The organism is Lacticaseibacillus nasuensis JCM 17158, from assembly GCF_001434705.1.
Lineage (GTDB): Bacteria > Bacillota > Bacilli > Lactobacillales > Lactobacillaceae > Lacticaseibacillus > Lacticaseibacillus nasuensis.
This window is the reverse complement of sequence record NZ_AZDJ01000013.1, coordinates 204592-260708: the sequence shown is the minus strand read 5'-3', so window position 1 is coordinate 260708 and position 56117 is coordinate 204592. Positions and strand designations below refer to the sequence as shown.

At 56.5% G+C, this 56117-nt stretch carries 59 protein-coding genes, 1 tRNA gene, 1 pseudogene and 1 riboswitch (1 of these 62 running past the window's edge); of the genes and pseudogenes, 53 read left to right on the top strand and 8 right to left on the bottom strand.

Features of this window, described 5'->3' with window-relative positions:
- The 9 genes from FD02_RS11460 to FD02_RS04270 form a co-directional block, all read left to right on the top strand.
- Window positions 1-55, top strand: partial view of a hypothetical protein gene (locus FD02_RS11460; protein WP_054722683.1) — the end only. Its footprint begins 137 nt before the window's first position; the window shows 55 of its 192 coding nt (coding positions 138-192); its start codon lies off the left edge, out of view; it ends in the stop codon at window positions 53-55.
- Between the two features lie 64 nt (window positions 56-119).
- Window positions 120-3323 carry a tape measure protein gene (locus tag FD02_RS04300; protein WP_056950773.1) on the top strand — a complete coding sequence of 1068 codons (3204 nt, stop codon included), beginning with the start codon at window positions 120-122 and terminating at the stop codon, window positions 3321-3323.
- Between the two features lie 9 nt (window positions 3324-3332).
- Window positions 3333-4823: a distal tail protein Dit gene (locus FD02_RS04295; protein WP_056950770.1), complete on the top strand. Its 1491-nt coding sequence runs from the start codon at window positions 3333-3335 to the stop codon at window positions 4821-4823.
- Entirely contained in the window at window positions 4823-7225 is a 2403-nt protein-coding gene (locus tag FD02_RS04290; RefSeq protein WP_054722698.1) for a phage tail spike protein, read from the top strand. Before FD02_RS04295 ends, FD02_RS04290 begins: the two co-directional genes overlap by 1 nt.
- Window positions 7222-7665 (top strand): hypothetical protein, encoded by a 444-nt coding sequence (locus FD02_RS04285; protein ID WP_054722700.1) that lies wholly within the window; start codon window positions 7222-7224, stop codon window positions 7663-7665. The genes FD02_RS04290 and FD02_RS04285 overlap by 4 nt, the downstream gene beginning before the upstream one ends.
- Window positions 7658-7792: an XkdX family protein gene (locus tag FD02_RS11055; protein WP_082603297.1), complete on the top strand. Its 135-nt coding sequence runs from the start codon at window positions 7658-7660 to the stop codon at window positions 7790-7792. The genes FD02_RS04285 and FD02_RS11055 overlap by 8 nt, the downstream gene beginning before the upstream one ends.
- On the top strand, window positions 7789-8184 hold the full coding sequence (locus FD02_RS11455) for a hypothetical protein (protein WP_235806669.1): 396 nt from the start codon (window positions 7789-7791) through the stop codon (window positions 8182-8184). The genes FD02_RS11055 and FD02_RS11455 overlap by 4 nt, the downstream gene beginning before the upstream one ends.
- Complete coding sequence (locus tag FD02_RS04275) at window positions 8181-8429, top strand: phage holin (protein WP_054722704.1); 249 nt, start codon at window positions 8181-8183, stop codon at window positions 8427-8429. The genes FD02_RS11455 and FD02_RS04275 overlap by 4 nt, the downstream gene beginning before the upstream one ends.
- Window positions 8426-9505: a LysM peptidoglycan-binding domain-containing protein gene (locus FD02_RS04270; RefSeq protein ID WP_056950767.1), complete on the top strand. Its 1080-nt coding sequence runs from the start codon at window positions 8426-8428 to the stop codon at window positions 9503-9505. The genes FD02_RS04275 and FD02_RS04270 overlap by 4 nt, the downstream gene beginning before the upstream one ends.
- An 89-nt stretch (window positions 9506-9594) precedes the next feature.
- On the opposite strand, the gene FD02_RS04265 is transcribed toward FD02_RS04270, so the two are convergent.
- Window positions 9595-9741: a hypothetical protein gene (locus tag FD02_RS04265; protein ID WP_235806668.1), complete on the bottom strand. Its 147-nt coding sequence runs from the start codon at window positions 9739-9741 to the stop codon at window positions 9595-9597.
- Between the two features lie 284 nt (window positions 9742-10025).
- A tRNA-Ser gene (locus tag FD02_RS04260) sits at window positions 10026-10113 on the bottom strand.
- Window positions 10114-10228: 115 nt separating this feature from the next.
- Here FD02_RS04260 and FD02_RS04255 point away from each other — a divergent pair.
- Window positions 10229-10612 (top strand): hypothetical protein, encoded by a 384-nt coding sequence (locus FD02_RS04255; RefSeq protein WP_054722711.1) that lies wholly within the window; start codon window positions 10229-10231, stop codon window positions 10610-10612.
- Window positions 10609-11001: a DUF1093 domain-containing protein gene (locus FD02_RS04250; RefSeq protein ID WP_056950762.1), complete on the top strand. Its 393-nt coding sequence runs from the start codon at window positions 10609-10611 to the stop codon at window positions 10999-11001. Before FD02_RS04255 ends, FD02_RS04250 begins: the two co-directional genes overlap by 4 nt.
- On the opposite strand, the gene FD02_RS04245 is transcribed toward FD02_RS04250, so the two are convergent.
- On the bottom strand, window positions 10998-11216 hold the full coding sequence (locus FD02_RS04245; RefSeq protein ID WP_082603296.1) for a hypothetical protein: 219 nt from the start codon (window positions 11214-11216) through the stop codon (window positions 10998-11000). The genes FD02_RS04250 and FD02_RS04245 overlap by 4 nt on opposite strands.
- Window positions 11217-11330: 114 nt before the next feature.
- On the opposite strand from FD02_RS04245, the gene FD02_RS04240 reads away from it, so the two are divergent.
- The 7 genes from FD02_RS04240 (at window position 11331) to FD02_RS04210 (ending at window position 17177) form a co-directional block, all read left to right on the top strand.
- Window positions 11331-11822, top strand: coding sequence for a DUF3013 family protein (locus tag FD02_RS04240; RefSeq protein ID WP_056950759.1), 492 nt, complete (start codon window positions 11331-11333; stop codon window positions 11820-11822).
- Window positions 11823-11831: 9 nt separating this feature from the next.
- Window positions 11832-12734, top strand: coding sequence for a 50S ribosomal protein L11 methyltransferase (gene prmA / locus FD02_RS04235; RefSeq protein WP_054722718.1), 903 nt, complete (start codon window positions 11832-11834; stop codon window positions 12732-12734).
- Window positions 12731-13474 (top strand): RsmE family RNA methyltransferase, encoded by a 744-nt coding sequence (locus FD02_RS04230; RefSeq protein WP_056950756.1) that lies wholly within the window; start codon window positions 12731-12733, stop codon window positions 13472-13474. The genes prmA and FD02_RS04230 overlap by 4 nt, the downstream gene beginning before the upstream one ends.
- Complete coding sequence (locus FD02_RS04225; protein ID WP_054722720.1) at window positions 13467-13790, top strand: hypothetical protein; 324 nt, start codon at window positions 13467-13469, stop codon at window positions 13788-13790. The genes FD02_RS04230 and FD02_RS04225 overlap by 8 nt, the downstream gene beginning before the upstream one ends.
- Before the next feature lie 79 nt (window positions 13791-13869).
- Window positions 13870-16095, top strand: coding sequence for a RelA/SpoT family protein (locus tag FD02_RS04220; protein ID WP_056950753.1), 2226 nt, complete (start codon window positions 13870-13872; stop codon window positions 16093-16095).
- A gap of 10 nt (window positions 16096-16105) precedes the next feature.
- On the top strand, window positions 16106-16558 hold the full coding sequence (gene dtd / locus FD02_RS04215; RefSeq protein WP_054722722.1) for a D-aminoacyl-tRNA deacylase: 453 nt from the start codon (window positions 16106-16108) through the stop codon (window positions 16556-16558).
- Entirely contained in the window at window positions 16551-17177 is a 627-nt protein-coding gene (locus FD02_RS04210; protein WP_054722724.1) for an HAD hydrolase-like protein, read from the top strand. The genes dtd and FD02_RS04210 overlap by 8 nt, the downstream gene beginning before the upstream one ends.
- A 55-nt stretch (window positions 17178-17232) precedes the next feature.
- Here FD02_RS04210 and FD02_RS04205 read toward each other — a convergent pair whose 3' ends face one another.
- On the bottom strand, window positions 17233-18564 hold the full coding sequence (locus FD02_RS04205; RefSeq protein WP_056950749.1) for an N-acetylmuramoyl-L-alanine amidase family protein: 1332 nt from the start codon (window positions 18562-18564) through the stop codon (window positions 17233-17235).
- Window positions 18565-18906: 342 nt separating this feature from the next.
- Here FD02_RS04205 and hisS point away from each other — a divergent pair, with 342 nt between their 5' ends.
- The 5 genes from hisS (at window position 18907) to FD02_RS04180 (ending at window position 24342) form a co-directional block, all read left to right on the top strand.
- Window positions 18907-20187 (top strand): histidine--tRNA ligase, encoded by a 1281-nt coding sequence (hisS, locus tag FD02_RS04200; protein WP_054723400.1) that lies wholly within the window; start codon window positions 18907-18909, stop codon window positions 20185-20187.
- A gap of 1 nt (window position 20188) precedes the next feature.
- Entirely contained in the window at window positions 20189-21994 is a 1806-nt protein-coding gene (aspS, locus tag FD02_RS04195) for an aspartate--tRNA ligase (protein WP_056950746.1), read from the top strand.
- Window positions 21995-22043: 49 nt separating this feature from the next.
- Window positions 22044-22472, top strand: a complete 429-nt coding sequence (gene msrB / locus FD02_RS04190) for a peptide-methionine (R)-S-oxide reductase MsrB (RefSeq protein ID WP_156408230.1) — start codon at window positions 22044-22046, stop codon at window positions 22470-22472.
- A 72-nt stretch (window positions 22473-22544) separates the two neighbouring features.
- Window positions 22545-23453, top strand: coding sequence for a YitT family protein (locus tag FD02_RS04185; RefSeq protein ID WP_056950740.1), 909 nt, complete (start codon window positions 22545-22547; stop codon window positions 23451-23453).
- A complete protein-coding gene (locus tag FD02_RS04180; RefSeq protein ID WP_056950737.1) occupies window positions 23434-24342 on the top strand; it encodes a deoxyribonuclease IV in 909 nt (302 codons plus the stop codon). The genes FD02_RS04185 and FD02_RS04180 overlap by 20 nt, the downstream gene beginning before the upstream one ends.
- Before the next feature lie 158 nt (window positions 24343-24500).
- Here FD02_RS04180 and FD02_RS11450 read toward each other — a convergent pair whose 3' ends face one another.
- Entirely contained in the window at window positions 24501-24722 is a 222-nt protein-coding gene (locus FD02_RS11450; RefSeq protein WP_156408229.1) for a hypothetical protein, read from the bottom strand.
- Window positions 24723-24848: 126 nt separating this feature from the next.
- Between FD02_RS11450 and FD02_RS04175 the strand changes: the two genes are divergently transcribed.
- The 8 genes from FD02_RS04175 to FD02_RS04140 all read left to right on the top strand — a co-directional run bounded on the left by FD02_RS04175 (window position 24849) and on the right by FD02_RS04140 (window position 30409).
- Window positions 24849-25310, top strand: a complete 462-nt coding sequence (locus FD02_RS04175) for a DUF441 domain-containing protein (protein WP_054723398.1) — start codon at window positions 24849-24851, stop codon at window positions 25308-25310.
- Between the two features lie 9 nt (window positions 25311-25319).
- Complete coding sequence (locus FD02_RS04170) at window positions 25320-26192, top strand: CvfB family protein (protein ID WP_056950734.1); 873 nt, start codon at window positions 25320-25322, stop codon at window positions 26190-26192.
- Window positions 26185-27066 (top strand): site-specific tyrosine recombinase XerD, encoded by an 882-nt coding sequence (gene xerD, locus FD02_RS04165; RefSeq protein ID WP_054723397.1) that lies wholly within the window; start codon window positions 26185-26187, stop codon window positions 27064-27066. Before FD02_RS04170 ends, xerD begins: the two co-directional genes overlap by 8 nt.
- A 65-nt stretch (window positions 27067-27131) precedes the next feature.
- Window positions 27132-27521 carry a hypothetical protein gene (locus FD02_RS04160; protein ID WP_054723396.1) on the top strand — a complete coding sequence of 130 codons (390 nt, stop codon included), beginning with the start codon at window positions 27132-27134 and terminating at the stop codon, window positions 27519-27521.
- Window positions 27499-28227, top strand: coding sequence for a segregation and condensation protein A (locus FD02_RS04155; protein WP_054723395.1), 729 nt, complete (start codon window positions 27499-27501; stop codon window positions 28225-28227). Before FD02_RS04160 ends, FD02_RS04155 begins: the two co-directional genes overlap by 23 nt.
- On the top strand, window positions 28227-28811 hold the full coding sequence (gene scpB, locus FD02_RS04150) for an SMC-Scp complex subunit ScpB (RefSeq protein WP_082603295.1): 585 nt from the start codon (window positions 28227-28229) through the stop codon (window positions 28809-28811). The genes FD02_RS04155 and scpB overlap by 1 nt, the downstream gene beginning before the upstream one ends.
- Entirely contained in the window at window positions 28792-29553 is a 762-nt protein-coding gene (locus FD02_RS04145) for a pseudouridine synthase (RefSeq protein WP_056950728.1), read from the top strand. The genes scpB and FD02_RS04145 overlap by 20 nt, the downstream gene beginning before the upstream one ends.
- Before the next feature lie 64 nt (window positions 29554-29617).
- A riboswitch (FMN riboswitch) is annotated at window positions 29618-29738 on the top strand.
- Between the two features lie 101 nt (window positions 29739-29839).
- Complete coding sequence (locus FD02_RS04140; protein ID WP_054723578.1) at window positions 29840-30409, top strand: ECF transporter S component; 570 nt, start codon at window positions 29840-29842, stop codon at window positions 30407-30409.
- 40 nt (window positions 30410-30449) lie between these two features.
- On the opposite strand, the gene FD02_RS04135 is transcribed toward FD02_RS04140, so the two are convergent.
- Window positions 30450-30707 (bottom strand): ferredoxin, encoded by a 258-nt coding sequence (locus FD02_RS04135; RefSeq protein WP_054723579.1) that lies wholly within the window; start codon window positions 30705-30707, stop codon window positions 30450-30452.
- 23 nt (window positions 30708-30730) lie between these two features.
- Here FD02_RS04135 and FD02_RS04130 point away from each other — a divergent pair, with 23 nt between their 5' ends.
- From FD02_RS04130 to FD02_RS04095, 8 genes are all read left to right on the top strand, one after another.
- The gene (locus FD02_RS04130) at window positions 30731-31687 is read left to right on the top strand and encodes a YpbB family protein (protein WP_056950725.1); all 957 of its coding nucleotides are present in this window, start codon (window positions 30731-30733) and stop codon (window positions 31685-31687) included.
- Window positions 31684-33093 carry a RecQ family ATP-dependent DNA helicase gene (locus FD02_RS04125; protein WP_056950722.1) on the top strand — a complete coding sequence of 470 codons (1410 nt, stop codon included), beginning with the start codon at window positions 31684-31686 and terminating at the stop codon, window positions 33091-33093. Before FD02_RS04130 ends, FD02_RS04125 begins: the two co-directional genes overlap by 4 nt.
- Before the next feature lie 65 nt (window positions 33094-33158).
- On the top strand, window positions 33159-33764 hold the full coding sequence (locus FD02_RS04120) for an SAG1386/EF1546 family surface-associated protein (protein WP_054723440.1): 606 nt from the start codon (window positions 33159-33161) through the stop codon (window positions 33762-33764).
- A gap of 87 nt (window positions 33765-33851) precedes the next feature.
- A complete protein-coding gene (gene cmk, locus FD02_RS04115) occupies window positions 33852-34517 on the top strand; it encodes a (d)CMP kinase (protein ID WP_056950719.1) in 666 nt (221 codons plus the stop codon).
- Between the two features lie 97 nt (window positions 34518-34614).
- A complete protein-coding gene (gene rpsA / locus FD02_RS04110) occupies window positions 34615-35907 on the top strand; it encodes a 30S ribosomal protein S1 (RefSeq protein WP_056950717.1) in 1293 nt (430 codons plus the stop codon).
- A gap of 85 nt (window positions 35908-35992) precedes the next feature.
- The gene (gene der, locus FD02_RS04105; protein ID WP_056950716.1) at window positions 35993-37303 is read left to right on the top strand and encodes a ribosome biogenesis GTPase Der; all 1311 of its coding nucleotides are present in this window, start codon (window positions 35993-35995) and stop codon (window positions 37301-37303) included.
- Between the two features lie 227 nt (window positions 37304-37530).
- Window positions 37531-37806, top strand: coding sequence for an HU family DNA-binding protein (locus FD02_RS04100; RefSeq protein WP_054723441.1), 276 nt, complete (start codon window positions 37531-37533; stop codon window positions 37804-37806).
- A gap of 134 nt (window positions 37807-37940) precedes the next feature.
- A complete protein-coding gene (locus FD02_RS04095; protein ID WP_054723442.1) occupies window positions 37941-39206 on the top strand; it encodes a tetratricopeptide repeat protein in 1266 nt (421 codons plus the stop codon).
- Between the two features lie 30 nt (window positions 39207-39236).
- Here the strand turns inward: FD02_RS04095 and FD02_RS04090 are convergent, their stop codons facing one another.
- Entirely contained in the window at window positions 39237-40112 is an 876-nt protein-coding gene (locus FD02_RS04090) for a YitT family protein (RefSeq protein WP_056950711.1), read from the bottom strand.
- A 77-nt stretch (window positions 40113-40189) separates the two neighbouring features.
- On the opposite strand from FD02_RS04090, the gene FD02_RS04085 reads away from it, so the two are divergent.
- The 4 genes from FD02_RS04085 to FD02_RS04070 are packed head-to-tail and all read left to right on the top strand — an operon-like array spanning window position 40190 to window position 44778.
- Window positions 40190-41377 carry a CCA tRNA nucleotidyltransferase gene (locus FD02_RS04085; RefSeq protein WP_056950708.1) on the top strand — a complete coding sequence of 396 codons (1188 nt, stop codon included), beginning with the start codon at window positions 40190-40192 and terminating at the stop codon, window positions 41375-41377.
- A gap of 19 nt (window positions 41378-41396) precedes the next feature.
- On the top strand, window positions 41397-43286 hold the full coding sequence (locus FD02_RS04080) for an ABC-F family ATP-binding cassette domain-containing protein (protein WP_056950706.1): 1890 nt from the start codon (window positions 41397-41399) through the stop codon (window positions 43284-43286).
- A gap of 11 nt (window positions 43287-43297) precedes the next feature.
- The gene (locus FD02_RS04075) at window positions 43298-44248 is read left to right on the top strand and encodes a thymidylate synthase (protein WP_056950701.1); all 951 of its coding nucleotides are present in this window, start codon (window positions 43298-43300) and stop codon (window positions 44246-44248) included.
- Between the two features lie 11 nt (window positions 44249-44259).
- Window positions 44260-44778, top strand: coding sequence for a dihydrofolate reductase (locus FD02_RS04070; protein WP_054721691.1), 519 nt, complete (start codon window positions 44260-44262; stop codon window positions 44776-44778).
- Between the two features lie 32 nt (window positions 44779-44810).
- On the opposite strand, the gene trhA is transcribed toward FD02_RS04070, so the two are convergent.
- The gene (gene trhA / locus FD02_RS04065; RefSeq protein WP_056950698.1) at window positions 44811-45452 is read right to left on the bottom strand and encodes a PAQR family membrane homeostasis protein TrhA; all 642 of its coding nucleotides are present in this window, start codon (window positions 45450-45452) and stop codon (window positions 44811-44813) included.
- 180 nt (window positions 45453-45632) lie between these two features.
- Between trhA and FD02_RS04060 the strand changes: the two genes are divergently transcribed.
- The 10 genes and pseudogenes from FD02_RS04060 to FD02_RS11280 all read left to right on the top strand — a co-directional run.
- Entirely contained in the window at window positions 45633-46475 is an 843-nt protein-coding gene (locus tag FD02_RS04060; RefSeq protein ID WP_056950802.1) for a DegV family protein, read from the top strand.
- A gap of 60 nt (window positions 46476-46535) precedes the next feature.
- On the top strand, window positions 46536-47387 hold the full coding sequence (locus FD02_RS04055) for an SGNH/GDSL hydrolase family protein (RefSeq protein WP_056950695.1): 852 nt from the start codon (window positions 46536-46538) through the stop codon (window positions 47385-47387).
- A 3-nt stretch (window positions 47388-47390) separates the two neighbouring features.
- Complete coding sequence (locus FD02_RS04050; RefSeq protein ID WP_054721689.1) at window positions 47391-48008, top strand: YpmS family protein; 618 nt, start codon at window positions 47391-47393, stop codon at window positions 48006-48008.
- Window positions 48009-48035: 27 nt separating this feature from the next.
- Window positions 48036-48557, top strand: coding sequence for a peptide-methionine (S)-S-oxide reductase MsrA (gene msrA / locus FD02_RS04045; RefSeq protein ID WP_054721687.1), 522 nt, complete (start codon window positions 48036-48038; stop codon window positions 48555-48557).
- A 2-nt stretch (window positions 48558-48559) separates the two neighbouring features.
- Complete coding sequence (locus FD02_RS04040; RefSeq protein WP_054721684.1) at window positions 48560-48799, top strand: YozE family protein; 240 nt, start codon at window positions 48560-48562, stop codon at window positions 48797-48799.
- Complete coding sequence (locus FD02_RS04035) at window positions 48792-50207, top strand: S41 family peptidase (RefSeq protein ID WP_420805078.1); 1416 nt, start codon at window positions 48792-48794, stop codon at window positions 50205-50207. The genes FD02_RS04040 and FD02_RS04035 overlap by 8 nt, the downstream gene beginning before the upstream one ends.
- Window positions 50208-50427: 220 nt before the next feature.
- Window positions 50428-50595, top strand: a pseudogene (locus FD02_RS11655) (KxYKxGKxW signal peptide domain-containing protein); the annotation flags it as partial.
- A gap of 66 nt (window positions 50596-50661) precedes the next feature.
- Window positions 50662-55374, top strand: a complete 4713-nt coding sequence (locus FD02_RS04030; protein WP_056950689.1) for a mucin-binding protein — start codon at window positions 50662-50664, stop codon at window positions 55372-55374.
- A 119-nt stretch (window positions 55375-55493) separates the two neighbouring features.
- On the top strand, window positions 55494-55691 hold the full coding sequence (locus tag FD02_RS04025) for a hypothetical protein (RefSeq protein WP_054721678.1): 198 nt from the start codon (window positions 55494-55496) through the stop codon (window positions 55689-55691).
- Between the two features lie 52 nt (window positions 55692-55743).
- On the top strand, window positions 55744-56117 hold a 374-nt coding region (locus tag FD02_RS11280; RefSeq protein ID WP_162255572.1), incomplete at its 3' end, for a hypothetical protein.

Sequence of the window (56117 nt, the reverse complement as noted above, 5' to 3'; positions counted from 1 at the left end):
AGAGGATCGCCAGCAAGACCCCGAACAAATGCTCAAAGGGCTAGGCTTGATGTGACGCATGGGATAGTTGGCTTGCCTAGCCTCCTATCCCTTTTTTTCTAAAAGGAAGTGTAATAAGCATGGCACAAAAAATTCAAGCCGAGATGAGCACGCAGGTCGCGCTTGACACGCTCAAAGCCGAAACGTCTTTAAAGTCGCTTAATGCCGTTATCAGCTCAACAAAAAATGCGTGGAAGTCGCAGGAAGTTGCACTCAAGTCCACTGGCGAGTATTTAAAGGCGGCCGAGGTGCGCTACAAGGGCCTTGGCGATTCCATCAAGGCACAGGAGTCCAAAATTGACAGCCTACGTGACAAGCAAAAGGGCCTGGACGTCACGACTAAAGATGGCGCGGCAAGCTATCTCAAATATCAAAAGGACATTGATGCCGCTACTACCCAGCTAAAATCGCTTGAATCCCAGCAGACGCGGGCAAAAACTAGTCTTGAATATCAGAAGTCAGGACTGGCTAGCTTACAGACTGAATACAAGCAAATCACCACGATTTCTAGCAGCTATGTTGAGCGGCTCAAGGCTGAAGGCAAGCAGCAAGAAGCCAACAAAGCGCAGATGACGGGTTACAAGGACAGCATCAGTAACCTGAACAAGCAGCTGTCAGCACAAGAAAAAGAATTGGAGCGTGTCGCCACTGCCAGTGGTAAGGACAGTAGTGCATACAAAACTCAGGTAACGCGAGTCAACGAGACGGCTACTGCTTTGGCAAAGACTAAAACCAGCATGACTGAATTAGATTCTGCCATGAAGAAGGCTAACCCGTCTGTATTCACTCGGATTAAGACTGCTATATCTGGAACGAACAAGGAAGCCGAAAAGACACCGTCACTATTTAAGAAGATAGTCGCAGGTGGTCTGGTCACCAATGCAATTAGCAATGGCTTTAGCACGCTCACCAGCAGTCTCAAGTCAACAATCACAAGCGGCCTTGAGCTAGATGAGGCCGGTGAAAAGATTAATGACACATGCAAGAACATGGGTAAGAATGCCAATGACATTCAGATCCTTGGCGATCAGATGGGCTATCTCCGTGCGCAAACCGGGGCGAGTGGCACAGAAATAAACACAATGCAGAAGTCCGTTGACAGCTTCACCCACGGTGTGACGGAAAAAACGACCGTTATTTCCGCAGGCTTAGCTGGCATTGCCACGGCGTCTCACATTGGCGGTTCAGGCATGGACACACTGGCAAAATCCATGCAAAAAGTGGTCGCCAGCGGTGACTTAACTTCTGGTGGATTGACGAGGCTAGAAAAACAGGCGCCGACACTAGGCGCACAGCTTGCTAAGGCAGCGGGTGTCTCCCAAAGTGCTTTTGCCGCCATGGTTGCCAAGGGTAAAATCTCCAGCGCCGATTTTCAAAATTTGCTATACAAAATTGGAACAACATCAGGTGACACCTTTAAAACCTACGGCAAGACTGCCGAGGGTGCGATGGCGCAAATTCGGGGTGGTTGGACGAGCTTAAAGGCCAAGCTGGCGGCACCGTTGCTGGAAGTTAAAAACTCAGGCATGGCAAGCCTATCATCTTTGATAACTAGCCCAGTTGTACAAAATGCGGCTACTAGCCTTGGCAATGGGCTAGCCTACGTTGCTAACATGGCGAAAAAGGGCCTAGACTACATTTCTGCTCACAAAAAAGACGTAACAGGCATTGCAAGCGACCTGTGGGACATTGCTAAGATTGTCGGTGGTGAAGTCTGGTCAATCGCCAAGACAACGATCAAAGACATTGCAGGCTGGCTAGGTGTTGGTGGCAAGAATGCTAAGACGATGAAGGACCCGCTTGGTACTGTTCATGACATTCTCGACAAAATTGTTAAGAACAAGAGCGGCATTCAAGACACGGTAAAAGTTTTGGCTGGACTGTGGGCGACAAAAAAGGTGCTTGAATTTGCAGGCGCTGTTGGCCGTGTCTACAGCGGGCTGAAATCGCTCGGTGCGTCAAGTCTTGGCCAGTCCATTGCAAATAACCTAAAGAAGTTATCAGGGTCAAAGTTTGGGACGGCAACAGCAGTAGTCACGATCGCGTATGATGCAATCAGTGATATCAAGGACCTGACAAAGGCATTCGGCAAGAGTGGCACAGTCGGCCAGAAGTTCCATTCAGTCGGTGAAACCGCAGGCACTGCTATTGGCGGTGGCATTGGCTTCTTCTTCGGTGGACCGTTGGGAGCAGCCGTTGGTGCCTCAATTGGTAAAGTAGTCGGCGGATGGGCAGGAGACGCAACCAAGAAGTTCACCGATGGCTGGAATGCGAAGGCTAAGCCTAAGGACTGGCTTGGCAAGCTTGGTTTTGATGCCAAAAAAGGTGCCACAGGCATTGCCAAGTGGTGGAAAGGCATTAAAACACAAAATGACAGGTCGAATGCTCAAATGGAAAAGCAACAAGCCGCGGCCAACAAGAAGTTTAAAAAGTCATGGGATACATTTTGGGGCAACGTTGGGGACAAAACTAGCAGCACATGGTCAGACGTTAAGAAGCACGTCAGTGATGGCTTAAGCAGTATCCAGTCTAAGTCAAAGAGTGGCATGAGCAGTGTTAAGTCACACATTTCAGACGCGTGGACAGCCGTTAATTCCAAGACTAGTAGCACATGGTCCAGTATCAGGAAGTATGCCGGCAGTGGCGTTGATTGGATAGCAAGTCACATTAGGGGTGGCTGGAGCGGTCTAGGCGGAGTCGTTGGCCGCATCTTTGGCGGAGTCGCGAATGCTATTCTGCACCCGATCCAGACGGCTAAGTATCTGCTTGGCGGACTTGTGAATGGCATCAAAGGACTATTCAACTTTCGCATCAGATTGCCGCACATTCCGCTACCGCATTTTGACATTTCCGGCAGTATGAATCCATTGGACTGGATAAAGCATCACACGCTGCCTCACATTAGTGTTGATTGGTATGCCAATGGTGGCCTTATCAACACGCCAACATTGCTATCTGCGGCGGGTAACCGTATGGCAGTGGGCGGTGAAGCAGGCCCTGAAATGGTTGTGCCACTGTCAGCATCAAAGGCTAGTCGTGCATGGCAACTGCTGGGACAGGCGGTACAGCAGATTAATGCCAGTCAAGCCTCGGCACAGACACAGCTACCTGCACAGGCTGATAACAGCGACCTTATCGCCGCTATTAATGCTTTAGGCGTGCTGATTACGAAGCTCAGCTTCAACGTGCAAATTGGCGATGACCAGTTCTACCCGAAGGTAGCACCAAAGGTAAAGGCATATAACGACCGTCAGAATAGCTTCAGGACGTCATGGCAGGATTAGGAGGTGACTATGACAGGAATAAGTTTAATCTATAACGGCGTCGAGTTGAGCCAATGGATCGATGTCACGGACGTGCAGCGCAACGTAGGGACCGCTCACAGCAATACCATGGTCAAGGTCGGACAGTCAGACGGTCAGTTGTGGCAATACATGAGCCGCGACGCCAAGACTATTACGGTTACCGGCATTATCACCAATGCTAACCTTGCGAACTTACGCCGTGAGCTTGCGGCCGCAATTGACGTTGACGAACCGAAGCAACTAATCGTTGGTGATGACATTGGTGTGTATTATCTTGCGATTTATGATAGCCAGCCAACTATTGCTGAGGACTGGCGAAGCGGCACCATCAGCTTGTCATTTATTGTCCCCGATGGCGTTGCACGTTCACTGACGACCACCACAGCTACCAACACTGACGGCACGGACACCGTCAGCTTTAATAACGCTGGCAGCTATAAGTCTTACCCCGTCATTACAGCCACAATGAGCGGTGACAATGGATTTTTGGGCCTTGCAAGCTCAGCTGGTGGCTACCTTGAGTTTGGTGACGCTGAATCGCCGGACAAGATCTATGGCACTAAGTCTGACCGGGCACTTTGGTGGAGCTACAGAAGCCAGCCGGCGGGCGCCGAGATAAATAAAAGCTGCGTGACGGCTTATCCATACCGCTTGAATGACAGCAAGTATCCAAACGCTTTTGACGGGTCGCTCAAGTTTGGTATGGGGTCAAGTAAAGAAGTAGCTACCCCAGTTTGGGCTTCTAACTCGGCCGCTGTTTGGCACGGTCCGGCTATCCACGGGGGGATCGGAACCAATATCAATGGCGTCAGGACTGGTTACTTTACATTCGCTAACCGCGTTGACTTCAAGCCGACGAAAAAAGGCTTTGGGCGTGTCGAGTACAACTTGGAAAATGATGGTAAAAGCGGTATTGCAGCGATCTTGCGTGATTCTCTTGATACGTCCGCAAATCGTACTTTTGAATGTGTCGTCGGGACGCTGAGCGACACCGTACACCCGCTTAAGTCTTATGCAATTCCATCCAGTTGGAAGACATTCGTTGAGGCTAAGATAACACGCAAGGGTAACACCATAACTTGGCAGCTGGATGAAATAAATGGCAAACACAGTTGGCACTGGTCAACCACGATGGCAGAACTTGGCGCAATGGAAATTACTGGTGTAACCATCTGGCCGCAGAAGTACTCAAACAATGCCGACCTTGACATTGAGCTAACAGATACTAAGTTCACTTGGGAAAATGAGACGACAGTCACAGACATTCCCAATTTGTTTGCGGATGGCGATGTGGTCACGATTGATACACAAAACAAAAAGATTCTAGTGAACGGCGTTGAGGACCGTGGACTGCAAGAAATCGGCAATCATTGGGACGACTTCTATCTGACACCCGGCAATAACACAATTACAGTTGATGGCAGCAGCTGGGCGACCCAGCCAACTATCACAGTCAATTATCAGGAGGCGTATGTATAATGGACTTTTACTTTACGGACCGCCAGTATAACCTGCTGGGTATTGCCTCAACTGAACGCGGACGGTTTAGGATAGCCGGTGAGATTGAAGCACAAAGCACCACAGCAAGTACTGTCGCTTTGACTGGCAATGTTTACTTTGCCAAGGATGACCTGAACGACGCAATCAATATGGTTGTGGGCGAGGGCGGTAACTATATACTTTATGAAGACGACCGCGGTGTTGGGCACTTTATGACGATTCAGAACACGCAGGTTGACAACACCGGGTGCTCAATCAACTTTCAGGCTGATGATGCCGGTAATGATCTGAAAAATGAAATTGTGGGAGCCCACACGGCTACCAAAGCGATGACATTTGCCCAATACTTTGCCATGTTCTGCGCAGATTCCGGCTGGGAACTTGGCCTCAACGAAATCCCTACCAATGTACGCACGCTTGAATTTACCAGCGAGCAAACTAGCTATGACCGCATGTTGGAAGTTGCAAATGACTTCGGCGTAAGCCTCTATTATACATTTACGATTGAGGGCATGACCGTTGTACACCGATATCTAAACGTGGTGAACAAGCTGGGTAGTAACACCAACGTGACGCTACGGCAAGGCACTGATATTAGCCAGATTGTGAGTGAGACCAGCACGGCTGACTTACACACAAGCATTAAAGCCTATGGTTCAACGACAGACGGCAAGACTGCACCGCTTAATCTCGTGGGATATAAGTGGACCGACTCGACTGGCCAGTTTGTTCTCGGAAGTGACGGGGTACTGCGCGACACTATCGCTATCCGCACATGGTCTCGCCTGCGGAGCAATAACAATCCAACACCAGAGTCTAGCCATCTACAAATGGTGAAGACTTATGATGCCACGACTCAAGCTACCCTATTGCAGTCTGCACTGGCTGACCTAAAGCAGTACAATCACCCCGCCGTGAACTACACCGTCACGATGGCGCGTGTGCCATCTGAGCTAAGCAAGGGCGATACCGTTAGCGTTGAAGACGAAGCGCAGAATTTATACTTGTCAGCGACCGTGCTTGAGGTTGACAAGTGTTACTCGATTCCGTCAAACAGCACTATGATACTAGGCGACTTTAAAATTGAGCATGACCAGACATCAGCGCAGATTAAACAGGCAGCTAAAACTGCTGAAGATGCAGTCAGCAAGGCTACAACGGCCTTTAGCTACGCAGCTACGGTTGATGATAAAGCAGATAAAGCACAGGCCACAGCTAACACTGCGCAGACTACTGCGTCTACCGCACAGGATACTGCTGACACTGCTCAGACTACTGCCGCCAGCGCTGTTCAAGTTGCCGAAAAAGCACAGGCATCAGCCTATGCAAATAGAACCTTCATTAAGTCCGCGACCGTGCCTGACACGGCCAACTTGCCAGTCAATGCCGTGTGGTTGCAACCGGCTGATGGTGCGACTCCAGCATCTGCTAAGACTTGGGACGGGAAAACTTGGCAGGATACGCAAATCGAATCAAGCCTAATTGCTGATAACATCGTGGGTAAGACTATCACTGGTAGCACCTTTGCTAATGAAAGTGGAACATTCAGCATTGATACAGACGGAACCATTAATGGCGCAATGATTGTACTCACCCCTAGTATCCAAGACGGAAACACGTACGAAGGGGCGATGACCGCCGCAGACGGCGTAGTATACGAGGTCACCAAGGCTAATGGTGAGCAATCATTTGTGGCTGCTAACTGGTCTTCTGTACAGGCACAACACGTGGCGCTTGATGGAACGTCCACTGTAGCTGAACTGGACTCTGATACCGGGACTGTGCAGGTGCTGAACTTGGACAAGGACTCGAACACGGTTTCGTCGGTGGTTATTGACGGAGAATCCGTTACAGTACTGAAAGACGATTCCCATATGATGATGAGCCTCGATAGTGGGCTAGACGTAGTTCACGTCAACAATGACAAGTCCAAGGATGTGTACGGTATCGGCCCGCTGGGGTTACAACTACAAACCATCTCGGCCGACAACAAGGTGACCTCCGGTGTCTTAGATGCATGGGGGCTATCACGACTGAACTCGATTGGAACAAAACTATGGTCAGGCGCGTGGGGCATGGGCGGCACTACGACGCTCACCCTTTCTAAGCCCATTAGTGATTGCCTGAATGGAATTGTTCTATTGTGGGGCACTGGTAAAACGAACGCTCCGGGGGCAAGCGACTATACGATGACATTCATTCCGAAATGGTTTGCTGCTGACCATAGTGGACGCGGTATTGATTGCTTTGTCGGAAACGCTGGCAAGAACACGTTCGGCATCAAGTACATCTATGTTACTGACACAACTTTGAAGGGATATGCCAACAACGGGTCAAACTTAGCTGCGAGCAAGGTATTACAGGGGGTGTACGAATATTGAAGCTTAAGCTAAAGACAGACAGAGACGGGTACATTATTGCAACATCACCCGTTCACGGTGACGTGGAAGTCCCTGACGACATTGCAAGTAAGATTATTGTCGGAGTGTCAAAATTGGTTGGTGGTGAGCTGTACTATCGCATTTCATTTGAGACTGACGCTGACGGGTACTTGACTGGCTATGGCACTGACCCGAGTGGCGACCAACTGGTTCTTGAGTCGGAGCTAGAACAAGCGATTCCGGGAGCAACGAAACTGATTGATGGGCACCTTGCCGTTGATCAAGCAAAGGCGAATGAACTCGCCAAGGCGGCTGATATGCCGGTGCCTGACGCGCAGGACTTAATCAACGCGCAAATGATGAAGACGACCGCCCAACTCATGCTGACTAACGCGGCGCTCATGAAGCGGGTGGCAGAAATGGAGGTAAAAGATGGCTGACCAAATAAAACTTTACTATCAGATGGGTATCTACACGGCGGCAGACTTGCCGCTTTTTGTGTCCATCGGGTGGCTGACACAGGCCGAGGCGGACGAACTGACAGGGGAGAAGGCGGCAGAAGTGTGAATCCTTTCGATCCAGAATTTATAGACCACGTCGTGCATCTCAATACGGTTGTCACCGCAATCACTGGTACCGGCATCGTGGGCGCAATCGTTTGGGGGGCGAAGACAATCAAGAGACGAATCGAATTAGACCGCGGCGCCCATGAGCGTAAACTCGCGATGCTGGAAGACAACGACCGGCTTCAACACGCTGGCATGGTGGCTTTACTACACCACGAGATATACGAGCTGTGTAATGGGCACATAGAGCGCGGGAGCATCAGTACCGGCGACTTAGACGACCTGGGTTATCTTTTCACCAGCTACAAAGCATTAGGCGGAAACGGCACTGGTGAGGCTTTGTATAAAAAGGTACTGGCCTTGCCAATCAAAAATCAGGAGGAATCAGCATGAAACTGAATATGAAGGCCCGGCTAAAGTCGTGGCCGTTCTGGGCAGGCATCATTGGTGCCTGCTTTTATATTGCCAACACCAGCTTTGGGCTGGGTATCAGTGATGACACCGTGAACACTGTCATGAACGTGGCGGCTATGGTGGCCACGGCGCTAGGCGTTACCGTTGACCCGACCACTGCTGGTGTGGGCGACAGCTCGCAGGCACTGACCTACGATAAGCCTAAGAAGGAGGATAACGCATGACTATGAAAGGCATCGACGTGTCGAGCTACCAGACGGCCGCTCAAGCCGGCATGTCCGGCATCGACTTCACCATCATCAAGGCCACGCAGGGCCGCAGCTACGTCAACCCATTGTGTAACGCGCAGTGGGACGCGGCGGGCAAGGCGGGGCACCTGCGGGGGCTCTACCATTACGCCAGCGGTGGTGACCCGGCCAAGGAAGCCGATTACTTCATCGCGCAAATCAAGAACTATGTCGGCAAGGGCATCCTGGCCTTGGACTGGGAAGCCGGTCAAAACGCTGCCTGGGGGAGCAAGTCCTGGGCGCTTACCTTCGTCAAGCGCATCCATAGCAAGACGGGCGTCTGGCCAGTAATCTACGTGCAGGCCTCGGCAATCGCCCAGGTAGCTTCCTGCGCACCGTACTGCGGCCTGTGGATCGCAGGCTACCCGACTAATGCGGCCAGCTGGACGGTGCCGTCCTTCATCTACTCCACCGGAGCCTGGAAGTCAGCAACTATCTGGCAGTTCAGCTCAGGTGGTAGTCTTGATCGAAATGTTGCATATGTCAGTGCAGCAGGTTGGAACGCCATTGCCAAGGCTAGCAAAGTCAAGACGGCGGCCGCCAAGGTGACGACTGCTGTTAAGATTGTTGCTAAGAAGGCCACCTACTCGACCAAAAAGAAAACGGTCTGGCGCATGGCCACCGATACCGTCGCTGGGAAGACTGGCAACGGCAAGACCCGGGTCAAGACGCTCGGCAAGTACTACACCGGGGTGCAGGCCGCGGCCAACTACCTGATGAAGTCCACTAGCAAGGCGACCGCGATGAAGGCCCTGGCGGCCGAGACCAAGAAAGGCGTCTTCGGCACCGGCTCGACCCGGAAGGCTATCCTTGGCACCTGGTACGATGAGGTGCAGGCCATCATCAACGGGGCCACTATGGCTGCTCCTGCGGCACGCACCTACACGGTCAAGTCTGGCGACACTCTGTCCGGCATTGGCTCAAAGCTGGGCGTGGCATGGGCGACGCTGGCCACGAAGAATGACATCAAGAGCCCGTACACCATCTACCCTGGGCAAAAGCTCAAGTACTAGACAACAATGCCCTCGGCCATCTGGTCGAGGGCATATTTTTTTGCCACAAACACGCTCCAAGAATGAAATCTGAAACGTGTTACTTCCTATTAATTTGGCTCATCGCCACCCCAGTACAGGGTGACAGTTGCGTGCGCGTCTTGGCTGATGTAGTAGTCGAGCGTGATTGAGAACCCCTCGACGTGCCAGCTAGGCAACGCCCAGCATCCGAGCTGTGGGAATTCCTTACGAATCAAGATTGCTATTTGATTGAAGTAGCCGAAATCTTTCATAGCGCTTCGCCTCAGAAGCATTATACAAACATGTGTTCGATGAATCAACGATATGCTCATATTGCGCATCGATTTTTGCACACGAATTGGTATACGTCATTGAAACCCGTTGGTACCACTGCACTAGCGGTGCACACAAAATGCACGCAAGATTTAAAAACAACGAAAAGCAACGCAAACCAAAAGCCCCGAAATGCCTATATATCAGCATTTCGGGGCTTCAACGAAGACCAACAAAGTCCTAGATAAGGAGAGTACAGGATTTGAACCTGCGCGCCGGAATGACCCGGTTCGACGGATTTCGAGTCCGTTGCATTACCACTCTGCCAACTCTCCATAACAACGTTTCTTAGTATAGCAAATGCTTAGAATTTTGCAAAGGTGTTCCGGTAAAATGGCGTTCTCGGAGTTGCAAGTTATACTAGATTTAATTGGGTAGGAGGAAATCGCGATGAAACTCTCTTGGATCAAACTGCCAGCCTTATACGGTGTGTTATATTGGTGCTTTGCCGCGGTGATGCTGGCCGGCGCCGGGGCCATGGCGGTGGCGCAAGGCTTCAGCGTCGGTGCCGTGGCGAAGTTGTTGCTGGCGTGGCAGAACCAGTGGTGGTGGCTGGCGCTAGTTGGGTTATTGCTGCACGTGTTGGCCTACGCCAAGTCGCTGCGCTCGGTGAAGCTGATGGTGACTAACACCATTGGCACCTGCGCGTTCGTTGCCTATATTCTAATTCCCAACTTCATGCCGATTATTTTGGTGGTGCACGCGGTGGTGCTGGCGGTATTGATTCGCCACCGGTCACGCGTCGTGTCCGACCCACAAGGAGCGTTACGATGAAAAAACGCATCATTGGCTTGGTTGTTGTCGCATTACTGGCCATCGGTGGCTGGCAGGTGTATCGCTATTGGGACACGACGTACCACGGCGTAACGGCCTACGCCAAGGTAGGGGCAAGCCAAAAGGTCGCCTCGAAAAACGACGACGGCTCGCCGTATCGAATTAACGGCAAGCAGGTCTACACCTACGAATACAAGCACGTGACCTGGGTGACCACCAGCGGCCAAGTGCGGCACGTCGATTTTAGTAGCCTCGAGAAAACCAATCCGCAGCGGCTGGCGCCAGGCACCTATGTCAAGGCCACGATTTCGCAAAAACGGGTGATCAGCGGGCCCAATCCGGTGGTGGCTAGCGCGCTGCCGGCAAAGGTGAAAGCAAAGCTCGATTAATCGGCCAACACGGCGGTGAGCACCCGCGTCAGCAATTCCTCGCTGTAGGTTCGCGCCTCGTTCAGCGCGTAAGTGGTGAGCTCGGCCGGCGTCGCGTCTGGGGCCTGTTCCTGCCAGGCGGCGAGGCGGGCTGCCAGCTGCGGCTCGGTGAATTGCTCACTGGTCAAAGTGTCGGCGATGTCCGCGATGGTGGTACGCAAAGTCAGTTTATCCATAATAGCCTCCGGTTGGTTCTAGTATACCGAGTCACGCAACTTTTCTCTAATCTGCTTTGCTGATTGGTGGTTGTGGGCTATGATAGGAGGAACAACGCACGCGAAAGGAAAACCATGACTACCAATTTACTCGATTATCTTGGCGACAAAATGGACGCCTTGGACTTTGATGGCGACCTCGACTTGAACTGGGACAAAGAAGCGCACGTTTTTGAGTTGGAGCTGACGATGTACACGGAAGCCGCCGGCGAGTTTGCCGTCGAGGACCAAGACGGCCGCGAGATTCAAGACGGCGAAATCGATTATAGCGACGCGATCTTGTTCTATGATCAAACTCGGCTTAAGGGCGCGGACTACGCGGATAATTACCTGACCACCATCGGCTTTGCGGGCAAAAAAGGGCTCGACCAAGCGCACCTCGATGGCTTTTTCGTGTATCTGCAGACGTTGCTCAACGACGGGCAAAGCGACTTGTTTGACTTTGTCGATGGGACCAGCAGCGCGGAAACGTTCGCGCTGACGTTTGATGAAGCGGCCTATGCCGCCGCCGTGGCCGCCCAACCTGCGGCCGCGCACACCACGTGGATCCCGTATCCGAAGTACTAGGAGTCGCCTATGGACTGGTTAGCCATTACCATCGACACAAGCAGCGAAGCCGTTTCGGCCGCGAGCAATTTCTTGCTGACGGCGGGGGCTGAAGGGATTCAAATTGTTGACGCGGCCGATCCCGTGGTGCCTGGCGTGCCACATCGCGCCAGTGGGGCAGCGGTGACCGGCTTTTTTGCGCCGGGGCCCCACACCGCGGAGCTAGTGACGACGCTGCAGGCGCAAGTCGCGCAACTGCCACAGTTCGGCTTAGCGTTAGGCAAGGGCACCGTCACCACCAGCGGCGTTAACGAAGCCGACTGGGCGACGGCTTGGGAGCAGTATTACCACCCGGTGCGCGTCACCCGCTACGTGACGATTGCCCCGGCGTGGGGCGACTACGCGCCGCAACAAGCTGGCGAAATCGTGGTTAAGCTTGATCCCGGCTTGGCCTTTGGCACTGGCAGTCACCCGACGACGCAATTGATGATTCGCTTGATGGAGGCGACCTTGCGCGGCGGCGAAACCGTCATCGATGTCGGCACCGGCAGCGGCGTGTTGGCGTTGGTGGCCGCAGACTTTGGGGCAACGCGCGTGTTGGCCACAGATGTCGACGCCGTCGCGGTGACCAACGCGACGCGCAACTTGGCGTTGAATCCGCCGGCGCCAATCACGGTGCAAGCCAGCGACTTGTTGGCCACGGTGAGCCTGCGTGCCGACGTGATTTTGGCGAATATCTTGGCTGAGGTGTTGTTGCCGCTGGTGCCGCAGTTACCGGCACACTTGTTGCCTGGCGGGCAGGTGATTCTTAGCGGCATCTATCACGACCAGCTGGCGAAAATTCAAGCCGCGCTGGCCGCTGCTCACCTGACCATCACCACCTTGAGTCGGCAAGGCGACTGGTATGGGTTAGTCGCTGAGGTGCAGGCATGAATCGATACTTTAGCGATCAGGCGTTTACCACCGGGGCCACGGTGACCCTTGGCGACACCATTGCCCACCACGCGCTGAAGGTGCTGCGGCAAACGACCGGCGATCAATTCGAGTTGGTGAATGCGGCGCACCGCGCGTTTGTCGCCACCATCACGGCCGTGGCGCCGTTGACGGTGAGCATCGGCGCCGACGTGACCCGCGCAGTCGAGCTGCCGCTTGAGGTGACAGTGGTGTGCGGCGTGGGCAAGGGCGACAAGGCCGAGTGGATTGCGCAAAAAGCGACCGAGCTCGGCGCCGCGCACATTCTGTTTTATAATGGGCAATGGGGCACAAGCAAGTGGGCGCCGGACCGCCGGGGCAAGAAGTTGGCGCGGCTACAGGCCATCGTCCTGGGCGCCGCCGAGCAAAGCCACCGCAACCTCGTGCCGACGGTGGGTTTTCTCGCTAACCTTAAGACGCTGGCGCCAGCCGGAGCAAAGCTGGTGGCGTATGAAGAAAGTGCCAAAGCTGGTGAGGCCGCCGGGTTGGTGGCGACACTCGCGGGGAGGCCGCAGGCGTTAACCGTCGTGTTCGGCCCCGAAGGCGGAATCAGCCCCGCGGAGCTCGCCGGGTTAACGGCCAATGGTTTCGTGCCTGCCGGTTTAGGCCCGCGCATTTTGCGTACGGAAACCGCACCATTATACCTGCTCAGCGCCGTGTCCGCGCTGAGCGAATTGCAAGGAGTTCAGCTAGATGAGTAGAGTAATCACATGGGGAAAAACCAAGGCGGGCATGATTGTCTGGATCAGCGTCGTGTTGACGCTGATCATGCCTTGGGTCATCAAATTCGCCGGCGGGTCCGTGGCTTTTCGCGTCGGGTTCTTGTTCATCTTGGTGAACATGGCTTGGGCGATCATCATCGGCCGGTGGTTGCGCAACGGTCAATTACCGTGGTGGTACAGCCTGGTTTTACCGGTGCTGTTTGCCGTGATGGTGGTGTGGCGGTTTGCGCGATACGATTATTTCTTCGTTGTGATTTACTGGGTGTTGACCCTGTTGGCCCGCGCCAAGGACTAGTAATTTCTGTGGTTTTCCGTATAATACAAGTATCGGCACGCGACCACGCGTGCTTTTATTGTAATTGGGGAGGCAAACGATGGCTGAAGAAGTCGAATTAACCCAAGACCAAGTCATGGCGATGTGCCGCGAGTATATGAATGACGAGCACCTGGCCTTCGTCAAAAAAGCGTATGACTTCGCCGCCTATGTCCACAAGGACCAGCGGCGCAAGTCCGGCGAGCCTTACATCATCCACCCGATTCAAGTCGCCGGGATTCTCGCCGAGTTGAAAATGGATCCGGTGACGGTGGCCAGCGGCTATTTGCATGACGTCGTCGAAGACACCAACATCACGCTCGGCGACATCCAAGAAGTCTTCGGCCGCGAAACCGCCTTAATCGTCGACGGGTTGACCAAGCTGAGCAAGGTCACCTACGTCGCCCACAAAGACGAGCTGGCCGAGAATCACCGCAAGATGTTGCTGGCGATGGCCAAGGACATGCGGGTCATTCTCGTCAAACTCGCCGACCGGCTGCATAACATGCGAACCTTGATGCACCTGCGGCCGGACAAGCAGCGCCGCATCGCCAACGAAACGCTGGAAATCTACGCACCGCTCGCCGATCGGCTGGGGATCAGCACCATTAAGTGGGAGCTTGAGGACCTCAGTCTGCGCTACTTGAACCCGCAGCAATACTATCGCATCGCCCAGCTGATGAAGTCCAAGCGCACCGAGCGCGAGGCCTACATCCAAGGCGCCATCAAGGAGATTCAAGCCGCGGTGGCCGACCTCAACATCAGCTACGAGATTTACGGGCGCCCAAAGCACATCTACTCGATTTATAAAAAAATGCGCGACAAGCACAAGCAATTCGACGAGCTGTACGACTTGCTGGCGGTGCGCGTGATCACCAAAACCATCAAGGATTGCTACGCGGTGCTTGGCGCGATTCACACCAAGTGGCGGCCGATGCCGGGGCGCTTCAAGGATTACATCGCGATGCCGAAAGCCAACATGTACCAATCGCTGCACACCACGGTGATTGGCCCGCAAGGCAAGCCGCTGGAGGTCCAGATTCGCACCGAGGAGATGCACCACGTCGCCGAATATGGGGTCGCGGCGCACTGGGCGTATAAAGAAGGACAAACCAGCGAGGTCCAATACGACCAAAACGGCAAGAAGCTCGACTTGTTCCGGGAGATTCTGGAGATTCAAGACGAAAGTAGCGACGCCAACGACTTCATGGAATCCGTGAAGGGCGATATCTTCACCGACCGCGTGTATGTCTTCACGCCGCGGGGAGACGTTTACGAGTTACCTAAGGGTAGCGGTCCGCTGGATTTTGCCTACATGGTCCACACCGAAGTCGGCAACAAAACGGTCGGCGCCAAGGTCAACGGTAAAATCGTGCCGCTGAACTACCAGCTGAAAAACGGGGACATCGTCGAGATGCTCACTAGCGCCGGCTCCAAGCCGAGCCGCGACTGGGTCAACCTGGTCTACACCTCGCGCGCCCGCAACAAGATTCGCCGGTACTTTAAGCTCGAAGACAAGGAAACCAACGCCGAAAAGGGCCAGGACATGCTGGAGCGCCAGCTGCAGGAAATGGGGTTTGCCCCGAAGGACTTCATCGGCAAGGCCCCAATGAAGGAACTGCTGACCAGGCTCAACTTCAGCACCGACGCCGAGCTGATGAGCGCCATCGGCTACGGCGAGTATACGCCAAAGATCATTGCCAACCGCCTGACCGAAAAAGTCCGCCGCGAAAAAGAAGCCGCCGACCAAAAGGCCAAGGAAGAGGCAATTTTAGCCAACAACCAAAAGGTCACCACCGTCAGCCACGAAGGCAAGAAGCCGACCAGCCGCACGCAAGAAGGCGTCGTCATCGAAGGCGTCGACAACTTGCTGGTGCATTTGGCCAAATGCTGCAACCCAGTCCCCGGTGACGCCATCACCGGCTACGTCACCAAGGGTCGCGGCGTGACGATTCACCGCGTCGACTGCCCGAATGTCGCCGCCGACAGCGAAATGGCCGGCCGGCTGATCGAGGTGCAGTGGCAAAATCTCAACGACCAAAGCCAGCTGTTTGATACCGATTTGGAAATCTACGGCTACAACCGCAGCGGCTTGTTGAACGATGTGCTGCAGGCCTTGAACGCGCAAACCAAGAGCCTCAACAACGTCATCGGCCGCGTCGACCACGACAAAATGGCCGACATTCACGTCACCGTCGGCATTCGCAACCTCGCGCACCTCGACCGGCTGATGGATGCGGTGAAGAATATTCCCGACATTTACGAAGTCAAGCGCGCCCAAAGTTAAAGGAGTAGCCATGCGAGCAGTCGTTCAGCGCGTCAGTCACGCGCAAGTTACTATCGCCAATCAAGTCCACGGGGCAATCGACCGTGGCTTTTTGGTGTTACTCGGCGTCGGGCCCAGCGACACACCGGAGACGGTGACCCAGTTGGTGCATAAAATTGCCAAGCTGCGGGTGTTCAGCGACCCCGCCGGCAAAATGAATCTGGCGTTGGCGCAAGTCGGCGGCAGCGTCTTGGTGGTGTCGCAGTTCACGCTGTATGCCGACACGCGCCACGGCAACCGGCCGAGTTTCACGGCGGCGGCCGCCCCGGCCCTGGGCGAGCGATTGTACCAGGCGTTTTGTGCCGAGCTCGCCGCCACCGGGATTCCCGTGGCCACCGGCGAGTTCGGCGCGGACATGCAGGTGAGTCTCACTAATGATGGGCCGGTGACGATTATTTTTGATACGGAGGAAGCTCGTGCTTAACAATGTGATTTGGGATCTCGATGGCACGCTGTACGATACTTATCCCGGGATACTCACGGCGTTGATCGCCACGCTCGCCAAGTTTGGCGTCACCGCCGAGCGTGCGGCGCTGTTCACCACCATCAAGCACGGCTCAGTGCGCGGGGAATTGGCGCGGATCGGCAAAACCATTGGCGTGCCCTACGATACCTTGTGGGCCGACTACCACGACCGCGAAGTGTCCGGCTTTGTGATGCAGGCGCAGGCCTATCCGGACACGGCACGGGTGTTGCGCGGCGTGGTGGCCGCCGGGGGCCAGAACTTCTTGATGACGCACCGCGACGACAGCGCCTGGGCGCTACTGCGTCGCGACGGCTTGGCCGACTTGTTTAAAGGCGGCGTCACCAGCGAACAGCACTTGGCGCGCAAGCCGGCGCCGGATGCCGTGTTGTACATTCTCGACACCTTTGGCCTGCAGCCCGCCAGCACCGCAATGATTGGGGATCGACAGTTGGATGTAGTGGCCGGGCAGGCCGCCGGCGTTGCCGGGATTTATTTTGACATCGACGGCTACCACGATGCGCCGATGGCCGACGCCACGATTCAAACGCTGCCGGCGGTGCTCGATTTGCTGTCGTAACATCAAGACGCGCGCTGCGCATCCCGAATGGGGTGCGCGGCGCGCGTCTTTTGGTTTATTGATGATTGCCGGCTTTGAAGTAGCTGGTGAGGGACTGGGTGACGTCTGTGGCCACCTGCTGGCGGTAGGTCGCCGAGCTGATTTCCTTGAAGTCCTTGTCGGTGTTGATGTAACCCATTTCCAACAAGACACTTGGCTGGCTGTTGTCGCGCAGCACCTGATAATTCCCAAAGGCGATGCCGCGGTTGGTCAGGTTCAAGTTGGTGAACCCGCGGTCCAAGTAACTCGCCAAGGTCTTGCTCTTGCCGCTGCTGTAATAGTAGCTGGTAAAGCCGGTGGCCGAGTTGGCCTTGGGGCTGGAGTCAAAGTGGAAGGAGATGAACACGTCGGCCTTGAGCTTGCGCGAGGTGGCCGCGCGCGGTTCCAAATCGACAAAGCTGTCGGTGTCGCGGGTGTACACGACGTTGGCGCCTTGCGCCGACAGCGCCGCGCCCACGGCCTTGGCCATCAGTAGCGTGTAGGTTTTCTCGTACTTGCCATTGGTCGATAAGGCGCCGGCATCGCTGCCGCCATGGCCGGGATCCAACACGATGGTGGCTTCACCGAGGCTCGTGGCGACTTTGCCGGAGGTGGCGCCTGGCACGGAGACGACCCAGCCGGCGACGTAGCCGGTTTTGCCGGTGCTGGTTTTGACCTGATACCATTCGCCGCTTTGCTTGATCACGGCCAGCTTGGTGTTCTTTGGCACCCGCGTGACCACGCGGGCGTTGAGGCCGGCGGCTTGGCGAATGTTGGCCGCCGTCGTGGCAGTGACGCTGGTGGCGGTGCTGGCCGTGGTCGTGGTGCGGTCGGTGGTGGCAGTCTTTGCGCGCTGCGTCGGCGTGCTAAGCGTCGTGGTGCGGCCGGTGTCGCGAATCAGGCGCGAGGCGACCCAAGCCGCAGTATTATGGTAGGCAATTTGGCTCCAGGGGCCTTCGGTGTAGACGACGTTCACCGCGTCGCCGACGCTGAGGCGGCCGAGAATCTTGGCGGTGGTGCTGGCGCTGGCGCGCACGTTGGCGGCTTGCGTCACCGTGGCGACCTTGGCCGAGCTCGTCGACGGCTCGTTTTGGTCGACCAGCCACGAGGCGACCCAGCCGATTTTGTTGCCGGCCAGGCGCACCTGGTACCAGGAGTTTGATTTTGAAATGACGGTGAGTTGCGTCCCGTTGTTGACGCGGCCCATCACGTTGTAGGCGAGGCCAGGGCCCAGCCGCACGTTTAAGACGCTGGCCCGCACCGTGAGGGTGGTGTTATTCGCCAACACCGTGGTGGTCACGGCCGACACGGCAATCGCGCCGGCGATGAGGAATAACAAAGGCCATTTTTTTATTTTCAGTGGTTTCATGCGCGCCAATCCCTTACATTAGTAGCCTTATTATACCAAACGCCGCGGCGACCGGCGGCGAAATCGCCGGAATTGCGGCGCTTCGTTTGACAATCTTAAACAAAAATCATATTCTAACAGTAATATCTATCAGGCTGATGGCAAAGGAGAAGCGACCGCACTTAAGCGACCCGGGTTGGTGTAAGCCGGGAATAGGTCGTCACGACGCTTTGCCGGTTGATCCGCTTCGGTTGCCACCGTTATGGCTAAGTAAAACACAAGGTGGTACCGTGTCCGCACCCTTCGTCAAACGAGGGGTGTTTTTTCTTTGTTTGGCCTGATTCAATCCTAGAGGAGGCAATTATGCATTATCAACGACCGAAAGGCACCGCAGACATTCTGCCCGGCCAAAGCGCGCTTTGGCAGCGCGTGGAGGCCACGGCGCGCGACATTCTCGCCCGCTATCGCTACGAAGAGATTCGCACGCCATTATTTGAAAACGAAGAGGTCTTCTCCCGCAGTGCCGGCGACACCAGCGACATCGTGACCAAGGAGATGTACACCTTTGAGGACAAAGGCGGCCGCAAAATGGCGCTGCGCCCCGAAGGCACCGCCGGCGTCGTGCGCGCCTACGTGGAAAATAAACTATACGGGCCGGAATTCCAAAAGCCCTACAAGGTGTATTACATGGGCGCGATGTTTCGCTACGAGCGGCCGCAGAGTGGCCGCCAACGCGAGTTCCACCAAATCGGCGTCGAGGCCTTTGGCGCCGAAACGCCGGCCATCGATGCGGAAACCATTGCCTTGGGGCGCGACTTGCTGATGGGCTTGGGTGCCAAGTCGATTCGCGTCGTCATTAACTCGCTGGGCGACCCCGAATCTCGCGCCGCGTATCACGAGGCGCTGGTGGCGTACCTGACGCCGTACCAAGCCGAGCTGTCGCACGATTCCCAGGTGCGCCTGGTGAAAAATCCGCTGCGCATCCTCGACAGTAAGGATGCGCACGACCAGGAAATCGTCAAAGGCGCGCCGAAGATCCTCGATTTTCTCAGCGCAACTGCCCAGCAGCATTTTACCGCCGTGCAGGACTTGTTGGATCACATGGGCATCGCCTATGACATCGACGCCGACATGGTGCGCGGGTTGGATTACTACAACCACACCATTTTCGAATTGATGAGCGACGACCCGGTCTTCGGCGGCGGCTACACCACGGTGCTCGCCGGCGGCCGGTACAACGGCTTGGTGGAAGAACTCGGCGGCCCGCAAACGCCAGGCATCGGCTTTGGCATGGGCGTGGAGCGCGCCATGCTGCTGGCGGCCGGCCAGGTGCCAGCGCCCCACGTGCCGGTGTACATCGTGACGATTTCGCCGGCCGCCACCGCGACCGGGATGGCGTTGGCCAGCGCGATTCGCCAGCAAGGCTTTGCCGTGGATATGGATTACCTCGACCGCAAAGCCAAGGCCCAGTTCAAAACCGCCAACAAGGTCGGCGCCGATTTGGTGCTGACCATCGGCGACAGCGAACTGGAGGCCGACACGGTGCAAGTCAAGGCGATGGCCAGCGGCGAGCAACAAACGCTGCCGATGAGCGAGTTGCGGGAACACTTTGCGCAAGTTTATGCGCAAGCAAAGGAAGATTAACATGACGAAACGAACAATGTATGCCGGGGAGGTCACGACTGCTGCCGTGGACCAAACCGTGACCTTGATGGGCTGGGTGCAAAAACGCCGCAGCCTCGGCAACTTGATTTTTATCGACTTACGCGACCGGGCGGGGATCGTCCAGCTCGTGTTCTCCAAGGAATTCGGCGAGGCCGCCTTGGCCCAGGCCGAAAAGCTGCGTAGCGAATACGTCATCGCGGCCACCGGCGTGGTGCGGCCGCGCAAGCCCGAAGCCGTCAACCCAAAAATGGCCACCGGTGCAGTCGAGGTGGAGGTCAGCGCGCTAACCGTGCTGAATGCCGCCAAGACGCCGCCGTTTGAAATCGAAGACGGCGTCACCGCCACCGAGGAAACCAAGCTGAAGTATCGCTACCTCGACTTGCGCCGACCGGAGATGCAAGAGGCGATCATCACACGCGCGAAAATCACCCGGGCCGTGCATGAATACTTCGACGCCAACGGGTTCTTAGACATCGAAACGCCGACGCTCACCGCCAGCACCCCGGAAGGCGCGCGCGACTACCTCGTGCCGTCGCGGGTGTACCCAGGCAGCTTTTACGCCTTGCCGCAGTCGCCACAGCTGTTCAAGCAGTTGTTGATGGGCGCCGGGTTTGACCGCTACTACCAAATCGCCAAGTGTTTCCGCGACGAGGATTTGCGCGGCGACCGTCAGCCGGAATTCACCCAAATCGACATGGAAACCAGCTTTTTGTCCGCCGAAGAGATTCAGACCTTGACGGAAGGCCTGATCGCCAAGGTGATGAAGGATGTGCAAGGCGTCTCGGTGAAGCTGCCGTTCCGGCGCATTGAATGGGCCGACGCGATGGCCAAGTACGGCTCCGACAAGCCGGATCTGCGCTTCGGCATGGAAATTCAAGACGTGTCGAGCCTGGTCGCCGATTCGACCTTTAAAGTCTTTGCCAATGCCGTGGCTAACGGCGGGGCCGTGCGCGCCATCGTCCTCCCAGGCGGCGCGGCGAAGTATTCCCGCAAGGCCATCGACGCGCAGCAAGACTACATCAAACGCTTCGGGGCCAAGGGGCTGGCCTGGCTGAAGGTGACGGAAGACGGCATCAGCGGCCCAATCGCCAAGTTCTTCGGCGATGGCAGCAGCTTGACGGTGCCACTGCAGGCCAAGGCCGGCGACCTGATTTTGTTTGTCGCCGATCAGCCAAGCGTCGTGGCCGCCAGCCTCGGTTATCTGCGCAGCCATTTTGGCGCGGACCTGGGCTTGATCGACGAGTCGCAATACGCGTTTTGCTGGGTCGTGAACTGGCCGCTGTTTGAATTCGATGAAGGCATTCAGCGCTGGGTGCCGGCGCACCATCCCTTCACCATGCCGAACGAAGAAGACGTCGCGCTGCTGGATACCGATCCGCACAGCGCCCACGCCCAGTCCTACGACATCGTGTTGAACGGCTACGAGCTCGGCGGCGGGTCGATCCGCATTCACACCCGCGATATTCAAGAAAAAATGCTCAAGGCGCTGGGCTTCACCCCGCAGCGCGCCCAAAAGGCGTTTGGATTCTTGCTCGACGCGTTAGACTTCGGCTTTCCGCCGCATGGTGGCCTGGCCATCGGGCTGGATCGCTTCGCCATGCTGCTGGCACACCGCGATAACATTCGCGACGTCATCGCCTTCCCGAAGAATTCTAAGGCCAGCGAGCCGATGACCAACGCGCCGTATCCGGTGGCCGATGCCCAGCTGCAAGACCTCGGCATCGAAGTCCGCGCCGGCGTCGACCCGGCGGCGGAGCACGCCGGCGATGACAGCCTCACCGAATAGTCTTGACTTTTAGTCAGTGGTTGGCGATACTAACGGCGAGGTGATGACCATGAAAAAAGACTTAGCAGCATTACGCAAGCGCCTGACGCCTGAACAGTACGCGGTGACCCAAGAAGCCGCCACCGAGCGGCCCGGCACCGGTGAGTACGATCAATTTGATCAGCCCGGCATTTACGTCGACGTCGTCAGCGGCGAGCCGCTGTTTTCCTCGCTGGATAAATATGACGCCGGCTGCGGCTGGCCGTCTTTTACCAAGCCAATTGGCCAACTCACCGAGCACACGGATCACAAGCTACTGCAAACCCGCACCGAGGTCAGAAGCGCGGAGGCCGACTCGCACTTGGGCCACGTCTTCACCGACGGGCCGACTGAAGCGGGCGGCTTGCGCTACTGCATCAACTCGGCGGCGTTGCGCTTCGTGCCGGCCGCCAAGCTGGCGGAAGCTGGCTACGGCCAGTACGCCAAATTATTCGACTAACCACGAAACCGGCGCGCCTGCGCCGGTTTTTTTGTTATACTCAAGGCACTGACGAAAAAAGGAGCGATAATCGTGATCGAAATCGATCGGCTGATCCGCCGGCACCAAAACTGGAGCCGCCTGACCGCCGCGTTTTTCTATAGCATTTGCGTGGCCTTGGCCTTGAACATGTTTTGGGAGCCAGGCGGCGTCTTTGCCAGCGGCATCACCGGGGCGGCCCAGTTATTGGCGACGGTGGTGCGCAAGTGGTTCAACGTCTCGCTGTTCGGCGTGCCGACCACCGAGCTGTTCAACACCGCGACCTTGTTATTCCTGCTCAACGTGCCGCTGTTTGTCCTGGCGTGGAAACAAATCGGCCACCGCTTCACGCTGTTCACGTTTTTAGCCGTCATTTTCTCGACCATCATGATTCGCTTGCTAGGGGTCGTGAAGCCCTTGACCACCGACCCGATTGTCTGCGGGATCTTCGGCGCCGTGGTCAACGGGCTGGGCACCGGGTTTGCGTTGCGCAACAACATCTCTACCGGCGGGCTGGATATTCTCGGCATCGTCATGCGCAAGCGCACCGGCACCACGGTGGGCACGGTGAACATCGCCGTGAACGTCGTGATCATTTTCCTCGCCGGGTTTGTCAACGACTGGCCGCACGCGCTGTACTCGGCGCTGGCCATTTTCATCAACGGCAAGGTGATGGATTCGCTGTACACCCGCCAGCAGCGGCTGCAGGTCATGATCGTCACCGCCCACCAAAAGGCCGTGGTCAACGAGATTCAAAATACCTTGCGCCGCGGCATCACCATCGTCCACGACGCGGAAGGCGCCTTTCGCCACGAAGAGAAAACAATTTTGTTCACGATTATTTCTCGGGCAGAAATGTATGACCTCGAAACCGCGATGCAAAAAAGCGATCCGTACGCGTTCGTGTCGATCACCGAATCCGTGAAAGTGATGGGGAGATTTTATGAGCCAAAAACAGACTAAGTTCTTGATTGGGGCCAACGTCCATATGGCGGCCCCCGGCATGTTTCCCGGCGCCGTGGCCGAAGCCGTCAATTATGGCGCCACGAGCCTGCAGTTTTACCTCGGTGCACCGCAAAACACCCGGCGCAAACCGGTGGCCGAGCTGGCGGTGCCGGCGGGGCTGGCGGCGATGCAAACGGCCGGCTTGTCGCACCTGGTGATTCACGCGCCGTACATTGTCAACCTCGGTAACACCAAGAAACCCGAGAGTTTTGGCTTTGCCGTGCAGTTTATGCGAGAGGAAATTGCCCGCGCCGACGCCTTGCAGGCGTATGCCATGCCGTTTCACCCGGGGGCTCACGTCGGCGCCGGCCCCGAGGCGGCAATTGCCCAAATCGCCAACGGGCTCAACCAGATCTTGACGGCAGAGACCCAGGTTAGCCTGGCGCTAGAAACCATGGCGGGGAAGGGAACGGAAATCGGCCGCAGCTTTGAGGAGCTGGCGGCGATCATCGCGCGGCTCGATCATCCCGAAAAAGTCGGCGTGACCCTGGATACCTGCCACCTCAACGACGCCGGCTACCCGGTGGCGACGCACTTCGATGATGTGCTCGAGGAATTCGACCGCGTGATTGGCTTGGCGAAGTTGCGCGTGGTGCACCTCAACGACTCAAAGAATCCGCAAGGCAGCCACAAGGATCGCCACGCCAACCTCGGCGCCGGCTCCATCGGCTTTGACGCGTTGAATGCCATTGCGCACCACCCGCAGCTCACTCAGATTCCGAAGATTCTGGAGACGCCGTATGTCGGACCGGATAAAACCCACATGGTGCCGCCTTACGGGGTGGAAATCAACTGGTTGCGTTCCGGTGATTATCGACCGGAGGAATTAACCGCCTTGGCGAATTAATGCGCACGGTGGGCATTAATTTACTGCGGAATTGCACAGGGTGGGCATTAATATTTTCCGAAAATTTGCGACTGGATGAATTTTGCATAAAGCAACGAGAACTGGCGGATTTTGGTGGATAATGATTCACGAAAACCGAAAAAAATCGCCTCGTCAAATCAGCCCTGCGCGCCGGTTTTAAGGATTTGCCCTTGGTGGGCGGATAAAAAGTAGGCGCCGTTAAACGTGAATTCAGGTGCGAAGCCGCAGAACTGATGGTGAACGCGCCGCTCAATGCGCCTAGTTTCCATAATCATTTTTATATTTGCGGCTGAACCCTGCGTCCTGACAGGGTTTTTCGCTTCCCAAAATGCCCGCAAAAATTGGCCGATTTTGCTCATAAATTGTGAACAATGGACGATGATTCGTGAACACATTTTACGGCCGGCCCAAGAAATATTATGTTAAGTATGGCCATCGCCGCAGATTTCGAGTAAAGTAGTAAGAAGAATTTCTGGAGGTGCGAGATGGAAAGTTGGCTATTTTTATTCGGGGTCGCGGCGATTGCCGCCTTCGCGAAAAATAAGGCGCTGTTCATCGGCGTCGCCGCGGTGATCGTCATTAAGGCGATTCCGCCGCTGCACCCGTGGCTGAAGACGTTGCAAGGCCAAGGCATCAATTGGGGCGTGACGATTATTTCCGCCGCCATCATGGTCCCGATTGCCACCGGCGAAATCGGCGTGACCGAGCTGTTGCGCGTCGCCAAGAGCCCCGCCGGCTGGATTGCCATGGCCATGGGCGTCTTGGTGGCCGTGTTGTCGGCGCGCGGCGTGGGGCTATTGGCCAGCAGCCCAGAAATGACCGTGGCATTGGTGTTTGGGACCATTCTTGGCGTCGTCTTGTTCCGCGGCATCGCGGCGGGGCCGGTGATTGCCAGCGGCATGACGTATGTGATTTTGACTGTGTTTAATCTAGTGCCGGCGCACTAAAGGAGTAGCATGTTAACATTTAATGGAGAAATCGTGACGGCCACCGTCACCGATCAAAACGAGACTGAAGTGTTCGCCCAGGCGCATGGCGTGACCTTGGCGCTAGATGCCAGCGAATTCGACCGCGTTCCCGCAAATGGCCATCCAGTCACCGGCTTTGCCTACGAGAATCAAGCCGGCAAGGCGCGGCTGACCACCAAGATTCCCACCGTCGGCCACGATCATTACGCCTGGGCGGAAGTCGTGGAGGTGCGCCGCGACCTCGGCGTTTTTGTCAGCATCGGCTTACCGGACAAGGACATTGTGGTGTCCTTGGACCAACTGCCGAGCTTGAACCGGCTATGGCCGGCCCGCGGCGACCGCTTAATGGTGGCCTTGACCCGCGATAAAAAAGCCCGGTTATGGGGGACGCTGGCCGACGAAAGTATCTTCACGGCCGTGGCCAACCGCGCCAAGCCTGCGCAAATGAACGAAGACGTCGATTGCACCGTGTACCGCCTGAAAATCGCCGGCACCCGGGTGCTCACCGATGACTTTTTCCTCGGCTTCATTCACCCTAGTGAACGCGACGCGGAGCCGCGGTTGGGCCAGCACCTGCACGCGCGGGTGATTGGCGTGCGCCCGGATGGCGGGTTAAACCTGTCGCTGCGCCCGCGGGCCTATGAGGCCATCGACGACGATGCGGCGATGGTGTTGGCGGTGTTGCAGCATTCCGCCACCGGCACCATCCCGTTCACGGACAAAAGCGATCCCGACGCCATTCGCACGCAGTTTGGGATTAGTAAAAGCGCGTTTAAGCGCGCGCTGGGCCACCTGCTCAAGGCGCGCCTGGTGGAAGAAGTGGCGGGGCAAACCCGCTTATTGAAGGCAACGCATGAATGATTTAATCTTAGACTTTGTCCATTATCTCGATGTGGAGCGTGGCTTGGCCAAAACCACGCAAAGCAGCTACAAACAAGACCTCACCGAATTCGCCCAGTGGCTAGCGGCGCAACACACCACCGCCGTACCCGAGGAGCTGGCTGTGATTCAGGCGTTTTTGGCCAGCCAAGACGCGGTCAAGGCGCCAAGCTCGATGAGCCGCATGATTAGCGCCATGCGCAAGTTCTACCGCTACCTCGGCCGCGAAGGCTTGGTGCACACGGACCCGATGGCCTTGATTGCCAGCCCCAAGCCGGCGCAACATTTGCCGGCGACGCTGTCCAGCCCGGAAATCGACGCGCTGATGGCCGCCCCTGACGTCACCAAGCCGCTGGGGCTGCGCGACCGCGCGATTTTTGAGCTGATGTACGCCACCGGCCTGCGCGTCTCCGAAGTGGTCAACCTGCGCATGGATCAGCTGCACCTGACGCTGAATCTGCTGCAAGTCACCGGGAAAGGCGACAAGGAGCGCATCGTGCCGATTTCGCCGCAAGCCGTCGACTGGGTGCAGCAATACCTGACGCGCTCCCGGCCGCGGCTGGTGCGGATGCAACCGCCGGCCACCGTGTTTGTCAATTTTCACGGGGCGACGCTGACGCGGCAAGGCATTTGGAAAAACCTCAAGGCCTACATCGACGCGATTGGCATCACCAAAAACGTCACGCCGCACACGCTGCGCCACAGTTTTGCCACGCACCTGTTGGAAAACGGTGCCGATCTGCGGGTCGTGCAGGAATTGCTCGGCCACGCCGACATCAGCACGACGCAGATCTACACCCACCTCAGCAACCAAAAGCTGGTGGCGGTGTACCACCAGACGCACCCGCGCGGCTAAATTCGCGCCAATCGGGGAACTATGCTACACTTGCTAGCGAGTGTAGTGACAGTGGAGGCTTGTTTATGCTGACGAAATACCGGAATGATTACGCCAAGATTGCAATGGGGTTCTTGTCGTTTGAGCCCGACTTGAAGGACTATGATCATCTGCAAACGGAGCTGAAGCTTTATACCGAAGAGGCCGGCCACGAGCTGTACCTGTATAAGGCCGCTCCGGATGAGGATTTTACCGGCGTGTTGGGGATCGAAACCGGGCCGGACTTTGTGATGGTGCGGCACCTGTCGCTGTCGCCGAATGTGCGCACCGAAGCGACGCAGTTTGCCGTGTTGGCCGACTTGCGCGCGTTGTACCCACAGGCCAAGCTGATGGGGTCGCTGGAAAACAGCCCGTTAATTACGAAATTCATTCAGCAAGATAAAGAGGATAACGATGGCACTCACCCTCGTGCTTAAGGACTTTTCCGGTCCGCTCGACTTATTGTGGCACCTGATTCGCACCAACGAAGTCGATATTTACGACATTCCAATTGCCGCAATCACTAGCCAGTATCTCGACTACCTGCACCAAATGCAGGAGTTGCGATTGGATGTGGCTGGTGATTATTTTGTTATGGCCGCTAGCCTCATGGCGATGAAAAGCCAGCTGCTGCTGCCGCAGCCGGAACCCGATCCCGATTTGCCAGAAGAAGAGTACGTGGACCCGCGGGCGGATCTGGTGGCGCAACTCTTAACCTATCAGGTGTACCAAGAGGCCGCGGCAGACTTGCGCCACCGCGAACACGAGCGCGCCCAGGCCTTCGCCAAGGCGGCAACGTTACCCGGCGCAGACGTGGCGATTCCCTTGGCGCCTGGCGCCATTAAGCTGCGAGACTTGACGACGGCGATGCAGCGCGTGGTGGCGGCGCAAGCCGCCACCGCTAAAACCATCGCCCACATCGAAGCCGAACCGGTGTCGCTGAGTGAACGCATCGGCGCGGTGATGGCCACCTTGCGCGACCGTCACCGCGTCAACTTCCGCGAATTAGTCGCGCAGCCCTCGGTGGATGGGGTGGTCACCACGTTTTTGGCGCTATTGGAGTTAATGAAAAGCGACCAGATCATCTGTGACCAACCGGCGCCGTTTGCCGAAATCACCGTGATGTTAAAGGAGGCGGCGTGATGCTGAGTGCCATTGAGGCCGTATTGTATACCGCCGGGGAAGCCGGCATCGCGCTTGGCGACCTGGCCACCACGCTGGGCATTTCTAGCGCCGCGGCGCGCCAGCAACTCGACGTTTACGCCGCCGCCTTGGCCGGCGGCGACCGCGGGTTGACGCTGCGCTGGTCCGATGACCGCGTGTATCTGGTCACCAAGCCGGCCTTGGCCGACACCGTGCGGCGCTACTTTGCCGGGCCGCCGACGCAAGGCCTGTCGCAGGCGGCGCTGGAGGTCTTGGCGATTATCGCCTACCAACAGCCGATTACCCGCGTGGAAATCGACGACGTGCGCGGCGTGCAAAGCGCCGGCGCCTTGACCACCTTGGCCAGCCGCCAGTTGGTTAAGGAAGCCGGGCGCAAGGACGCCCCGGGCCGCCCGATTCTCTACGCCACCACGCCGTTTTTCTTGGATTATTTCGGCTTAACCAGCTTGTCGGCGCTGCCGCCGATCGACTCGGTGAGCGCACCAAGCGACATCGACTTATTCGATCAAACCACCGAGCCAGACTGGGCTCAAGGAGAAAATCATGACGCAACAACCAACTGAACGCCTGCAAAAGGCGATTGCTAACGCCGGGGTGGCCTCGCGCCGCGCCGCCGAGCAACTCATTGCCACCGGCCGGGTCACCGTCAACGACGTCGTGGTGCGGGAAATGGGCGTGAAGGTCGGCCCGCACGACGCCATCGCCGTCGACGGCGTGCCGTTGTCGCACCCCGAGCACAAGTATTTTCTGTTTTACAAGCCGCGGCGCGTCGTCTCCACCGTGCATGACGACAAGCACCGCCGCACGGTGACCGACTTTTTCACCGACGAGCAGGTGCGGCTGTACCCGGTGGGGCGGCTTGATTACGACACCTCGGGGCTGTTGATCATGACCAACGACGGCGAATTCGCCAACCTGTTGATGCACCCGAAGTTTCGCATCGAGAAAAAATACGTCGCCAAGGTGCAAGGCATTCCCACGCGCACGGCCTTAGCCCCGATGCGCCAAGGCATGAAAATTGACGGCAAGAAGCTGGCCCCGGGCCGCTACAACATTTTGTCCAGCGACAAGGACAAGCGCACCGCTGTCGTCGAGTTGACCATTCACCAAGGCGTCAACCATCAAGTCAAGAACATGTTTAAGGCGCTGGGGTATCCCGTGATGAAGCTGTCGCGGGTGCAATACGGGCCGTTGAACCTCGACGGGCTGACCTCCGGTGACTACCGCGCGTTGAAGCCGCGGGAAATCCAGGCCTTGCGCGATTTAGCCGCGGGGCAGAACCAGGCAGAAACGCGCCGCTTATAGGGCAAGAAAACGCTTGCGGATTATTTAATAGTGGGATATACTTCTCTTGTAAATAAAATATTTGGTTCGTCTTCAGGGCAGGGTGTAATTCCCGACCGGTGGTAAAGTCCACGACCCGCGTTTTCGCGGCCGATTCGGTGAAATTCCGAAACCGATAGTGAGAGTCTAGTATAAAGAAGATGGGGCTTGTTTGTCTGCCACCAAAAGCAAAACAAACGAGGCCTACTTCCCCTGGAAGTAGGCTTTTTTGTGCCTCGCTGAAGCCGACCAACATGGAGGGATTGTCATGTCTGGTTCGAAGGTTTATCGCTTAGTTGGTGTCGCCATGCTGGCGGCGGTCGGGTTTGTGTTGATGAACTTCGGGATTCCGTTGTTCTTTCCGTTTTTGAAGTTGGATTTCTCCGATTTAACCGTGCTGTTAGGCGGCTTGATTTACGGGCCGGTGGGCGGCATCGCCGTCGCCTTCGTCCGCAGCTTGCTGCACTGGGTGTTCACCGGCGGCGGCATCGTCAACTTGATCGGCGACGCCGCGGCGTTTATCGCCAGCGTCGGCTTCATGGTGCCGGTGGTGTTGGCGATTCGCAACCACACCAGTGTGCCGCGCCAGCTGCTGGGCCTCGGCCTTGGCACCTTGTCGCTCACGGCAATCATGAGCGTCTTGAACTGGTTAGTGTTGATGCCGCTATACCTGTGGGCCTGGAACTTCAAGCTCGGCATGTCCACGTTGCGCTACGTGCTGGTCGGTGTGATTCCGTTTAACCTGATCAAGGGGCTCGTGATTTCCATCGTGTTCTTCGCCGTCGCCAAGGCGCTGATGCCGTGGCTGGAAAAACACGGCGCCGTGCACCCAGCTTAATTAAAAAAAATTCCAGCCCGCGGGGCTGGAATTTTTTTGGCTAAAGTTCCGGTCGCCGCGGCGGCGTCGGCGCGGGAAACGGCTGGTTGCTGCGCTTAATGGCGTGCGTTGGGCAGCGGGTGTAGGCGAGCTTAAAGGCCACCTGCGCCACGTCAGCAACCGGTTGGCTGCCGGTGTTGTGATCCGGCGCGTAGCTGGCGATGCCATTGACGTCATAGCTGAACAAGCTGGGCGCCGCGAGCTGGCACAACCCGCAGGCGATACAGGCGTCTTGTTGCACTTTGGCGTATAGTGTCATATAGAAACCTCCGGAGGTGTGACGTGTTCGAGATTATTATAGCGCTTTTCGACAACCGGCCGCGCCGCCCCGCGTCGGTTTATAATCTCTTGGTCGGCAAGAAAACCTTGTCGACGCTGTATGCCGCCTTGCTGCATGACCAGCTGCAGTGGGTGGGGCTGCTGCCGGATCTGGCCCGCAGCGAATTTGACGACGTGATCGCCGCGGCCACCCGCCAAGGCGACTTGGTGACTCATCAAACCGGGCTGACCGCCACGCGGGCCAGTACCGTGACCTTGCCGGCAAGCTATCAGCCGTGGATGGACATTGACGGCTTTGCCGGGCGGTTTTACCTGGCGGTGCAAAGTTTATCCGAGGCGAGTTTTAGCAATCGCCAGTACCGGCCGGTCACTCCGGATTGGGCGACGCAGGCCTGGGTTCGCCAGTGGTATCGCCAGCTGGCGCAGCCGCAAGCCATCGCCGAGTTGACGGCTTTATTTGCGGCGTTGCCGGCACCGGCTGCCAATCGCCTGGCACTGGGGCTAGTCGGCCACGATTATGTCGGCAGTGGCTTGAGCCTGACGCCAGCAGCGCGCTTGGCCGACATCGAGGCGTTTAGTGCGCTGCTGGCGCGCCTCGATGCGGAACCGCAGCGCTATCCGAGTTGGGCGCAACTGTGGGGCGGGCGGCACGCCATTTTATCGGCCACCAACGCGCAGGCGCTGGCCTTGGCCGCACAAGGGGCCAACCGCGTGCAGATTCAAGCCGCGCTGCGGCGCAAAATGAGCACGGTCAACGAGCACCTGTTGGTTGGGGCGATTTTTGGCGCCGAGTTTCCGCTTGACGCGTTTTACCCGCCGGCGCAAAAGCGGCAATTCGACGCGCAGGCGCTGGGCGACCCGGAAGACTACCAGCAGCTGCTGGCGGCAGTGCCGGGCAGCGACTTTTTTCAGGTGCGCCTGTTTCAGATTCTCACGCTGCAAGGAAGGTGGCCACAATGACGGACCTCACCGCCGTACTGCAACAAACCTTTGGCTTCACCAGTTTTCGGCCCGGCCAGCGCGAGCTCATCGAAGCCGTACTCGCCGGCCGCGACGCGCTCGGCGTGTTACCCACGGGCTCGGGCAAGACGCTGTGCTACCAGCTGCCCGGCCGCCTGTTGCCCGGCACGATGGTGGTGGTCGAGCCGCTGTTGGCGTTGATGGATGATCAGGTGGCGCGGCTACAAACCAGCGGGGAAAAACGCGTCGTCGCGTTGACCGGCCAGTTGAGTCAGGCCGATTTTGCCACGGTGATGGGGGCGCTGGACCAGTATCGCTTTGTGTTTGTCGCCCCAGAAACGCTGACGCGGCCGGATGTGTTGCGGCGCCTCACGCAATTGACCATCAGCGCCTTGGTGGTCGACGAGGCGCATTGCATCTCGCAGTGGGGCCCGGATTTTCGCCCCGCGTACCTGAAACTCGGCGCCGTGGTGGCCCAGCTGCAACCGCGCGCGGTGTTGGCGCTGACCGCCACGGCGCCGACCAACGTCCAAGCCGACATCGAAGCCGGCTTGCACCTGCGCCAGCCGGTGCGCTCGATTGCCTCGGTGGACCGGCCGAATGTTTATCTCGGCGTCGAAGCCGTCGCCGACCAACCGGCGAAACTCGCCCGGCTCACCGCCGTCGTGCAAACCGTCGCCGCGCCGACCATCGTGTATTTTGATCGCAAGGCCAAGGCCGAGCAAGCCGCGGCGCACCTGGCCAGCCAAGGCATCGCCGCGGCGTATTACCACGCCGGCTTAGGCGCGCATGACCGCGATTTGATTCAGCGCCGCTTCATGGCCGACGCGTTGCAGGTAATTTGTGCCACCAGCGCGTTTGGCATGGGCATTGACAAACCCGACGTGCGCTTGGTGGTGTACATGCACGTGCCCGAATCGCTTGAGGCGTATTCGCAAGGCATTGGCCGCGCCGGGCGCGACGGGCTACCCAGCGCCAGCCTCGTCTTGGTGGCTCCAGGCGATTACCAGCGCGCCGAGCAATTTGCCGCCAGTTTGCCAGATCAGCGCACCATCGCCACGATTTATGCGCACCCCGAGGCGTTTACCGATTTTGCCGATCCGCAAATCAGTCTAGTCGAAGCGTACATTCACGCCGGGTTCACCCAGGCGCAAACCACGGCCCAGCTGCGTGATCGCCTGAGTGAAAAAGCGGCGAGCTTCGATGCCATGGGGGCGCTTTTGAACGCCTCGGGCTGCCGGCGCGCGGTGTTGCTGCAACACTTTGATTCGCCGGTGCCGGCGCACACCGCGCACTGCTGCGGGGAGCTGACCGCCGATGTTTTGGCGCGGCTGGCGCCGGGGCAAGCGCACGAAGCCGCCACGCCAACGGATTGGCGCGGCGTGTTTGCGGCAATATTTAAGTAATATTAAGAATCTTTGATTACAGTTATGCTACAATTTGGATAGTTCAGTGAGGAGGACCATTTGTCATGTCAGATAAACCGACGCCAACAGACCACAAGCCAGAGACTGACCCGGAGTCACAGCCATGGGCGAAACAATTTGACGATGACCGGGATGCAAGTGGCAATCTTTCACGTGTCGCCACGCGGCACAAGAAGCGCGGCAATTCGACGTTGACGTGGATCGTCTGGATCGCCTTGGCCATCATCATCATCGTGCCGGTGGCGTATAACGCCTGGGCCAGCAACCGCCCAGCCAACAACGACTACACCAGTAGCAAGATTACCGTGAACACCAGCAAGCAAAAAGCGTCAAAGGCCAAGGCCAAGTCGAAGTCCGTGGCGGCTTCCGAAGCCGCCAGCAGCAAGGCGGCCGCCAGCAGCAAAGCCGCGGCCAAGAAAAGCGCCGCTTCGACTAGCTCGAGCACGCCGGCGCGCAGCAGCAGCCAGGCGTCGTCGAGTGCCAGCAGCAGTGCCAAGTCGTCAGCGGCGACTAACACCTACACCGTTAAGGCCGGCGACAACTTGTATCGCATCGCGGTTAACCACGGCATGAGCCTAGCGGAAATCGAAAGCTTAAACGGTTTGTCGAGTTCCACCATTTCAGTCGGGCAAACCCTAAAGGTCAAGTAAGCAAGAGCGTCCCTGCGGCGCTCTTTTTTCGTGGGGCAAAATGCGGTACACTAAATCGAATGTGTACACAAGGAGGACTTGCACCGCATGCAAATTGCAATCGACGGCCCAGCCGGGTCGGGTAAAAGTACCATCGCCAAACTGGTGGCGACTAAACTAGGCTTTATTTATTGCGACACCGGGGCGATGTATCGCACCGTGACGCTCATGGCGCTGCGGGCACAGTTGCCGCTGGCCGACGAAGCGGCGATCATGCGCCACCTCGAGGCGCTCACCATTAGTTTTCAGCCAAGTGCGGACGGGCAGCTCGTGTTCATGAACGGCGAAGACGTCACGTTGGCCATTCGCGAACCGGAAACGACTAACAACGTGTCGCAGGTGGCCGCCTTGCCGGCCGTGCGCGCCGAGCTCGTCAAGCGCCAGCGCGCCATTGCCGAGGCCCACGACATCGTGATGGATGGCCGCGACATCGGCACCACCGTGTTGCCCAACGCAGCGGTGAAGATTTTTCTGATTGCTAGCGTCGCCGAGCGGGCCAAGCGCCGCTTCAAGGAAAACCAGGCCCGCGGCATCACCACGCCGCTTGCTGAGCTGGAAGCGGAAATCGCCGAGCGCGACCGCAAGGATTCGACCCGGGCGACGTCGCCGTTACGCAAGGCGGCCGATGCGGTGGAACTCGACAGCACCAGCATGACCATCGACGAAGAAGTTAGCGAAATTTTGGCATTGGTTGCGCAAGCGCAATCCCGCTAAGTGGCAGTTGGAACCGGTGAGAAAAAATATTGGTATTTTCTCCGGGAGTCCGGTACAATAGACGCTGTATGACAGTCGTATAGGAGGATTTTTTGGCATGAGTGACAACAATGTAACTGAAAACGCCCAGACTATGGCGGATGCGCTGAAGAGCGTAGAGACGGTACACATCGGTGATACCGTCAAGGGCGAGGTATTAGCCGTAGAGGACAAGCAACTGATCGTTGGCATCGAAGGCACCGGTGTTGAAGGTGTCGTTCCTCTTAAAGAACTTTCTACTCAGCCAATCGATGACATTCGGACAGTTGCGAACGTCGGTGACAAGCTTGATTTGGTTGTCATTTCCACGATTGGTAAGGACAAAGAAAACGGCCAGTACCTGCTTTCCAAGCGTCGTCTGGAAGCGCAAAAGGTTTGGAAAGAAATCCAAGCCAAGTTTGATGCCGGTGAAACCATCACCGCGCCAGTGACCAGCGTCGTTAAAGGCGGCTTGGTCGTCAACGCCGGGGTGCGTGGCTTCGTTCCAGCCAGCATGGTGGCCGATCACTTTGTCGAGGACCTGTCCCAATACAAGGGCCAAGAACTCGAATTCAAGATCATCGAAATCGAACCAAGCGAGAACCGCTTGATCCTGTCCCACCGTGCCATTGTTGAAGCCGGTAAGGCGGAAGCCCGCAAGGAAATCTTCGCGAAGATTCAACCTGGCGACACGGTTGAAGGCAAGGTTGCGCGCTTGACCAACTTTGGTGCCTTCGTTGACCTCGGCGGCGTGGACGGCTTGGTCCATGTTTCCGAAATCGCCTTTGACCACGTCGACAAGCCAAGTGACGTGTTGAAGGTCGGCCAAGACGTCAAGGTGAAAGTCTTGAGCGTTGACCCAGACCGCGACCGGATCTCCTTGTCCATCAAGCAGACCCTGCCACAGCCATGGGATGACATCGAAGAAAAGGCCCCAGCCGGTTCCGTCTTAGACGGCACGGTGAAGCGCCTGACCAACTTCGGCGCCTTCGTCGAAGTGTTCCCAGGGGTTGAAGGGCTGGTTCACATTTCCCAGATTTCCCATGAACACATTGCGACGCCGCAAGACGTGTTGAAGGAAGGCCAAGCTGTGCAGGTCAAGGTCTTGAGCGTTGATCCAGACGCGCATCGCCTGGCGCTGTCCATCAAGGCGCTGACTGAAGCCCCAGAAGGTGCTTCCGAAGACCGTCCGCGCAGCAACAACAACAATCGCGGCGGCCGCGGTGGCAACAGTTCTGATCGGCCACGTCGGAATAACAACCGTCAAAGCCACACTCAGATTCCTGCTGAATACCAGCAAGATGACAGTGGCTTCTCGATGGGCGACTTGCTTGGTGACGCCTTGAAAGACTTCAAGACCGACAACAAGTAATGTGGCAGTGAGCGGGACGCCCGGCAACGGGTAGTCCCGCTTTTTTAGACAAAGCAACGCGTTGTTCGCGTTGAGGAGGAACCCCATGAGTTTACCGACATTAGCCATTGTCGGCCGGCCTAACGTCGGCAAGTCGACCATTTTCAACCGCATCCTAGGCGAACGCGTGTCGATCGTCGAAGATACCCCAGGCGTCACCCGCGACCGCATCTACGGGCGCGGGGAGTGGCTGGGCCAAGAATTTGCCGTCATCGACACCGGCGGGATTGACCTTGGCGACGAGCCGTTTTTAAGCCAGATCAAGGATCAAGCGGAAATCGCCATCGACGAAGCCGACGTCATCTTATTCCTGACGTCTATCGAAGGCGGCGTTACCGATGCCGACCAACAAGTCGCCCAGATTCTCTACCGCGCCGACAAACCGGTGGTGCTGGCGGTCAATAAGGTCGACAACCCCGAGCGGCGCCAAGACATCTACGACTTTTATTCGCTGGGCTTCGGCGATCCCTTGCCGCTGTCTGGCGTGCACGGCATCGGCTTGGGCGACGTCCTCGACGCGGTGCTGGCCGCCTTCCCCAAGGCGGGGACGGAAGACGAAGACGACAGCATCAAGTTCTCGTTCATCGGCCGGCCCAACGTCGGCAAGTCGTCGCTGGTCAACGCTATGCTGGGTGAAAACCGCGTGATTGTGTCGCCAATCGAAGGCACGACCCGCGACGCGATTGACACGAAGTTCACGGCCAATGGGCAGGAATTCACGATGATCGACACCGCCGGTATTCGTAAACGCGGTAAGGTGTACGAAAGCACCGAGAAATACGCCGTGATGCGCGCGCTGCGGGCGGTGGATCGCTCCGATGTCGTCTTGGTCGTGTTGAACGCCGAAGAAGGCATCCGCGAGCAGGATAAAAAAGTCGCCGGCTATGCCCACGAAGCAGGGCGGGGGATCATCCTCGTGGTCAACAAGTGGGACCTGGTGCCCGACAAGGATAACCACACCTTGCAGGAATTCACGGACCACATTCGGCAGGAATTCGCCTATTTGGACTACGCGCCAATTGTTTTTGTCTCCGCAAAGACCAAACAGCGCCTCGGCAACCTGCCAGCCATGATCGGGACGGTTTCTGAAAATCAAAATCGCCGAATCCAAAGCGCCGTCTTGAACGACGTGTTGGTGGACGCCTTGGCGGTCACCCCGACGCCGACGATTAATGGCAAGCGGCTAAGAATTTATTATATGACACAAGTCGCGGTATTGCCGCCAACCTTTGTCGTCTTTGTCAATGACCCCGACCTACTGCATTTTTCCTATGAGCGTTTTCTCATTAATCAGCTCCGGAAAACGTTCGACTTTTCGGGGACACCCATCCACTTGATTGCGCGAAAGCGGAAGTGATGCGGGTTTAGCCGGAAAATGGTTTTCATTTCCTATTTTCCGACTTTTTTCTCGAATTGCGCGCAAAAATGCGATTTATCATTGTCACACTAGGCTTTGTGTGATATGTTATCTCTTGAAATGGTGATACCGGTTTATCATTGTTTCCTCATTCTCGTTGCTCACAATGAGGTGAGTTGTTCGCCAGCTTCGGCTGAGCGAATATAACAAACGGAGGTGAAGTACATATGGCAAACAAAGCAGAATTGATCGAAAGTGTTGCAACTTCAACTGGCTTGACCAAGAAGGACGCAACTGCTGCGGTTGACGCAGTGTTCGGTTCGATTGAAGCATCCTTAGCTAAGGGTGAAAAGGTTCAATTGATTGGTTTCGGTAACTTCGAGGTGCGCTCTCGCGCCGCTCGTAAGGGCCGCAACCCACAAACTGGTGCAGAGATTAAGATCCCTGCATCGAAAGTGCCTGCATTCAAGCCAGGCAAGGCACTCAAGGATGCTGTGAAGTAATCCAACGAGTCAATGCTTTCGGCCCTCAACCTAGTTGAGGGCCTTTTTTGTTGGGCTGTGGCGTTTGCCTTGTGGCTTGCACCCGTTGCCGCAAAGCGGTACATTAGCATGACGACAAGTTTAAGGAGGCCACGATGTCTTATTCTGAACAAATGTTGGCGGCGCTGGAGCAAGGCGACATGGCCAAGGCCCGTGATGCGTTCACCCAGGTTTTGGCCCATGACGACGACGAGACGCGCTACAACCTCGCCGAAGAACTTTACGCCTTGGGGTTCACCGGCCAGGCGCAGCGGCTGTATGAGGAGCTGTTAGGCAAGTATCCGGACCAAGACGACATCAAAACCGTGCTGGCAGACATCGCGGTGTCGAACGGCGATGCCGACAAAGCCCTGAAGTATCTGGCCGATATCGGCCCCGATAGCGACGCCTATGGCCAAGCCCTCATGACCGCAGCGGACGTCTACCAAACCCAAGGCCTGTACGAAGTCAGCGAGCAAAAACTGCTGACCGCAGCGCAAGCATTTCCCGACGAGCCGGTGATCACCTTCGCGCTTGGCGAATTATATTTTGCCTGGGGCCACGACGCTCAGGCCGCTTCGGCTTATTCGCAGCTGTTGGCGGCCGACGAAACCGAATTTGCCGGCGTCAACGTGCAGGCGCGCTACGCGTCAAGCCTGGCCAACCTCGGCCAATACGAAGAGGCCATTGCCGCCTTTGAGGCCGTGGGCGATAGCAAGCTGGCGCCTAGCGAGGCGTTTCAGCTCGGCGGCTTGTATTTACAAACCGGGGCCAGTGAACGCGCCGTCGCGGTCTTGAAGCAGGTGATCGACCGCGATGCCAGTTTTGCCTCGGCTTATCTACCGCTGGCCCAGGCGCAAGAGGCGCAAGGCGACCAAGCCGCGGCGTTGGCTACGGTGCAAGACGGGCTGCAAGTCGACGACACCAATCCGACGTTGTTCACGCTCGGCGCCAACCTCGCGTTGAAGTTAGAACAGCCCGAAGTGGCCCGCCGCTATTTGCAAAAAGCGCTGGCCATCGATCCCGAGAACCAAACCGTGATGCTGGAATGGAGCAACTTTCTGTTGGCGACGCATGATGACGAGGCGAACATCGCGTTTCTGGCCGCCATCGACCAATCCGGGGACATCGATCCGCAGATCTACTGGAACCTGGCGAAGAGCCACGACCGCCTCGATCACGTCAAAGCGGCGCGCGAGAATTATTTGCTGGCGTTTCGCGCCTTCCAAAACTCGCCGGACTTTCTTCATGACATCATCGATTTCTTCCAGTCGACAGGCAGCACCGCCGAGCTCAAGGCCGCCTTGACGCGATACCTTGCGTTGGTGCCCAGCGACAGCGACATGCAAGACCGGCTCGACGAATTGAATCGCGAGAACTAAAAAACCGGCGCACGATTGCGCCGGTTTTTGTTAGTTGAAAAACAGTTTCTTGGGTTTCTTGCCATAGGTGAAGCCTTCGCCTAACGCCTCGTGCACGTCGATGACGGTGACAAAGGCCGTGGCGTCGATGCTTTCGATGATGCGCTTAATCGCGGCAATTTCGGTGGGGGACACCACGGCGTAAACCACCTGCGTCGGGTCGTGCGCGTAGCCGCCTTCGCCGTTTAAGTAGGTGATGCCGCGTTCCAGCTGCTGCTGAATGGCCGCGGAAATCGCCGTCGACTGCGGGGAAATAATCAAGAGCCCCTTGGCGGCATACGCGCCTTCAAGGGTGAAGTCGACGATTCGAGAAAAGACGTAAGACGCTAGCAGCGTGTACATCATATTTTCCAGGCTGAGGTAGCTGAGACTCGCCAACAAGACGAAAATGTCGAAGACCAAAAGCGAGCGGCCCATGGGAATGCCGGTTTGTTTTTCCAAGATCCGCGCGATCACATCCGAGCCGCCGGTGGTGCCGCCGCGGCGATAAATGATGCCGCTGCCGATGCCGCCGAACAACCCAGCGAGCACCCCGGCGATAAATAAGTCGTGATGCAGCGGCAAGGCCACCGGCAAACGCTGCCACAGCCATAACCACCCGGACAACATCAACGTGCCGTAGACGGTGTAGGCTAAGCCACGCTTGCCGAGGTATTTATAGCCGACGATGATCAAGGGAATATTCAGCAGGATCGTGCCGTACGCCGGGTCGAGGTGCCACCAGTAGCGCATCAGCAGCGTGATCCCGGTGATGCCGCCTTCCGCCAGGTGATTGGCAATATTCACCGTCACCAGCCCGAAGCCATACAGGCCACACCCCAAGGCAATGAGGATTAAATCGACTAACGTTCGTTGTGCATTTTTCATCTTTGCCCTCCCCGTATCCCATCCATCATACCAGACCCGCCAGTTTTTGGTATGATGAAAGGGAACGGAGGCTCATGATGCAAATCGACTTAAGCGCCCCGGATTTTGCCCGGGCGATTCCAATTCTCCAACAACTTGAACAAGCCGGCTATGAAGCCTACTTTGTCGGCGGCAGCGTGCGCGATGCGCTATTGCACCTGCCGATTCACGACGTCGACATCGCGACGTCCGCGTATCCCGCCGAGGTCAAGCAAGTCTTTGCTCGCACGGTCGACACCGGGATTCAACACGGCACGGTGATGGTATTGTTGCACGGGACCGGCTATGAGGTGACGACATTTCGGACCGAAAGCGGCTACCAGGATTTTCGCCGGCCGGACCACGTGACGTTTGTCCGCGACTTGGCCGAGGACCTCAAGCGCCGCGACTTTACGGTCAACGCCTTGGCCTTGCGCCACGATGGTACCGTGGTCGATTTATTTGCCGGACTCAGCGACTTGGCTGAGCACCGCCTGCGCGCGGTGGGGGACCCGCACGCCCGCTTCCACGAAGACGCCTTGCGCATGATGCGCGCCGTGCGGTTTGAAAGCCAGCTCGGGTTTCACATCGAAGCGGCCACGACGGCGGCGATTGCCGATAACGCCGCGCTCCTGGCCAAAATCTCCGTCGAGCGCGTGGCCAGCGAATTTAATCGGCTGCTCTTGGGCCACTGGCGACAACAAGGCCTGGCGAGTCTGATCGACACGGGGCTAGCTGAGTTTGCCCCGCGCCTAGCCGGGCAGGCGTCGGCGTTACAAGCATTTGCCGCGCTACCGGCCACACCGTTTGCTAGTCTCGAAATTGGCTGGACGTTGCTGAGCCATTTTCTGCAGCAGGCTCCTGGACCGTTACTCAAAGCGTGGAAACAACCCAACGCCTTAATCGCCGCGACGCAACACGCCGTGACCTTGCTGGCGGCGATGCCGCAGCCGAGCGACTGGCAATTGTATGAAGCCGGCGAAGCGGCCGTCGTCACGGCGACGGCGGCGCAAACTTATTTGCAACCCGATTTTGACGCGGCCTCGGTGCAGACCCGCTACGCCCAGTTGCCGATACATGCAGCGGCTGACTTGGCGATTAACGGTGGGACCTTGATTCAAGCTGGCGTGCAGCCCGGCCCCAAGCTGGGCCAGACACTGCAGCGCCTGACACAAGCCGTGGTGGCCGGTGAGCTGCCCAACACCCAAGCGGCGTTACTCGCGGCAAGCCGGGCAGATCCATGTTAAACTATTGGCGGAGGCACGTATGCAAACATTGATGGCAACAGGCGTCACGAAGAGCTATGGCGACAAAAAATTATTCAGTCAGCTGGATTTTCTGATTAATGCAGGCGACCGCATCGGCTTAATTGGGGTCAACGGCACGGGGAAAACGACGCTGCTTAATGGGTTAGCCGCCACCGATCCTTTCGACGCCGGGGCCGTGACGACGCCGAAAAATTACCGCATCAGCTACCTCGCGCAGCGCCCGGCGTTGGCGCCAGACGCGACCATTATGGATGCGGTGTATGGCGGCGATAGTCCAGTGTTTGCCGCCATTCGCCAATACGACCAGGCGCTGGCCGCGTACACCGCCGCGCCAGGCGATGAGGCGGCAGCCGCCGCGTACACCAAGGCCGACGCGACCATGACGCAGCTGGCGGCATGGGATGTGGAAACTGAAATCAAAACGATTTTGACCCAGCTGCACATCACGGACCTGACGCAACGCATCGCCACCTTATCGGGCGGCCAGCAAAAGCGGGTGGGGCTCGCGCAAGTCTTGATCGAATCGCCGGACTTGTTGATGCTCGATGAGCCGACCAACCACTTAGATTTTGCCGCCATCGCGTGGCTTGAAACTTACCTCGCTAAGTACAAAGGCGCCTTGCTCATCGTCACCCATGATCGCTACTTTCTCGACCGCGTCACCAACCACATCTGGGAACTCGACCGCGGCCGCCTGTTCACCTATGACGGCAACTACGAGGCCTATGTCGCTAAAAAAGCCGAGCAAGAGGCGCAAGCCGCGGCGACGTCCCACAAGCAACAGGCCTTGTATCAGCAAGAACTTGCCTGGATGCACGCCGGCGCGCAGGCGCGGTCGACCAAGCAGCAGGCGCGCATCAACCGGTTCAATGATTTGAAGGCCGATTTGGCCGCCGCGCCGGCCGCCAATGGCACCGTCGCGATGCAGGTGGCCAGTACCCGGTTGGGCAAAAAGGTGATCGAATTTCACCACGCGGATTTGACGCTGGGCCCACACCGAATTTTGCGGGACTTCGACTGGCTGGTGCAGCCAGGTGCACGCATCGGCATTACCGGCGTCAATGGTGCCGGCAAATCATCGCTGCTAAACGTCATCGCCGGCAAGCTTGCGCTCACCGGTGGCAGCGTCGAAATCGGCAGCACCGTGCAGCTAGGCTACTACACCCAGGCCGCCGCCACCCTAGATCCAACCAAGCGCGTCATCGCGTACTTGCAAGAAGTGGGTGAATCGCTGGTCACCGATGCCGGCGAGCGCATCAGCGTCACCCAGTTGCTGGAGCAATTTTTGTTTCCGCGGGCCATGCATGGCGAGCTCATCGGGCGACTGTCCGGTGGGGAACAGCGGCGACTTTATCTCTTGCATATTTTGATGCAAAAACCTAACGTGTTGTTGCTCGACGAACCAACCAACGACCTCGACGTGGCGACCTTGACGGTGTTGGAGCATTACCTCGACGAATTTCCTGGCACCGTCATCACCGTGTCGCATGATCGCTACTTCTTGGATAAGGTCGCCGACGCCTTACTGATTTTCAACGGCGACGGCGACATCACGCGCCACGTGGGCTTGTTCAGCGACTATTTGGCGACGACCCAAGCGCCGGTCGCCAAGCCCCAGCCGGCAGCTGCACCAAAGCCTGCAGCCGCGCAACCAACCACCAAGAAAACCAAGCTGACTTACGCCGAAGAAATGGAATACCGCGACTTGCAGACTAAGATGGACGCCCAAGACGCCAAGAATGCCGCGCTGCAAGCCGAAATGGCTGCGACTGATGGCCATGACTACCAGAAACTCGGCGACTTGCAACGCCAATTGGACGAGGGCAACGCCGCACTCGACGCCATGCTCGACCGCTTTGCAGAACTTGACGACTACGTGACCGATTAAGGAGACAACTCATGCTGGAAACCCCCTACCTCGAGCTGCTTGACCACATCATGGCCACCGGCGTCGACAAATCCGATCGCACCGGCACCGGCATTCGCAGTATTTTTGGGGCGCAGATGCGCTTTGACTTGAGCCAAGGCTTCCCGTTGCTGACCACCAAGAAGGTGCCGTTTGGCCTAATCAAAAGTGAATTGTTGTGGTTTCTTCATGGCGACACCAATATTCGCTACCTGCTCGCGCACAAGAATCACATCTGGGATGAGTGGGCGTTTGCCCGTTACGTGGCGAGCCACGATTACCACGGGCCAGACATGACCGACTTTGGCCGGCGCAGTTTGGTGGATCCCGAATTTGCCGCGGTGTATGCCACCACGAAGCAAGCTTTTGATGCCCAAATCTTGGCGGATGACGATTTTGCCCGCGCATATGGTGAGCTGGGCCCGGTGTATGGCGCGCAGTGGCGCGCGTGGCGCACCAGTACCGGTGCTACAATCGACCAGCTGGCCGACGTGGTGGCGCAGATTCGCACGAATCCGGATTCGCGCCGCTTGATTGTGTCGGCGTGGAATCCAGAAGACGTGCCGAGTCAAGCACTGCCACCGTGCCACACCTTGTTCCAATTCGACGTCACCGCCGGGCGGCTGTCGCTGCAACTTTATCAGCGCTCCGGTGACATGTTCCTCGGTGTGCCGTTTAATATTGCCAGCTATGCGCTACTGTTAGCGTTAGTGGCGCATGTTACTGGGTTGATTCCCGGCGAATTCATTCACACCATCGGCAGTGCGCACATTTACGCCAACCATTTTGCACAGGTGAAGGAACAGTTGCAGCGCACCCCGGTGGCGCCGCCGCGGCTCACCTTGAACCCAGCGCAACACGACTTGTTCCAGTTTCAAATGGCAGACATTCAACTCAGCGACTACCATCCGGCACCAGCCATCAAGGCGCCGGTGGCGGTTTAAGGAGGAGACAGATGGTCACGTTTTTATGGGCGCAGGATCAAGCAGGCACCATTGGGCAGGCCGGACATTTGCCTTGGCACCTGCCAGACGATTTGAAATTCTTCAAGGCAACAACGCTAGGGCAGCTGATGCTCGTGGGCCGCACCACCTATGAAGGGTTGCCACAACGGCCCTTGCCTGGCCGCACGAATCTCGTGTTGACCCGGCGCCATGATTACGCGGCGCCAGGGGCGGTGATGGTGCACAGTGTGGCCGATGCGCTGACTTACGCGACGATGCATCCGGGAAGTGAATTGATTGTCACCGGCGGGGCGCAGGTGTTCACGGCGTTTATGCCAGTGGTGCAAACGCTGTTGGTCACCCGCATTGCCGGGCAGTTTGCCGGCGATGTGACGATGCCGCCGGTGCCATGGGTGGAATTCAAGCGCGTTTCGGCCAAGGCCGTGAGCGGGCCCACCCCGGAGTTGGCGCACGTCTTTGAAAAATGGGAGCGCCAAACGCCGGTGACGCTATCGCTGGCTGAACAATAAAAAATTGCCGTCCAATGTGGGCGGCAATTCTTTTACACGAAATTATAAATGGACAGGTACATCAGCAGGCTGCCGGCCATGACGAACAGGTGCCAGATGACGTGGATGTACGGGATTTGTTTTTGCGCGTACAACACGGCGCCAAGCGTGTAGGCGACCCCCCCGCCGACCAACAACCAAAAACCGATACTGCCCAGGTGAAACCACAACGGTTGCATGGCGGTGATGCATAGCCACCCAAGGACGATGTAAATCGCGACTTCCAACAACCGGAAGCGGCCGACGAAGAAGCACTCATACAAGATGCCGGCCAAGCACAGCGTCCAAATCGTGCCCAACAGCCACCACCCGCGGGCTCCGCCGATGGCCACCAGACAATAGGGGAGATACGACGCGGCAATCAGGATGAAGACACCGGAGTGATCCAGCACCTGCAACACGTGGCGCGCCTTGGTGAAGTAAAATCCATGAAACGCGGTGCTGGCCGTGTACAAGATGATCAACCCGATGCCAAAGCCCAAGAAGGTGATTAGGCGTAGCGGATCGCCGTCGGCCTTGAAGCCCAAGGCGATGGTGCCGACGATGGCAGCCCCCAGCCCGATGCCGTGCGTGATGCCGCTAAACATTTCGTTGTTAATTTCATAATGTGGTGAACGCTGTTTGGTCAATTGCATAAGCAGCTCCTTTACGAATTCGTTTACAAGAGCATGGTAGCATGATAGAATTATAAAAACAAGCCCATCTAGTTTCAATAACTAGATGAATCTTTGCCACCACGAACCCGCCTGACAATAATCCGGTGGTTTGGTATAATGGTGACTGTTCATATCCAATAAGAAAGCGTGGTCAAGGCCTTGGCAATTAAAATCGTAACCGACTCATCTATTCAACTCACCGAAGCAGAGATTCGCGACAACGATATTACGGTGATCCCGCTGACCATCATGATTGATAGCACGGTTTATACCGACGGGGAAACCATTACCCGCGAAGAATTCATGACCAAGATGGCGGCCAGCTCGGCGTTACCGAAGACATCGCAGCCGGCGATTGGCACTTTTTTGGATACCTATTCGGCCTTAACCGCGGATGGCAGCCAAGTGCTGTCGATTCACATGCTGGAGGCCATCAGTGGAACGGTGAACTCTGCGCGCCAAGCTGCCGACATGTGCACCGGCTCGGTCACCGTCGTCGATTGTGACTTCACCGATCGGGCGATGGCGTTTCAGGTGCTGGCCGCGGCGAAAATGGCGCAAGCCGGCAAACCACTCGCCGACATCTTGACGCGCATCAACGAGATTCGCGACCACACCACGTTGGTCATGGGCGTGTCGACGCTCGAAAACTTGGTGAAGGGCGGCCGCCTGAGCAAGGCTGCCGGGTTCGTCTCCAGCCTGTTAAACATTAAATTAATTTTGCAGGTCAAAGACGGCCAGCTGACGCCGTTGCAAAAAGGGCGCGGCATGAAAACCATTCATCGCTTCGTCGACAACCATATCGAAGAAATGAAGAAACTTCCGGCCGCCATTCAAGCCATCGGGGTCTCGTACGCCGGCGGCTTGGATCTGGCACAAGGCGTGGCCGACAAGCTCAAGGCCGCCTTTCCCAGCGTGGCGTTGTTGCTGCGGCCGACCGATCCTGTCATTGCGACCCACACAGGTGCAGGCGCCTTTGCCATCACCTATTTCACCGATTAATGTTGCGGGGCGCCTGGTCGCCCCGTTTTGTATTGGCACGGCACAGAAAGGACTGATTTTGTGAAATGGCGCAGTGCGTTAATTAACTGCGGCGTCGTCCTCTTGGCCGGCGTGCTCGCATTTGGCGGCTGGCAACTGTTTGGCCCCACGGCGAATCAGTCGCGCCTGGCCGGCACGCCAGGGTCGGTCAAGCATCTGCGGCTCACTGCAGTCGGCGACTCGTTGACCCACGGCGTCGGCGATGCCACCAGCAGTGGCGGCTATGTCGCGCTGGTCAAAACAGATCTGGCGCAAAGCGGCGAGTACAAGGTGACGACCAGCAACTTTGGGGTTACCGGCAACACCGCTCCGCAAGTTCAAAAGCGGCTCGATGCCCAGCCAAAAATGCAAAAGGCGGTGCGTCAGGCGGACATCATCACCTTGACGGTCGGCGGCAACGATTTAATGGCGGTGTTGCGTAAGCACTTTTTTGATATCACCAGCGCGGATGTGCAAACCGGCATTGCCGGCTTCCAAACTCACCTGACCAAACTGCTCACGACGATGCGCAAGTTGAATCCGCGGGCGCCGATTTATGTCTTTGGCATCTACAATCCATTTTACGTGTACTTCCCGAAGCTGACGGCGATGACCGATTCTGTGACCAAGTGGAACGCTGCCACCAAGCAGACGCTGGCCAAGCAATCCCGGGTCCACTTCGTCGATATTGATCAGGTGTTAAGCACCGGCGCGACGCAAAGCACGGATAAAAGCACCAAAGCCAGCCTGAAAAAAGCCGCGCAAGGCGAGAGCGACGCGAATCCGTTGATTTTTTCGCAGGATCATTTTCACCCCAATAACGCCGGGTACGCGCAAATGACCCGAAAGTTGTGGGCGAGCATGCAGGCCAGTCAATCAGAATGGGAGAAATAATCAATGCGGACGCGTCATGAAACTAAAACTGCCGGGGGGCGCCGGTCAATCAATTGGTGGAAATGGGTGACCTTGGTACTCATCGGCCTGCTGTTGGGCAGTGGGGTCTGGTTCGTCACCAAGGTGGTCACGCCGGTCACCGACCGCGTGACCACGCCAGCCGGGCCAACCGGAGAGCCGGCCTTCACCGTGAGCCTGACCAAGCGCCAGTTGAACCGGATCATCACGTATTACCTCAATGATTACCAGAAAAATAGTCAGATTAAATACACGCTAACCGTGGCGGATCAAGCCAAGCTCGGCGGCTCGTTCAAGTTTTTCAATCAAACGGTCGATTTTTCCCTGTTGTTCGACCCGCTGGTGAAAAGTAATGGCGACATTGAACTCAAGGCGACGAAGTTGAACATCGGCCAGTTACCCGTGCCAATCAGCTACGTCTTGAGTTACGTCGGCCACAGCTACAAGTTGCCGAATTGGGTCAAACTCAATAGCAAGCAAGAGACCATTGTGCTAGAATTGAGCAAATTCAAACTGGCAAATGGCATGCGCGCCAAGGCCACCAAAATCGACCTCGCGAGCGACGAAATCGATCTAAGTGTATTCCTGCCGAGCAGCAAATAGTCAGAGATAGAAAAGAAGGTCTGTTTGATGAGTAAAAGTGAAACGGCAATTTTTGCTGGTGGTTGCTTCTGGTGCATGGTGGAACCCTTTGAGACGCAACCTGGCATCTTGAATGTGCTGTCAGGGTACACCGGCGGGTTCGTCGACCACCCGACCTATGAGCAGGTCAAGGCACACAAAACCGGCCATACTGAGGCGGTGCAAATCACCTTTGACCCAGACATCATTAGCTACGCCGAACTAGTGGAGATTTATTGGCGGCAAACCGATCCGACCGATGCCATGGGCCAATTCGTCGACCGCGGCGACAACTACCGTCCGGTGATTTATGTCGCGAATGCGGAACAGCGCCGCATCGCTGAGGCCTCCAAGAAGGCTTTGGAAGAAAGCGGCCGCTTCGATAAGCCCATCGTGACCACCATCGAAGACGCCCAAACCTTCTGGCCAGCTGAGGAGTATCACCAGGAATTTTATAAGAAGAATCCACGGCGCATGGCTGGCACGCATGATCCGCGGGCGGCTTGGACCGCAGAACACTGGAAGGACTAAGGATGGCACAAACCTTTTATCAGTACCTGATGACCCAGCGGAATCCCAACGACCATGGCGAAATTGCGACGTTTGCGCAAAATGCGTTTTTGGATCTGAGTTTTCCTAAGCAAATCAGCGACTTCGATGACTTGTCGCGCTACCTCGAGTTGAATGCCGGCTACCTGCCGAGCATGGATATTTTCGACGCGGTGTACCGTGAATACCAAGCACATGAGCAAACGGGAGGAGAGCATGAGTAAACACCTGCAAGTGCCTGTCTGGGTGATGGCCATCGGCATGAGCGTCACCTTGATTGGCGGCGGGGTGGTCGGATACATGACCCACGATGCGGCGACTGCGCGTCAAACCACGACCGGCGTGCCGAGCGAGTTGAAGCAAGTGGTGTCGACTTACGACACGATCCGTTCCAATTATTACCAAAAGACGAGCGACAAAAAGTTGGCCGCAGGGGCAATCAACGGCATGCTGGAAAGCCTCGGCGATCCATATTCCGTTTATCTCGCCAACACTGATAAAAGTTCGCTAGATTCCACCATCAGTGCTAGTTTTGGTGGCATTGGGGCGACGATTGAGCAAACCGGCAAGACGCTCCATATCCAAAGCATCCTGCCAGACACGCCGGCCAAGCACGCTGGCTTGCGCGTCGGCGACCAGCTGATTGCCGTCAATGGCAAGGACGTGGCCAGCATGACAGTCGACAAGGCCGTCGCCAAGATTCGTGGCAAAATCGGCACCCAGGTGAAGGTCACGGTTAAGCGCCAAGGCACTCGCCATACCTACACGATGAAACGGGCCAAGATCACCACGGATACCGTCACCGGCGCCTTAAGCAAGCAGAATCGGCACGTCGGCATCATCACGATGGCGACCTTCTCCGAACCCACCGCGACGCAGTTTGAAAAAACGGTTAAGCAACTACGCAAAAAAGGGGCGACCAGTTTTGTCCTCGACTTGCGGGGCAATCCAGGGGGCATGTTGGATAGTGCTTTAGCCATCGCGTCAATGTGCCTGAAGGATGGCCAAACCATCGTCAAGGTCCAAAACCGTGCCGGTAGCACCCAAGTCTACAAGGCTGGCAAGACATACGACAAGGGCTTTAAGGTAAAGGAGCCGCTAAGTATTTTAATTGACGGCAACTCTGCATCAGCCTCAGAGATTCTTAGCGCCGCTTTAAACGAGAATCGTGCGGTACCGTTGGTCGGGGAGCAAAGCTTTGGCAAGGGCACGGTGCAAAATGTTGCTAGCCTCAACAGCCAGGCAGAAATCAAGCTCACCGTGGCGAAATGGTTGACGCCGAAGAATCATTGGATTAATCACAAGGGTTTGACGCCAACGGTTAAAGTGGCGTATCCAGCCTACGCGAAAATCAGCGGCATCGGCGCTAGCAACCTCAAACCGGAGCAAACCGGCACCGATGTTAAGGCCATGCAGCAAATGCTGGCAGCGCTGGGCTTTAATCCAGGCACTGTGAACGGCTACTACAGTGCCGATACCGTTAGCGCGGTGAAGGCGTTTCAGGAAAAACACGGGCTGAACGCCACCGGCACTGCCGATGACACGACCCTGACCACGTTAATGCAGGCGTTAAGCGCCAAGTTTACTGCAGACGATCCGCAACTGAAGGCAGCGGTCAAAGCCGCGAAGTAGGATCTGGCTCCCATCGAATTCGATGGGAGTTTTTTTTGCTCCGAAACGCCATTCGCGACCTTGGCAAAAGTAGGAACAGGTAAACGCGGCGTCTTAGTAGTCGGAATGAAAACAAGATTTGTCACAATTAATTTGAGATAAATCATGAAATCGATGTATAAAAGCCTTATACTTGTGTTGATTAATTCTGGCAGTGGGGAGCCGGGATATCTTGTTTTGAATGGAGCAGACCATCATGTTAAATCAGACTCAGAACCGGCGACTATCTCGCTCATTAACTGAAGAAAAACGTCATTATAAACTATTTAAATCAGGTAAACTTTGGCTTGCCGCTGGAATTTCACTGACACTACTGGGTGCCATCGGAATTAGCACAACTACCCCAGTGCACGCCGCGACTGCCACGGCCACCACACAAGTATTGGCATCGATTCAGAATCGATCAGCGGCCACAATGCCGACTGGCGGTTACGCCGTCAACCTCACAGCTGGGCTTCAGGCACCAACGTGGTCGGCTGCGGATTTTGTGGTTTCGGCCACTGGTTCAAATACTTACTCAGTCACGTTGAGTCAAGCAGGGCTGTCTGCCTTACAAGCTGCTAACCCAGCTGTGGACGTGACCGCCGCAACGGTCAAAGCCGGCACGTTAACCCTCGCGCAAACCGCCACGAACAACACGCGACAAGCGTCGGCAACCACTCAGCAGGCCACAGCCTCTAACGAAACTATTGCCTCGCAACCGACAAAGGCAAGCGAAGCATCAAACCAAGACCACTCAGAAAGCACCGGTGCTGTGCCGACCAACCAGCAACCTGCCACAACTCATCTCGGCGATGCAGATGACGCCGCCGTTGCCCAAGCCAAGGTTCGCGCCCAAACTGCGTACGCCACTACTGGCCAACCACAAGTCCTGACTCGGACAGCCGCACCAGCGACGGAATCGGCAAAAGTTAGTTTATCTTCAACTGCGGTCGGCTACGGCAGTGGTCAACAATCGCTGACTATCACCTACACGATGACGAATGCCGCGGCCGGGGACGATTTTACCATTACCGTGCCTGCGCCCAACGCTGTATTGACCTGGTCGGATACAGACGTAGCGAAACTTGCTCCGGCGATTGGGACAACGACCATCACGCCAAATTCGGATGGCAGTCATACGATTACCAATCACTTTACGACCAGCGTTGCCGGTGACACTATTCAGGAGATCAGTATTGGGTTAAACGACAACTATCCCGCACAGAGTAAACCAATCGACAGCGTCGGCACGCAAACCAAAACGGTCAGCTTTGCGATCAATGGAGTCGATCAACCCAAACTCACTTTCACCACCACCGTGACCCCAACGGCCACACCAAGCGACGTCACGCGAGCCAATCCCGATGCGAAAGCTGTCGGCGCGGTTAATCCGAATACCGAGTATGTTTACGACTTTGCCGTGAATGAAGCTAATGGCGTCCGCGACAACACGACGACCTCAGGACCGGTAAACTCAGCCGTCAACTACGGGACGACCATCACCATCCCGGTTCCGACCGGGTTTACCTTAGATGAAGCCTTGACTAAGACCATCAATAATTTTGATGATGAAACCACAATTACGCAACCCACCGGTGCCAGTGGTGACATCATCATCACCGTGCCAAAAGGGTCTGGTAATCAAGGCTACCAGTCGCGACCGCCGTATAAGTTAGCCGGAAGCTTTGTTGATCCCACGACTACCGATAATCAAACCTTGACTGCCGCTGGTGTAGCCACCGTTGTTCAACAAGTCGACGAAACTGGAACAACGTTGACCTTCAAGAGCAAAAATCCATGGCAGGAGACACTGCTGGGCACTGCTAGCACGGCCGACCTCAAGCTTGAGGTGGCCGCGCACGGCAACAGTCTCCAAAATGGTGATAAGCTAATTCTCGATGACGATCCCACAAATGATCCCACCGACCTGGCGAGCTATTCATTCAAGTACCAAGCTCCGGCCGCTACGAGTGACGCCACGATTACGCTAGCTGTACCGGATGGCTTCGATGTCCATGGCATTATCGTGCCGACCAGCGATACGAACAGCAACGTTTATATGGCCGGCACTACCAGCTATTCATATACCTTGACGCTGGCGGACGGCGTCAAAGAAACAGGCACTGTTGCACCCGGGGGTACCATCACTTCGAAAGCAAGTAGCCCAATTCGCCAAGCCGTCCTCACGCCGAATCTCTTGACCCCAGGCGCGGAGAGTGGGACCTTCAAGCTGTTAGGCAAACTTTCGGCAAAATACGATGGTGGGGCCGCAGTAAAAAATGGCGATCAATTGACCACCAGCATTACGATTGCAGTGCCGGATCACGACGCCATCATTTCCAAATACACGGAGACAGTGGCTACGCCGACCGGTGCCCTTCACTTGTATTATGAACAAAATAGCAAGACGCCGGGTGAAGATGGTGGGCTCTTCTCAATTTATGGCAATAATCCGGGCTTCGGACAAACGACCAATCTGGTATTTGAGCCCATTCTTTACTACGTGCTTCCAAGCGCCGTTTCTGTGGCCAGTGTTTCAGGCACCCAAGACGCGAAAGTGACCCAACAGTTACTGCCTGACGGCCAAGTCGTCGTGAAAATCGATTATACCGGAACTGGCGAATCCATCGATGTCGGCATCGACACCTGGAGCAACAATATCGTGCGCGTGACCAATAATTCCGACGCCCTGCCCGGCACCTATCCGTGGTCAAGTTATGTCACTTCGCCGACCACGCCGCTGTCGGAAACCTCCAAGGTCACAGATCCGGCACAGACACTTGGTGACACCGCCGCTGTCGCACTTTCTGAAGGCGCTGGTAATTGGGTGATTGAGCAGGCTGCCACTATTATGAGTGCGTCGCTTGCGCAAGGTGATGACGTTGTGCCAGTAACCAGCGCAACACTGGACAAGAACAGCTCGAATTCTTTGCAATTTGACGTGAACGTCATCAATACCACGTCTAATGTCAGCAACGGCACGCTGGTTGTCAACTTGCCCGTCAAAGATGATGACCAAGGCTCGGGCTACACATTAAACCTGACAGGTCCCATCGTACTGCCTACGCAGTTTACAACCGGTGACGGCAGTCAGGTGCCGTTAGTCGCGACGGTGCTATACAAGACAAGTCGGGCCGACATTGTCGCAGGTAGCTCCAGCGCGGACCTTGATGGCTTTGTTCCGGCTTCAGCCGTGAACGATTGGAGAACAGTCCGGGCGGTGGCCATTCAGTTCACCAATCTACCTGCGGATGCTTCCACGGGCCGCATGGTGTTAACTGGTACCGTAGCCAATCAGGTGACGCTCGGTGGGAAAACGGGATATTTGCAAACGGGATTCTACTTACCGGGTGCTAATGTCTCGATTGCCGATAAGACTAGTGGCGCCGCTCGGCTAACAATCACCGGGGCCGAAACCATTCCTGCGCAATTCCATTATGTTGATGCCGAGGGACAAGACCGAATCATTCCATTAAGCGATTTGACCAAAACCGTCAACGATAATACGGATACGCTTAGCAATGACTATCCAACAACGCAAACCGCATTATCTTCAGCGGACCAAGCCTTGATCCCAAGCGGGTATCAATTGCGGCCTAACAGCCTGCATCTACTCGATGCCGCAGGACATGCGGTGGACGCCTTTGGTGAAACTGTGACGACGGCCATGACTGGTGACGTTGCGCAATACGAGCTTGATGCCGTTGCCAAACTTGCCGTTACCTATGTTGATGACACCAATGCTGGCGCCACGGTCACGGTTCCTTCGACCACTAACACAACCATTTCTGGTGTTGCCGGGGCGACAGGCACGTACACGGTTGTGGTACCAGCCGGCTACGAATTAGCCAAAAATCAAGCGGGTACCGTATCTTACACACTCAAGGCAGGAAATAATGCCCTGACCATTCATCTCGTGCACGCGACGCAAGCCACCACCGTGACGACGACGCGCACCATTCGTTACACCTTGCCGGCTAATGCGACGGTGACAACGCCTGTTACCGTTGTTCAACCCGTGACCTGGCACGTGGTCACGGATGTCATCACCGGTCACAGCGTTGCGACGCCGACTCAAAACTATGCAGAAGTGGCAAGCCCGATACTTCCTGGGTACACACCGGATCTCGCCACCGTCTCACAAAGTCTTCTGACCCCAACGACCGATCCGCTCGCGAATACTACGGTGACAGTGAACTACACGGCTGATCCTGTCAATCTGGACGTAATTTATCTCGACGATGTTACTGGGGAGAAGATTGTTGCGAGTGGCACCACGATCAGTGGTCATACAGGCGAACAGGGGACTTACTCGGTGAGCGTACCAGCAGGATATGTCTTAGCACCAAAGCAAGCTACAAGCGTCGCGTATACCTTGTCACCGGCTAAGTCAGGACTCACAATTCACTTGACGCACCACGTTGCCCATTCACAACTGACCACCACCCAGACCATCAACTATCTCGTGGCTGGGTCGGCCACGGCACCAAGCGCAAAAACGCAACAGCTGACTTGGCAAGTGGCGACCGATGATGTGGCGCACACCAGCGTGTATACGCCGCAAGGTCAGTACGCCACCATTGATAGCCCTGTCGTTGCGGGGTACACTCCTGACCAGGAAAGTATCAGTCTGCGTGAAGCTCCTGTAACTTCAACGCCAACCAATACGGTCCAAACTGTGACCTACACGCCGAATCAACAATCTGCGACGGTGACCATCGCCACAACCAACGGCCGAGTGCTGAAGCAGTTGACCCTTAATGGGAAGTCAGACACATTGATGCCAACGGGTGAGGTGACCGACTTCTTGAACTCACTACTGAAGGCCGGTTATACTATCTTAACCGATCCTTTCGTTGATGATGTGTTTGATCACGACGACGCCACCAATCAGACCTTCACCATCGTGATGAAGGCACCAACTATTGGCACGCTGGCCGTGACGATGGGTACCACGAAATCTTCAGCGTTAACGAAACAGTCACGCCGAACGCTCAGCAGCGTGAAGGTGGCTGGCGAAACACAACACACCGAACGGAATTCCAACCAGCTCCCGCAAACCGGTGAAGCCAGCAACTGGCTTGTTACACTGGGAGTCGGTCTCCTTGGGCTCGTTGGTTTAGCTGAACGCAAACGTCATGAATGACATTAACTGATTGCTCCCACTCAACTTGATTGAGGGGGAGCTTTTTTTGTCGGGTAAAAGTAGGCAACGCCCCATAAATCGATTATGATAAAGAAGAATTTCGGGTGAGGAGCCGAGCCATGAACACCGTAATAGCTCAGGAACTGATTCCCCTGTCTAGCACCCATATTGGGCAGGCCATGCCGATGGGCTCCTTGATTGAAGATATTGCGAACTTTTGTACAACGATTGTTACCGGATTCAGTTCACGCCAGACCCGTTGCCAAGTGATAGCTGCGGCAGGACAAACTATTTCCTGCTCAGTCAAGAAAGATTAATAGGTATTTTATCGCAAATCTGCTAGGATGCAGATCAAAAGGGGGAGCCAGCATGAGCACACGGAAAACCATTCATCAGTTGGCAAAAAAATGGCAGGCGATTTTTCAGGCGGATTGGGCCGCCGATTCCGGATACGAGACGAGCCTCGGTGAAGAGTTGTTGGCGTCGGGGTTCAAATCAGACATGTTTGAAATGGCCACCGAGGCTTTTGGGCAGATACCACCGGTGGGAGACAACACAATCGGCTATCTGGCCCAGTTTACCGATCCCTATATGTTAGGCGTCACGATTGCGTCGATGGTTCGCCAGATTACATATTGGGATATTGATAATCCACTCGATTCACCTGAAAACCGACTCTGGTTCACAACCGCGTTTGCCCGCTTAGGGGTCATCTCCCAACCACTTGGTGCACTGACCTCAAT

What these genes read in the sequence shown, in the direction of transcription:
- FD02_RS04300 (WP_056950773.1), top strand. Translation starts at nt 120, where the DNA reads ATGGCACAAAAAATTCAAGCCGAGATGAGCACGCAGGTCGCGCTTGAC.
- FD02_RS04295 (WP_056950770.1), top strand. Translation starts at nt 3,333, where the DNA reads ATGACAGGAATAAGTTTAATCTATAACGGCGTCGAGTTGAGCCAATGG.
- FD02_RS04290 (WP_054722698.1), top strand. Translation starts at nt 4,823, where the DNA reads ATGGACTTTTACTTTACGGACCGCCAGTATAACCTGCTGGGTATTGCC.
- FD02_RS11055 (WP_082603297.1), top strand. Translation starts at nt 7,658, where the DNA reads ATGGCTGACCAAATAAAACTTTACTATCAGATGGGTATCTACACGGCG.
- FD02_RS04275 (WP_054722704.1), top strand. Translation starts at nt 8,181, where the DNA reads ATGAAACTGAATATGAAGGCCCGGCTAAAGTCGTGGCCGTTCTGGGCA.
- FD02_RS04270 (WP_056950767.1), top strand. Translation starts at nt 8,426, where the DNA reads ATGACTATGAAAGGCATCGACGTGTCGAGCTACCAGACGGCCGCTCAA.
- FD02_RS04255 (WP_054722711.1), top strand. Translation starts at nt 10,229, where the DNA reads ATGAAACTCTCTTGGATCAAACTGCCAGCCTTATACGGTGTGTTATAT.
- FD02_RS04250 (WP_056950762.1), top strand. Translation starts at nt 10,609, where the DNA reads ATGAAAAAACGCATCATTGGCTTGGTTGTTGTCGCATTACTGGCCATC.
- FD02_RS04245 (WP_082603296.1), bottom strand. Translation starts at nt 11,216, where the DNA reads ATGGATAAACTGACTTTGCGTACCACCATCGCGGACATCGCCGACACT.
- FD02_RS04240 (WP_056950759.1), top strand. Translation starts at nt 11,331, where the DNA reads ATGACTACCAATTTACTCGATTATCTTGGCGACAAAATGGACGCCTTG.
- prmA (WP_054722718.1), top strand. Translation starts at nt 11,832, where the DNA reads ATGGACTGGTTAGCCATTACCATCGACACAAGCAGCGAAGCCGTTTCG.
- FD02_RS04230 (WP_056950756.1), top strand. Translation starts at nt 12,731, where the DNA reads ATGAATCGATACTTTAGCGATCAGGCGTTTACCACCGGGGCCACGGTG.
- FD02_RS04225 (WP_054722720.1), top strand. Translation starts at nt 13,467, where the DNA reads ATGAGTAGAGTAATCACATGGGGAAAAACCAAGGCGGGCATGATTGTC.
- FD02_RS04220 (WP_056950753.1), top strand. Translation starts at nt 13,870, where the DNA reads ATGGCTGAAGAAGTCGAATTAACCCAAGACCAAGTCATGGCGATGTGC.
- dtd (WP_054722722.1), top strand. Translation starts at nt 16,106, where the DNA reads ATGCGAGCAGTCGTTCAGCGCGTCAGTCACGCGCAAGTTACTATCGCC.
- FD02_RS04205 (WP_056950749.1), bottom strand. Translation starts at nt 18,564, where the DNA reads ATGAAACCACTGAAAATAAAAAAATGGCCTTTGTTATTCCTCATCGCC.
- hisS (WP_054723400.1), top strand. Translation starts at nt 18,907, where the DNA reads ATGCATTATCAACGACCGAAAGGCACCGCAGACATTCTGCCCGGCCAA.
- aspS (WP_056950746.1), top strand. Translation starts at nt 20,189, where the DNA reads ATGACGAAACGAACAATGTATGCCGGGGAGGTCACGACTGCTGCCGTG.
- msrB (WP_156408230.1), top strand. Translation starts at nt 22,044, where the DNA reads ATGAAAAAAGACTTAGCAGCATTACGCAAGCGCCTGACGCCTGAACAG.
- FD02_RS04180 (WP_056950737.1), top strand. Translation starts at nt 23,434, where the DNA reads ATGAGCCAAAAACAGACTAAGTTCTTGATTGGGGCCAACGTCCATATG.
- FD02_RS11450 (WP_156408229.1), bottom strand. Translation starts at nt 24,722, where the DNA reads ATGAGCAAAATCGGCCAATTTTTGCGGGCATTTTGGGAAGCGAAAAAC.
- FD02_RS04175 (WP_054723398.1), top strand. Translation starts at nt 24,849, where the DNA reads ATGGAAAGTTGGCTATTTTTATTCGGGGTCGCGGCGATTGCCGCCTTC.
- FD02_RS04170 (WP_056950734.1), top strand. Translation starts at nt 25,320, where the DNA reads ATGTTAACATTTAATGGAGAAATCGTGACGGCCACCGTCACCGATCAA.
- xerD (WP_054723397.1), top strand. Translation starts at nt 26,185, where the DNA reads ATGAATGATTTAATCTTAGACTTTGTCCATTATCTCGATGTGGAGCGT.
- FD02_RS04160 (WP_054723396.1), top strand. Translation starts at nt 27,132, where the DNA reads ATGCTGACGAAATACCGGAATGATTACGCCAAGATTGCAATGGGGTTC.
- FD02_RS04155 (WP_054723395.1), top strand. Translation starts at nt 27,499, where the DNA reads ATGGCACTCACCCTCGTGCTTAAGGACTTTTCCGGTCCGCTCGACTTA.
- scpB (WP_082603295.1), top strand. Translation starts at nt 28,227, where the DNA reads ATGCTGAGTGCCATTGAGGCCGTATTGTATACCGCCGGGGAAGCCGGC.
- FD02_RS04145 (WP_056950728.1), top strand. Translation starts at nt 28,792, where the DNA reads ATGACGCAACAACCAACTGAACGCCTGCAAAAGGCGATTGCTAACGCC.
- FD02_RS04140 (WP_054723578.1), top strand. Translation starts at nt 29,840, where the DNA reads ATGTCTGGTTCGAAGGTTTATCGCTTAGTTGGTGTCGCCATGCTGGCG.
- FD02_RS04135 (WP_054723579.1), bottom strand. Translation starts at nt 30,707, where the DNA reads ATGACACTATACGCCAAAGTGCAACAAGACGCCTGTATCGCCTGCGGG.
- FD02_RS04125 (WP_056950722.1), top strand. Translation starts at nt 31,684, where the DNA reads ATGACGGACCTCACCGCCGTACTGCAACAAACCTTTGGCTTCACCAGT.
- FD02_RS04120 (WP_054723440.1), top strand. Translation starts at nt 33,159, where the DNA reads ATGTCAGATAAACCGACGCCAACAGACCACAAGCCAGAGACTGACCCG.
- cmk (WP_056950719.1), top strand. Translation starts at nt 33,852, where the DNA reads ATGCAAATTGCAATCGACGGCCCAGCCGGGTCGGGTAAAAGTACCATC.
- rpsA (WP_056950717.1), top strand. Translation starts at nt 34,615, where the DNA reads ATGAGTGACAACAATGTAACTGAAAACGCCCAGACTATGGCGGATGCG.
- der (WP_056950716.1), top strand. Translation starts at nt 35,993, where the DNA reads ATGAGTTTACCGACATTAGCCATTGTCGGCCGGCCTAACGTCGGCAAG.
- FD02_RS04100 (WP_054723441.1), top strand. Translation starts at nt 37,531, where the DNA reads ATGGCAAACAAAGCAGAATTGATCGAAAGTGTTGCAACTTCAACTGGC.
- FD02_RS04095 (WP_054723442.1), top strand. Translation starts at nt 37,941, where the DNA reads ATGTCTTATTCTGAACAAATGTTGGCGGCGCTGGAGCAAGGCGACATG.
- FD02_RS04090 (WP_056950711.1), bottom strand. Translation starts at nt 40,112, where the DNA reads ATGAAAAATGCACAACGAACGTTAGTCGATTTAATCCTCATTGCCTTG.
- FD02_RS04085 (WP_056950708.1), top strand. Translation starts at nt 40,190, where the DNA reads ATGCAAATCGACTTAAGCGCCCCGGATTTTGCCCGGGCGATTCCAATT.
- FD02_RS04080 (WP_056950706.1), top strand. Translation starts at nt 41,397, where the DNA reads ATGCAAACATTGATGGCAACAGGCGTCACGAAGAGCTATGGCGACAAA.
- FD02_RS04075 (WP_056950701.1), top strand. Translation starts at nt 43,298, where the DNA reads ATGCTGGAAACCCCCTACCTCGAGCTGCTTGACCACATCATGGCCACC.
- FD02_RS04070 (WP_054721691.1), top strand. Translation starts at nt 44,260, where the DNA reads ATGGTCACGTTTTTATGGGCGCAGGATCAAGCAGGCACCATTGGGCAG.
- trhA (WP_056950698.1), bottom strand. Translation starts at nt 45,452, where the DNA reads ATGCAATTGACCAAACAGCGTTCACCACATTATGAAATTAACAACGAA.
- FD02_RS04050 (WP_054721689.1), top strand. Translation starts at nt 47,391, where the DNA reads ATGCGGACGCGTCATGAAACTAAAACTGCCGGGGGGCGCCGGTCAATC.
- msrA (WP_054721687.1), top strand. Translation starts at nt 48,036, where the DNA reads ATGAGTAAAAGTGAAACGGCAATTTTTGCTGGTGGTTGCTTCTGGTGC.
- FD02_RS04040 (WP_054721684.1), top strand. Translation starts at nt 48,560, where the DNA reads ATGGCACAAACCTTTTATCAGTACCTGATGACCCAGCGGAATCCCAAC.
- FD02_RS04035 (WP_420805078.1), top strand. Translation starts at nt 48,792, where the DNA reads ATGAGTAAACACCTGCAAGTGCCTGTCTGGGTGATGGCCATCGGCATG.
- FD02_RS04030 (WP_056950689.1), top strand. Translation starts at nt 50,662, where the DNA reads ATGCCGACTGGCGGTTACGCCGTCAACCTCACAGCTGGGCTTCAGGCA.
- FD02_RS04025 (WP_054721678.1), top strand. Translation starts at nt 55,494, where the DNA reads ATGAACACCGTAATAGCTCAGGAACTGATTCCCCTGTCTAGCACCCAT.